This window comes from Mesorhizobium sp. P2_D1 (assembly GCF_056404455.1).
Genome location: NZ_JBFUDZ010000013.1, coordinates 57,523 through 113,194 on the forward strand (window position 1 = coordinate 57,523; position 55,672 = coordinate 113,194).

Here is a 55,672-nt window from a genome sequence, read left to right on the forward strand (position 1 = left end):
GCGGGAAGCGGCCGGCGCCGTCCTCGATCTGGCTGAGGCCGTTCTCGAGGCCGGCCACCAGGTCCTTGCCGGAAATCTGGAAGGTTGCCAGCGTGTTCTGGAACGGCAGCACGGTCAGCACCTCGCCCATGGTCACGGTGCCTTTGTCGATCGAGGCACGCAGGCCGCCGCCATTGGAGATGACGATCTCGACGCCCTGTCCCTTGACGCGGTCGAGGATGGCGTCGGAGACGAGGTTGCCCATCGCGCATTCACGGGTGCGGCAGTTTTCGCGGCTGCCGTCGATGACGTCGGTGGTCTCGGCCACTTCCTTGTTCTTCAACGCCTCGATCGGCGCGCCAAGCTCCTTGATGCGGGCGAGCACAGCCGGGTCGGGGGTGATCGACTTGTCGAGAAAGATCGGGTCGCCGCTGGCCGATTTGACGACGCCGTTGTCGTCGAACACCACCTTGAATTCGCCGAGATATTTGGAATAGGACGCCGCCTGCACGACCGGCACCTTGTAGCCGTCGGGATTGTCGACCATCGTCGGGTAGGGGCCCTCCGCCTTCGGGTCGGTGTTCGACAGCAGCGAGTGGCTGTGGCCGCCGACGACCACGTCGATGCCCGGGATCTTGGCGATGACGTCGCGCTCGCGCTTGTAGCCGATATGGGTCACGGCGATGATCTTGTTGACGCCTTCGCCCTTCAGCTTCTCGACCTCGGCGGTGATCGACTTGACGTCGTCCTCGATGGTGATGTTGGGGCCGGGGGAAGCGAGTTCCGGGGTGTCATTGGTCACCGCGCCGATGATGCCGATCTTCTGGCCACCGACCTCGACGACAACAGACGGCTTGACGCGGTCGCCGAGCTTGGATTGCGCGTTGGCCTTCACATTGGCGCCGAGCACCGGGAACTTGATCATGTCGAGGAACGGCGCCAACGCCGTCTCACCATCGTCGAATTCATGGTTGCCGAGCGCCATGGCGTCGAACTTCATCTCGTTGAGGAATTCACCTTCGACCTTGCCTTTGTAGGTCGTGTAGAACAGTGATCCCTGGAAATTGTCGCCGGCGCTGAGCAGCAGCACGTTCTGGCCTTCCAGCTTCTTGCGCTCCTGGGCGATCGCGGTGACCAGCCGGCCCGCGCCGCCAATGCACTCGCCCTTGGTCTCCTCATCGGCCGAGCAGGTCGATTCATATTTGTTGTTGCCTTCGATGCGGCTGTGCCAGTCGTTGATGTGCAGGATGTTCAACGTGTAGTCGGCAAAGGATGCGCCGGACGACAGAGCGAGCGTCGAGGCGGAGAGGGCGGCAATGGCAGCAAATTTCTTCATCTTCGTCTCCCGGAAGGCTGATCAGAGGCGGTTAACGCTCTTGCTTGACTGGAACATAACAGTCGGCGTTTGGGACCATGTTCCCATCGCGTTCCAGATGACGCAAGCGGAAATCCGGGGACTTTTGCCGGCACAAAAAAGGGACGGCGGCCGATGGCCGCCGTCCCTTGGGGAAGCGAATGCTTGCTGGCTCAGGTGCGCCGTGTCAGCACGAAGTTCTGGCCGCTGGAGCTGGTGCAGTTGAGCTGGCTAGTCGACACCATCAGGCAGTTGAAGCTGACCGCGGTCTGGCGGATCAGCGACGTGCCATTGATCTGCACCGACGTGGCGCCGGTCATGGTGTAGCTGCCATCGGCAAGCTTCTGGCCGGTGTCGGTGGCGACGGTCGTGAAGGTGCCGCTGGCGAAGGTCGAAAGGCCGGTACCCTTGGCGTCGATCCAGGAGCCTTCGACTCCTTTCGGCGAAGCCGCCATCGGCGGTCCATCCGGGCCGCTGGTCGCACAGCCAGCAAGCCCCACTACAGTGACCGCCGCAACGCTCATCCAAACAATCTTGCGCGCAATGTTCATCTTAAAAAATCCTCTCCTCAGTCCGCATCCCTTCAATCGCCTGATTTCCGGGCGATTGCAAGGCAACGAGGCATGCTGACGGGGCTGCTATCGGACGAGGATGTTGCGGAATTGCCACGGGTCGCTGCGGTCGAGGTCTTCCGGGAACAGGCCGGGGCGGTTATCGAGCGGCGTCCAGTCGGTGTAGTGGCCTTCGACCGGTCCCAAATATTGCGACTGCACTTCCAGGCAGCGCTTGTAGTCCATCTCGTCGGCCTCGACGATGCCGGCTTCAGGGTTTTCCAGTGCCCAGACCATGCCGGCGAGAACCGCCGAGGTGACCTGCATACCGGTGGCGTTCTGATAGGGCGCCAGCTTGCGCGCGTCGGCCAGCGAAAGATGTGAGCCGTACCAGTAGGCATTCTTGTCGTGGCCGTAGAGCAGCACGCCGAGTTCGTCGACGCCGTCGACCAGTTCATTCTCGTCGAGCACGTGGTGCACAGGCTGCGGCTTGCCGGCGGCGCCGAACATCTCGTCCAGCGACAGCATCGCGTCATTGCAGGGATGATAGGCATAGTGGCAGGTCGGGCGGTATTGAACCTTGCCCTTCCTGGAGCGCACGGTGAAGAAATCGGCGATCGAGATCGCCTCGTTGTGCGTGACAAGGAGGCCGTATTGCGGCCCTGGCGTCGGGCACCATGAACGCACGCGCGTGTTGGCGCCGGGCTGCTCCAAGTAGATGGCGGCCTTCGAACCGTGCTTGTGCTTCTTGGCGTTCTTCGGCATCCACGTCTCGTGCGTGCCCCAGCCGAGCTCGGCAGGCTGCAGGCCTTCGGAAATGAAGCCCTCGACCGACCATGTGTTCCAGAACACAGCCATCGGCTTCGGCTTCTTGGCGCGCTGGGTGTCGCGCTCGGCGATGTGGATGCCCTTGACGCCGGCCTTCTTCATCAGCTTGGCCCAGCCCTCGCGGTCATCCTGCGTAGGCTCAGAAAACTCGAGGCCGACATCGGTGGCAAGGTTGACCAGCGCCTGCTTGACGAACCACGAGACCATGCCGGGATTGGCGCCGCAGGTGGAGACCGCCGTCGCACCGCCGGGCTTGTCGTGCTTTTCCTTGATCATCGCTTCGCGCAGCGCATAGTTGGTGCGGCTGGCATTGTCGGCCTGGGCATCGAAATAGAAGCCGAGCCATGGCTCGACGACGGTGTCGATGTAGAGCACGCCGAGCTTGCGGCAGAGCCGCATCAGGTCCACCGAGCCGGTATCGACCGACAGGTTGATGCAAAAGCCCTGGCCACCGCCATTGGTCAGGAGCGGCGTCAAAAGCTTCTTGTAGTTCTTCTCGGTCACCGCGTCCTGGACGAAAGCGATGCCGCGCTCGTCGAGCAGCTTGCGGTCGGTGTCGCGTGGGTCGAGGACCGTCATGCGCGACTTGTCGAACGTGAAATGGCGTTCGATGAGCGGCAGCGTCCCCCGTCCGATCGAGCCGAAGCCGATCATCACCACAGGGCCGGTGATCTCACCATAAACGGGCCAGTTTTCATTCGCCATTTTATCGAGCACTCCTCAAAAAACACTCCGGAACAGCCGCTTGGCCGCGGCGCGACAAACCATAGATCATTGTCACAATAAAGGGAAAAGCAGCGAAACGCCCGGGAACGCCGCTGTGGAAGTGCTCGGCGATGCCACCGGGAGGCCATGGCCTGCCCGATGGCGGATGTTGAGCCGGCGTCGTATCAGCGAGCGCCGCCGGACGCGTTGATGCGTTCGCCGGTCAGCCACGCCGCCTCGTCCGAGGCGAGGAAGGCCACGGTCGGGGCGATGTCGTCCGGCTTGCCGAAGCGCTGGCCAAGGGGCACGCCAGCGATCAGCATATTGCCGAAATCGGTGCCAACCATACCTTCGGTCATTTCGGTATGGGTATAGCCAGGCGCCACGATGTTGACACGGATGTTGCGGGCTCCGAGTTCTCTCGACAGGCTAAGCGTCAGCGTATCGATCGCCGCTTTGCTGGCCGAATAGAGGCTGGTGTTTGGCACCGGGTTCCAGCTCGAGATCGTGCCGATGTTGACGATGCTGCCGCCGGTCTCGGGGAAGTGGCGCATGGCAGCCTTTGTGGTCAGGATCGTGCCCAGTACGTTGGTGTCGAAGAGCCGCCGATAATCCGCCTCACTGGCTTCCTCGAACGTGCCGAAGCTGGCGGTCGCGGCGTTGTTGATCAGAATGCTTGGCTTGCCGAATGCGATCTCGGCGGCCTCGAACATCTTCTCGACTTCGGCGGCCTCGGCCACGTCACCCCGAACCGCAATCGCCTTGCCACCGGCAGCGACGATCTCCTTGACCGTGCGTTCTGCAGCCTCACGGCTGGAGGCGTAGTTGACCACGACGGCGGCGCCTTCCGCCGCCAGCCGTTTGGCGATGCCCGCACCGATGCCTCGCGCGGCGCCGGTGACGATGGCGACCTTGTTGTTGAGCTTGCCCATTTTGGTTCTCCGAATGGATGGATGGATTTGACAATCGACCAATTGGCCATTCCTGGATGGGTCAGGTAGAGTGAGTAATGCCATATAAATAATTCCAAGGTGGAATAGATGGACAGGCTCATGGTGATGAACACCTTCATAAGGGTCATCGAAACCGGCTCGTTCTCGGCGGCCGCGCGGCATTTGCGCGTCGGGCAGCCTGCCGTCTCGAAGGCCATCGCGCAGCTCGAGGAACGGCTCGGCGTTCGCCTGCTGTCGCGCACCACCCGAGGTCTCTCGCCGACCGATGCGGGCCTCACCTTCTATGAAGGCGCCAAGCGCGCGGTCGACGAGGCCGACGAAGCAGAGAACGCGGCGCGTGGCACTGCGGCGGCGCTTACCGGGTTGCTGCGCATCGGTACGTCGGTAACCTTCGGCCGCCTGCATGTCGTTCCGAGGCTGAAAGCCTTCCTGGACGCTCACCCGAGGCTCGACGTCGAGGTGGCGATGGACGACAGGAACGTCGACCTCGTCGAGGAAGGGGTGGATGTCATGCTGCGTCTGGGTGAAAGCTTCGCCCCTGCTCATATCGGGCGCAAGATCGCCACCTGTCGTCGTCTCGTGGTGGCGGCACCCTCCTACCTGGCACGCGAGGGCGAACCCATCGCGCCGGATGAGCTGTCGCGGCACGAGGCGATCCTTTTCGTCCGAGCAGGCACTTCCAATCGCTGGACATTCCGGCGAGGCGACGAAGAGGTTTCGGTTGCCGGCCAAGGGCGGCTGCGCGTGACTTCCGCCGAAGGGATACGTGAGGCAGTACTTGCCGGCATCGGCTTCACGGTCGGCTCCGAATGGATGTTCGACGCGGAACTGCGCAGCGGTGCGGTTCGGCCGATCCTGGTCGACTGGGCGCTGCCGCCTGTTGAATTGTGGGCGCTGTTTCCGGCCGGACGCAAGGCCAGCGTCAGGGCAAGGGCGTTCGTTGATTTTCTGGCGGGCAGCCTGTAGCCGGCTTCAGCCGGCCATTGTCTTCAATCGTTCGATCAGCCGGTCGCGGTCCGATGTCAGGCCCTTGTAGTCGAGCTGGTCGAGATCGAGCGCTTCGAGCTGGGCGGCAAAGGACAGTGCGAGCGTCGCCCGGTCCGGGTGCCGATCCAGCACGGCGAGCGGGTCGAGGTGGATGCGGATGGTGAACAGGATGTCGCGCGAGGACGGCAGCTTGCGCAACGTCTGACGCTCCACGCGGATGAAGGCGTGCGCCCTGACGTCACCATCGGGGAAGCGTGTCGGCCGGTTGGTGGCGCGGTCGATGCGCTCGACATTGGACAGCGGATGATAGAGCGCATTGTCGGCCTGGATCGACCAGTTGAAGCGCTCGACTGCCTGGCCCTGGAGGCCGTCGAACATGCGGTTGATCAGCTCAGCCGGGCGGGTGCCCGGACCGAAGCCCGGCACCGGCGCGTGGATATCCTGCAGCGGCCGGCCGAACTTCTCGACCAGCAGCCAGGATGAGGGAAAGCACAACGAACCGGCAACGAGCCGCCAGCCGTTGTCGCTCCGGCGCATCAGGATCAGGTCTTCCTGGACCAACAGCGAGGCGGCGACGAGCGGTGCGCCGTCGAGACCGGCGGGGATGGCGAAATGGCTCTCCATGCCCACGACTTCGATGCCCGCGTCGGTGCGCCGATAGGTATCGGGAAATCTGTCCGGCAGATGCGTGCCGAGCAATTCCAGCACTTCCTGCTGAGCGTCCCGCGTGCCGTCCTCCTCGACGAAAACCCGCTCGGGGATCTCGGCATAGAGCCGGCGCTTCTCGGCGAGATACGGCAGCAGAAGGTCGTCGACCTCGATCCAGTCTGCCGGATCGAGCGGCTTCAGGCCGATGCTGAAGAGTTTCGACGAGCCGTCATAGGGCGTATGGGTGGGCAGCGCCCCGGCCAAGCTCATGCTTCCCTGAAACTGTCCAGGACGGCGGTGGTCAGCCTCGCCAGGAATTCGGTGACATCATAGTCGGCTGCGTTGGCCATGGCGAAGGGATCCGCTGCCAGCCTGGCGTCGAGCACTTCGCGCGGGCATTGCGCGATGATGATGCCGCCGGTTCTCGGTTTCTTCGGGCCGGAGGCGACGAAGATGCCGTCCGCATAGCAGGCCTTCAGCCATTCGATATGGGCCGCCTGCAAGCGGTCGATCTCGGTCAGCGGCACCTTGTAGTTCAGCGAAACGACGAACATAGCATTCTCCTGGTCATGCGAGCTTTGCGGGAATCAGGCCGCGCAGCGAGTTGCCGACAAAGATCGCCTTGGCCGACTGCAGATCGCCGTAGCTGTAGATCGCTTCGCGGGCGCGGCCTTCATCCAGAAGCTCGGCGCGCAGTACGCCAGGCAGCAAGCCGCAGTCGAGCCGCGGCGTCGCCAGCATGCCATCGCCAAGATCGGCGAATAGGTTGGTGATGGTGCCTTCGCAGATCTCGCCGCGCTCATTGGCCAGCAGCACCTCGTCGGCCTGGGTAATGAGATATTCCGAGCGGGCATGCGTGTAGAGCTGCCGCCGGCTGGTCTTATGGCGCAGCAGCGTGTCGTGCGAATCGAGCCTTGTGCGCGCCAGCCGCAGCGTCCACACCTTGTCGGCGGCGAGCGGTTCATAGGGCTGTGTCGAGGCGGTCGCTTCGCCGTCGCGCGACAAAGCCAGGCGGGTGCGCAACGCGATGCCGGATCCGCTGACCGCATTGCCCAGCACGTCGCCGATCCTTTGCGGGTCGCAGGCGAAGCCGAGTTCCGCTGCCGAGCCATAGAGGCGCGCAAGGTGGCGATCGAAGCGCAGGAAGCCCGAGCCGGGTTGCCAGCGCATGGTCTCGATCAGCTGGAAGTCGGCGGTGTTCCCGTCGCGAAGCGCGCTTTCAGCAGACACTCCTGATACTCCTCCTCAGCCGTCGAATCGAAGACGACGCCGCCGCCGACACTGTAGACGGCCTCGCCGCCAGAAAAGAGCGAGATGGTGCGGATCGCCACGGAAAAGCGCATCGTGCCGCCGGGCGCGATCCAGCCGATGGCGCCGCAATAGGCGTCGCGCGGCGTGCCTTCCAGATCGTGCAGGATTTCCATGGCACGGATTTTTGGCGCGCCGGTGATCGAGCCGCACGGAAACAGCGCCGCGAACACCTGGCGGATGCTGAGACCCGGCAGCAGTCTTGCCCTGACGTCGCTCACCATCTGGTGGACTGTCGGATAGGTCTCGATGCGGAACAACGCCGGCACGTCCAGCGTGCCGACCTCGCTGATCAGCGAGATATCGTTGCGCAGGAGATCGACGATCATCCGGTTTTCGGCCTGGTTCTTCTCGTCGTTGCGCAGGAAGATCTTTTGCCGCTCGTCCTCGGCCTTGGTGGCGCCGCGCGGTGCGGTGCCCTTCATGGGATGCGTCTCGATCGTGCCCGAGGCGTCGATCTCGAAGAACAGTTCGGGCGAACGCGACAGCACGATGGGATCACCGAGCGAGACCAGCGCGCCATATTTCACCGGCTGGCGTTCGGTCAGCGCATCGAAGGCGGCGAGCGGGTCGCCCGACCATTGGGCATGAATAGGAAAGGTCAGGTTGCCCTGGTAGCAGTCGCCTTGCCTGATGTGCTGGTGCAGCCGCGAGAACCGCTTCTCGTAATCATCGAGCGACCATGTAGCCCGCGCGTCGAAGATCGGGCCATTGGTCGCCGCTGCGTTGCGGGGCGGCACCGCCTCTTCGACCGGCGCATCGAAAACCCCAAGGCAAACGAGTGGTGTGCGGCGCCCTTTCGGCAGCAAGGGAACCAGCTTCGGCTCGAGCAGATAACCCGCTTCATAGGAAAAATAGCCGGCCAACCATTTGCCGGCGTCGTGCGCCGCCTGCGCCGCCGCCAGCGCCGGGAGGAAGTCCTTTGCCTCGTGCGCCACGATGATGTCGGCCGGCCGGTCGAAGACGAGCTGGCGCGCGCTTTCGTCGTTGCGGAAAATTGCGGCGGGCAGGGACATGGGACTCGGATGCTGCGCTCGATGAAGCCGTCGACCGCTCTATATGGGGGGCCGCTCGCGCGCAATCGAGGGAACGGCACGCTGACCCTCAAAGCCGACCTATTGGGCCGACCTCCGGGTCGATATTGCGGCCAAAAACAAACGGCGGTGCCTTGGGCACCGCCGTTTGTCATAATCCTGCTCTCGCCGATCAGGTGTTGCTTGCGGTTCCCGCTGTTGGAAACTGCTTGGCGAATTCCGTCTCGTCGCCGGCGGCAAGCAGCTTGGCCTGCTCGATCCAGCGTTCGCGCGCGATGCGGCCGTCGAAGTTCATGACATCCTCGATCCGCTTGATATCGGCGGCTGTCCAGGCGGCGATCTGGGCGAAGCTGTTGACACCTTGTGCCTTGAGTAGCTTCTCGTTGACCGGGCCGATGCCGATCAGCCGGCGCAGATTGTCGGGCTTGCCCGCTGCTGGCTTGGCTGCTGCTGGCGGGGCCGCCGTGGCTTTCGCCGGTGCTACCGCTTTTGTCGCGGCGCTCGCCTTTGGAGCGCTGGCCTTGGGGGCACTGGACTTCGGCGCGCTGGATTTGGCAGCGCCGGGCGCTGCCTTGGCCGCCGCCGGCTTCTTTGGCGCCGGTTTGGCCGCTGTCGGTACCGATATGGCCGCGGCTGGCGTCGACATCAGCGCAGCCGGCGCCGGGCTCGCGGCCTTTGCCGCGCCGGTTCCTGCAGCTGGCGTTGCCTGCGCTTCGCGCAGCCGGCGCTCAAGGTCGGTGCGGGTCTTGCCGCATGCATCGAGCTCACCGGTCAAGCGGTCGTTGTCGGCGCGCAGCCTGTCGCGCTCGCTGCGCGTGCGGTCGAGGTCGCCGCGCAAGCTGTCGAGTTCACCGCGCAGGCGTCCCCAGAGGAACCAGCCCACCAACACGCCTACCAGGAACGCCAGGAGCATGTAGAAAAAAGTGCCCATTGTCTCTCTCTCCAATCAGATCCGTCTGCCGTGGCATGGGTTCATGACCTTCGGCGAAAGGACTAGTCGATGGTGGTTCCGCGGTTCGCAGAACAGCCGGCTTCGGTTGGAGCTGTCGGCGATCGGCTTTGCCTGCCATGGCCAACGGCCGTTGTCGCGTTCGCCAAGGCGCCGCGGCCGGCCGAGACTTCCCTCGCCGATCGGCATGCGCTCCGGCTGAGCTTGGAAGGAAGGCTATCATAGGGCTTGTGGAAAGCTATCGGAAAACTTCCATGGAGAGTACTTCAAGAACGGATATTTGGACCAAGAATAAGCCGTCCCAATATGCATCCCGGCTAGACTGTTTTGCGAGCAGATGAGACCTAGGGGCGCGTTCAAGCGTCAAGTGTTTCCAACTCGTCGATCAGGCCGCTGATGACGCCTAGTCCGATCTGCCAGAAGGCGGGATCGGTGGCATCAAGGCCGAAGGGCGCCAGGAGCTCGGAATGGTGCTTGGTGCCGCCGGCGCGCAGCATTTCGAAATACTTGTCCTGGAAGCCGCGCTCGGCATTCTGGTAGACCGCGTAGAGCGAGTTCACCAGGCAGTCGCCGAAAGCATAGGCATAGACGTAGAAGGGCGAATGGATGAAGTGCGGGATATAGGTCCAGAACACCTCGTAGCCTTCGCGCAACTTGATCGCGGGCCCGAGGCTTTCGGCCTGCACTTCCAGCCAGAACTGGCCGAGCCTGTCGGAGGTCAGTTCGCCATTCCTGCGCTCGGCATGCACCTTGCGCTCGAATTCGTAGAAGGCGATCTGGCGAACGACCGTGTTGATCATGTCCTCGACTTTCTGGGCGAGCATGGCCTTGCGCTCGCGCCTGTCGGTGGTCTGGTCGAGCAGCGAGCGGAAGGTCAGCATCTCGCCGAAGACGGATGCCGTCTCGGCCAGCGTCAGCGGCGTCGAGGCCATCAGCGCACCCTGGCCGCTGGCCAGCACCTGATGCACGCCGTGGCCAAGCTCATGCGCAAGCGTCATCACATCGCGCGGCTTGCCCATGTAGTTGAGCAGGACATAGGGATGCGCCGACGGCACGGTCGGATGCGCGAAGGCGCCGGGCGACTTGCCCGGACGCACCGGCGCGTCGATCCAGTTGCGGTCGAAGAAGGTTCGCGCGATTTCCGCCATGTCGGGCGAAAAGCGCTGATAGGCGGAGAGCACGGTGTTCCTGGCCTCGTCCCAGCCGATGATCGCCTGCGGCGTATCCGGCAACGGTGCATTGCGGTCCCAGTGGTTCATCACCTCCATGCCCAGCCAGCGCGCCTTCATCTGGTAATAGCGGTGCGACAGGCGCGGATAGGCGTCGCGAACGGCGGATGCCAGGGCATCGACCACACCGCGCTCGACGCGGTTGGCGAGATGGCGTGAATCGGCGATGTCCTCGAAGCCGCGCCAGCGGTCGGAAATCTCCTTGTCCTTGGTCAGCGTGTTGGTGATCAGCGTAAAGGTGCGCAAATTCTTGCGGAAGGTCGCTGCCAGCGCCTCGGACGCCTGCCGGCGCACGTCGCCGTCGGCATCCTGCAAGCGGTTCAGAGCCGGCTCGAGCGTCAATTCCTCGCCGTCTATATCGAAGCGAAGGTCGGTCATCGTCTCGTCGAACAACCGGTTCCAGGCACCGCGTCCGGTGATCGATTTCTCATGGAAAAGCTGCTCGACGCGGTCTTCGAGCTGGTAGGGCTTGTCCTTGCRCAGATCGAGAACCCAGGGCCGGTAGTGGCCGAACGCGGGATCGCCGGCAAGCGCGCCTTCGATCGCGCCGTCATCGATCAGGTTGAGTTCGAGCGCGAAGAACAGAAGGTGCGCGCTGGCGTCGGTCATCTTCTCCTGGATGTCGCCATAGAGCTTGGCGCGCTGAGGGTCGGCGGTGTTTCCGGCATAGACCAGCCCGGCATAGGAGACGATGCGGCCAATCAGCTCCTCCAGGGCCTCGTAGGCGACAAGCGCCTCGCCCAGCCTGCCGGCGCTGCCACGTTCGGCCTCGGCGGCCAGCGTACCCTTCCAGCGGGTCTCGAAGCTGATCGCGTCGGCTGCGGCCTTGGCGATGTCGCGCTTCAGTTCCGGCGCCTCCATGCCGGCATAGAGATCGGCAAGGTTCCATTCCGGCAGGTCGCCAAGCTCGGCCGCGCCCTGACCGGAGGCCGGCGCCGTTAGCCGCCGAGCAGAAACCATGTGCCCAGAAACCATGTGCATCGCCGATACCTTCCGTGGCCGAGGTTCAAAGGGGAAACGAGAAGCCGGTCAAATCCTAAGGAATTCATTCACCGGGTTTTTTGAAACCTTATTTAGAACCCTGTGCCAAGATGGTCCACAGGGCAGAATTCCTCGGGCGGGCATAGTCGTACCAGTCATGACAGGTTCCATACTCATAGTCGATGACGATCCCGTGCAGCGGCGGCTGCTCGAAGCAGCCGTGACGCGGTTCGGCCATGCGGCAACCGTCGTCGACGGCGGCGCGGCCGCACTCGATGTCCTCGACGGGCCAGGCGCCCGCGAAGTTTCGGTGGTCATCCTCGATCTGGTCATGCCCGGTCTCGACGGCATCGGCGTGCTGAAGGCGATGCGCGAGCGCGACATAAATGTCCCGACGATCGTGCAGACCGCCCAGGGCGGCATCGAGACCGTGGTTTCGGCAATGCGTCACGGCGCCTTCGATTTCGTCGTCAAGCCGGCCTCTCCCGACAGGCTGCAGGCGTCGATCGCCAATGCGCTCAAGGTCGAGGCGGTCGAGGGCGAGGTCAAGCGTACGTCGCGCCGGCGTGGCGGGCTTCTGACCTTCAAGGACATGGTCACGCACAGCCCGGCCATGGACAGGGTGATCCGCCTCGGCCAGAAGGCGGCGGCATCCAACATCCCGATCCTGATCGAGGGCGAGTCCGGCGTCGGCAAGGAACTGGTGGCGCGCGCCATCCAGGGCAGCGGCGACCGCCGCTCGAAACCCTTCGTCACCGTCAATTGCGGCGCCATTCCCGACAATCTGGTCGAATCGATCCTGTTCGGCCATGAGAAGGGCTCGTTCACCGGCGCCACCGAGAAGCACACCGGCAAGTTCGTCGAGGCGCATTCGGGAACGCTGTTTCTCGACGAGATCGGCGACCTGCCGCTCGACGTGCAGGTCAAGCTGCTGCGCGCCGTGCAGGACGGAGAGGTCGACCCGGTCGGCGGACGCTCGACCGTCAGGGTCGACATCAGGCTGATTTCGGCGACGCACCGCAACCTCCTGCAGCAGGTCAAGGACGGCAAGTTTCGCGAGGATCTGTTCTATCGGCTGAACGTCTACCCGATCTTCGTGCCGCCGCTGCGCGACCGCCGCGACGACATCCCCTATCTGGTCAAGCATTTCATGGAGAAGGTGGCGCCAGCCGACCCGCGTCATCGCCTGCAAGGCATTTCGGCCACGGCCCTTGCCGTGCTGCAGGCCTATGACTGGCCGGGAAACATCCGGCAGCTCGAAAATGCCGTCTTCCGGGCCTCGGTGCTTTGCGAAGGCGATGTGCTGACCACGGAGGACTTCCCGCAGATCCGGGCGCAGGTGGAAGGCACGGTCAATCTCGACGCCGACGGCGTTTCGCCGTCTGCGTCCTTGCCGCTGGACACGGAGCCGGGCGAGGAGGAAGTCTCGTCAGGCGAGGCTTTCCTGGCGATCGAGCCCGATCCGCTGGCCAGGCTGCAGCCTCGCTTCGGCACGTTGCGGGCGCTCGACGAACGCGGCAATGTGCGCGCGCTGGCCGATGTCGAACTTGAGATGATCAAGCTCGCCATCGACCACTATAACGGCCAGATGAGCGAAGTCGCCCGCCGCCTCGGCATCGGCCGCTCGACGCTTTACCGGAAGCTCAAGGAATACGGCATCGACCCGGAGACCGGCCGCGTCGACCGGCTCGCTTCCTAGGTGTGTTGAGAATCAGGTGATGCCAGCCTGACCTCAATCTCGACACACCCTGGAGCGCATAATCTCTCCCGAAAACCAGTTTCCACCATCGCTTTGCCGAGCTTCGGTTCGGGATTCATGCTTCGGACGCAAGGCCGGAGCCAGCTTGCAATGCCAGAATCCGCCCTATATCGGGTTTCGGCGGGAATGTGGCGGGCCTATGGACAGACCTGTTCACGCATTAAGGCTGACGGTAACAGATCGTGTTTCGGGCAAAGGCGGAAACATGATCTAAACCAGCGGTTTACCAAGAAAACCGGTGAACAATTTTTGACGGGATATCGCCACGGTGTTACCGCATTTTGGCTTCAATAAGCGATGATTAACCATTAGGATCGATATTCGGATGTGATAACGACACATCCGTTTGGACAAATCCGGGGACAAACGGCAGCCTGCAGGGCCTTTTGATTTGAACAGAATCGAACGACACACAAACGGGCGGCACCATCACGTGAGCGTCTGGCCGAAATGGCTGGCGGCGTTGATTGTCGCACTTGGTTTTGTTGCCGCGGCTGCAACTGGCGCCAGCGCCGAAACACGTTCGCTGAAGCTCTATCACCTCCATACGCACGAGAAGGCCGAGATCGTCTACAAGCGCAATGGCCGCTACGTTCCGGAGGGTCTGAGGAAGATCAACATCATCCTGCGCGACTGGCGCCGCAACGAGCCGACCAAGATGGATCCGCGCCTGCTGGATCTGGTTTGGGAAGCCTATCGGGAAAGCGGTGCCACGGACTACATCCAGGTCGTCTGCGGCTATCGCTCGCCGTCGACGAACTCGATGCTGCGCAGCCGCAGCAGGGGCGTCGCAGAGAAAAGCCAGCACATGCTCGGCAAGGCGATGGACTTCTACATTCCCGGCGTGCCGCTGAAGAAGCTGCGCAACATCGGCCTCAAGATGCAGGGTGGCGGCGTCGGCTACTACCCGACATCTGGTTCGCCGTTCGTCCATATGGATGTCGGCAATGTGCGCCACTGGCCCGGCATCAGCCGCCAGGAACTGGTCAGCCTGTTCCCCAATGGCAAGACGCTGCATGTGCCGAGCGACGGCAGGCCGCTGCCCGGCTTTGAGCAAGCGCTCGCCTCCTACAAGGCGCGCAAGGGTGCGGGCGCGCCTGCTATCGAACTGGCCAGCGCCGGCGGCAGCAGCAAGAAATCAGGTGGGTTCCTGTCGGCTTTCTTTGGCGGCGGCGGCGACGACGAGGCCGACGACAGCGCTGATGTCGAGACCGCTTCGGCGGCACCTCCGCCCAAGGCTAGAACCCTGCAGCCGGCCGCGACAGCCAAGACCAGCAACCTCCCGGGCATCGCCATCGTGGCGCCGGAGAATGCCAAGCGCGCGGAGATTCCGCAGGTGGCCGAGGAGCAGGCTCCGGAGCCGGAAAAGGATACGCCGGAGACGATCATCGCGGCGCTGCCTGCCCGCAGCATTCCGCTGCCTGATTTTGCACCGCGGCCGAAGGCTGATGTCGGTGCCCAGTCGCCTGAGAACGTTCCTTTCGCCATGGCGGATGCGACAGCGACCTCGGACGCGGCAACCACCACCGAGCAGGCCGTGGCGACAGCACACGCGCCGGTGAACGTGCCTTTCGGCATGGCCGATCCGTCGGCCGCCCCGGCCCCGGCCCCTGCACAGGTCGCCCTCAACAACGTACCGTTGCCGACATGGCGCCCCGACAATTCGCTGCCGGCCGCTCTGGCTCCGCCGCCCAGCAAGGACGTGCTGATGRCGCTGGCGGATACGGCTGAGCGCGGCAGCGCCGCGACCGACGCCCTCTCGGCACTACCCAGCGCGCGGCCCGACATAGCCAAGCCGGACGAGGTGAAGGCCGTGCTCGACGAGGCCAATGCCCGGGCCGGTGCTGCGGCCGACGCGTACCAGGTCGCTTCCTTGTCCTTGTCCGAAGCGCGTTCGGCCTTCAACGATCCGTCGGGCGCCGATGCCGCATCGCCGCGCGAGGCTGTCGTTGCCCGCCCGGCCGGCACCGATCCGGCCGCCGCGATCGGCGCTGGCGTCAAGACGACCCGCAAGGAATCGAGAGCCACCGCCCGTGACTTGAAGCCTGGTCCCAAGGCCATGGTGGTTGCCGCCGCGCCGCAGGCCGCCCGCTGGGCGCTGACCAGCGGCGAACATGTCGCCACCGTTTCAAGCGCCACGACAGCACCGGGTTACGCCTACAGCATCGTGCATACGGCGCCGAGCGAGGTCTACACAGCTGGCTTCCAGTCGGGCGACCAGATGGCCGATGCCAACCGTTTCACCGGCAACGCCGTCAAGTTCCTGTCGGTCGCCCGCTTCCAGACCAAGTAAGCGACCAGTCGATCGACAAAGCCGCGTCGGGCAACCCGCGCGGCTTTTTTGTTGCGCGGGCGGGGCCAATGGCGCCGCCGCCATTGGCCGCGATCACGCCGGTCTGACATTGCCGTGAGCTTGGAACTTGCTCAGTCCTTCAAGGGTTTTTCCCCTGTTCGTTCAAACCCGGGGATATCCATGAAGAACATTCTACTGGCATCGGTCATTGCTTTGGCAACTGCTTCAGCGGCCATCGCTCCCACGCAGGCAGAGACCGTTGTCGTCAAGACCCACGACCATATGCACATGATGAGGAAGCACTGCCGGACCAAGGTGGTCACGCATTGGGCTCACCACCGCAAGGTCGTGGAAAAGATCAGGGTCTGCAACTGATCGGTTCGAAACTCAATCGGCAGAACCCGGTCGACGCAAGTCGGCCGGGTTTTTCATGCCGAGACAAAAAGCCCTATTTTGCCAGCTTGCTCGCCGCGCGTGCGAGAGCCTCGATCTCGTCCCACTTACCGGCCTTGACCATGTCGTCAGGCGCCACCCAGGAGCCGCCGACGCAGACGACGTTGGGCAGGCTGAGATACTCGGCCGCGTTCTTGCCGGTGATGCCGCCGGTCGGACAGAATTTCACATCGGCGAGCGGCGAGGCGAAGGCCTTCAGCGATGCGATGCCGCCCGACTGCTCGGCCGGGAAGAATTTGAGGAAACGCAGGCCGGCTTCCCGAGCGGCCATGATCTCGCCAGGCGTGATTGCGCCGGGCAGCAGCGGAACGTCGCTGTCGGCCGCTGCCGCCAGAAGCTCGCGTGTGATGCCGGGGCTGACGATGAAGCGCGAGCCCGCGGCCGCCGCCTCTTCGAATTGACGCGCATCGAGAATGGTGCCGGCGCCGACGATGGCGTCCTCGACCTCAGCCGCGACCCGCCGGATCGCTTCCAGTGCATCGGCGGTCCTGAGCGTGATCTCGATCGCCGGCAGGCCGCCACGCGCCAGAGCGCGGGCCAGCGGCACGGCATCATCGACATTGGCGATCTTCAGCACCGGGATGACCGGCTGGCCGTTGAGGAGCGACAGGAGTTTTTCGGTCTTGCTGGGCATCTGTCTCTCCGTATCGTGGAACAATTCAACCGATTAGCAGACGGGTGTTTTTCTGTCCATGAAACGAAGCGTGTCGCGATGTCACGCGCCGTGGGGCGATGATACCGGCCATTGCCATCAAAACGATGACGGGCTGGTGAAGCCGGTGCGCCTTGAATCGGCTGCCATGAGCGTCTAGTTGGCTTGACAATGACATTGTCCACGCCGACTGGCCCCATCCGTGTCGCCGCGCTCTACCGGTTTGCCCGGCTCGACGCCTTCGACGAATTGCGCGCGCCGCTCGCCGCTTTCTGTTGCGGGCGCGGCATCAAGGGTACCTTGCTTCTGGCGCATGAGGGCATCAACGGTACCGTCGCCGGCAGCGAGGCGGCGATCGCCGAACTGATCGATTATCTCGAAGCCATCGAAGGGCTCGCCGGCCTCGAGGTCAAATACAGCAGCGCAGCAGAAACACCGTTCCACCGCATGAAGGTGCGGTTGAAGCGCGAGATCGTCACCATGGGTGTCGGCGACATCGACCCGGCGACGAGCGCCGGCACCTATGTCGCGCCGGCCGACTGGAACGCGCTGATATCCGAGCCCGATACAATCGTTATCGACACGCGCAACGCCTATGAGGTGTCGATCGGCACGTTCAAGGGCGCGGTCGATCCGGCAACGGCAAGCTTTCGCGAGTTCCCGGCCTGGGTGGAAGCAAACAGGGCGGAACTCGAGGGCCGCAAGGTGGCGATGTTCTGCACCGGCGGCATACGCTGCGAAAAGGCGACGGCCTACGTCAAGTCGCTCGGTTTCGAGGATGTCTTCCACCTCAAGGGCGGCATCCTCAAATACCTCGAGGAGGTTCCGGCCGAACAGAGCCTGTGGCAAGGCGAGTGCTTCGTGTTCGACGAACGCGTTTCGGTGTCGCACGGCCTTGCCGAGGGCGACGCCGAACTCTGCCGCGCCTGCCGCCATCCGCTGACGCCGGGCGACCTGACGTCACCGAAGTTCGCCACCGGCGTATCATGTCCGCATTGTTTCGATGCGCGTTCCGATGAGGACCGCCAGCGTTACGCCGAGCGTCAGCGCCAGGTCGAACTTGCGCAAGTGCGGGGCAGGGGCCGGCATATCGGGTCCTGATGCGGGCTTCGGCCACTCGCCGCGAGGGATCTGTCCCGAAGGATCCGTCATTGTAATGTCAAAGTGCGGGGCCTACCTCTTCGGCGTTCGAAACCTGCCCGTTCGGCCGGGCAAATCCTGGAGGCATTGAATGTTCGATCCCAAGAAGCTTCTCGACGATCTGCTCGGCTCGCAAATTCCCGGCACCAGCGGCACCGTCCGTGACAAGGCGGGCCAGGCCGTGCAGATGGCCAAGGACAACCCGCTGGCCGCCGGCGCGCTTGCTGCAGTGCTGCTCGGGACCGGTGCCGGCCGCGAGGTGACAGGCGCCGCGGTGAAGCTTGGCGGACTGGCCGCGATCGGCGGCCTCGCCTACAAGGCCTACCAGAACTACAAGGCCGGCAACGCGCCGGCGGAAGGCCCCGCGACCGGCGAACCGGAATTGCTGCCGCCGCCCAAGGACACCGCCTTCCACCCGTCACAGGCGCCGCAAGGCGAGGACGAATTCACGCTGACCCTGGTTCGGGCGATGATCTCGGCGGCCAAGGCCGACGGTCATATCGACGACGACGAACGCCAGAAGATCGCCGGCAAGCTCAGCCTTGCCGGCTTAGACTCCGATGCCGAGAAATTCCTGATGAAGGAACTGGAGAGCCCGCTCGACCTCGACGCGCTGGTGGCCGGCGCCAAGACCGATGCGCAGAAGCTTGAACTCTATACCGCCTCGCGCCTTACCATCGATCCCGACACCCGCGCCGAGCGCGGCTATCTCGATCTGCTTGCCGGCCGGCTTGGCCTGCCGGATGCGCTGGTCGATCACGTCGAGGCGACGGTTTCGGCAGCCAAGGTGCCGGCCAAGGCAGGGACTTCGCCCAATCCGCGCTGGTAGCCCAAATCGGCACAGATCGCCTTTCGGGGGTTAACCCTCCATTAACTCAGGAAGCGCATGATTCTACACAGTCGGACCGGCTTCTCCTCCTCCCAAGCCCGGTTCAGATCAGGGCGGTCGCCAATGACCGCCCTTTTTGTCGGGCCCTGTCCGTTCGTTTGAGCAGGATCTTTTCTGAAAACGGATTCCGTTTTTCGAGACAGACCTTGGCGGTTCGGCTTGCCATCGCTGCCGTCATTTGCGATGCCTTCTCTCCTGAGGACAAACCCCGAAAATCAGTCGTGCACACGCAGCGCCGCTGGAGGACAACAGCCATGACCGAGCAAAGAACCGCTATCGTCACCGGTGCCGGCACGGGCATCGGCAAGAGCGTCGCCACGGCGCTGCTCAAGGCCGGCTGGAACACGGTGTTCTGCGGACGCCGCAAATCCGTGTTGGATGCCGCCGTCGCCGAGGCCGGGCCGACCGAGGCCAAGGCATTGGCGGTTGCCTGCGACATCAGCAAGGCCGGCGAGGTCGATGATCTGTTCGAAACGGTGGCGGAGGCCTTCGGCCGCGTCGACCTGCTCTTCAACAATGCCGGCATGGGCTACAAATCAACGCCGATCGACGAGATCCCGGTCGAGGTGTGGAACGATATCGTCGGCGTCAATCTCACCGGTTCGTTCCTGTGCGCCCGTGCTGCCTTCGGCGCCATGCGCAAGCAACGGCCGATGGGTGGCCGCATCATCAACAACGGCTCGGTGTCGGCCTACGCGCCGCGCCCGGGCTCGGTGCCCTACACGGCGACCAAGCATGCCATCACCGGCCTGACCAAGACGCTGGCGCTCGACGGCCGGCCCTATGACATCGCCTGCGGCCAGATCGACATCGGCAATGCGCTGACCGACATGGCGCAGCCGATGACCGTCGGCGTGCCGCAGGCCAACGGCTCGATCGCCGCCGAAGCGGTGATGGACGTGCAGCGCGTCGCCGACGCCGTCGTCCACATGGCCAGCCYGCCGCTCGACGCCAATGTGCTGTTCATGACGGTGATGGCCACTAAGATGCCGTTTGTGGGGCGTGGGTGAGCAGCGGACGCTGGTAGGGCCTCCGCCGCTGGCTCATTTGCCCGCCAGCGGCGCGCCGGGCTTGAAAAGCAGAATGGGCCTGATCTCGTAGACGGCGGTCGGATTGACACGGCGAAGGTCGCGGGCGATCGCGATGGCCTCGTCCCGCGTGGCGCAGTCGACGACATACAGCCCGAGCAATTGTTCCTTGGTCTCGGCGAAAGGGCCGTCGATGACCACGCCGTCACCCGGGCCGCGCAGGGTGAAGGCATCCTGCGTCGCTCCCAGACGCGCGGACGGTCCTAGCGTGCCTTCCTCGTGAAGCCGGGTGTTGATCTTCAGCAGGTCGGCCATCAGCGCCGCATCTTCCCGCGGCGTCAACGCCTTGATCGCATCTTCCACGTGATAGGCGAGGATTGCGTAGAACATCCGATGTCACTTTCTCCGGTCGGGGATATCGATGGACAGCGCGCGCTGAGCCTCACTTCGCCAGGAACGTTCCGATCCGCTCCAGCGCCCGCAAGATGTTCTCCTCGGAGTTGGCGTAGGAGAGCCTGATGTAGCCCTCGCCGAGAATGCCGAAATCGGGACCGCCGATCAGCGCCACGCCGGCCTCGTCGAGCAGCGCCGAGGCGAGCTTTTTTGCCTTCCAGCCGGTCTTCGACACGTTGGGGAAGGCATAGAAGGCACCCTTGGGCGTGATGCAGGAGATGTTGGGCAAGCCATTCAGCCCCTCGACCACGATCTTGCGGCGACGGTCGAAGGCGCGCATCATCTTGTCGACATCGTCCTGCGGGCCGTCGATGGCGGCAATGCCGGCGAACTGGCTCGGCGCGTTGACGCAGGACCAGCAATTGACCGCCAGCTTGCGCACCTTGTCGTAGAGATGGGCGCCCTTGTCGCCATTCGGCCAGATCGACCAGCCCATGCGCCAGCCGGTCATCGCCCAGGTCTTCGACCAGCCGTTGAGCACGATCAGCCGGTCGCGGATCTCGGGAAAGCCGAGCAGCGAGCAATGCTTCTCGCCGTCATAGGTCATGACGTCGTAGATCTCGTCGGAGAGGATTGCGACCTGCGGATGCTTCTCCAGCCCCTTGACCAGTTTCTCGATCTCGGCGCGCGGCGTGACACCGCCGGTTGGGTTGGCCGGCGAGTTGAGGATCAAGAGCCTGGTCTTCGAGGTGATTAGCGCCAGCGTCTCGTCGGCGGAGAAGGCAAAGCCGTTCTCCTCGCGCATCGGCACCGGGATCGGTGCCGCGCCGGTGAATTCGATCATCGAGCGGTAGATGGGAAAGCCGGGATCGGGATAGAGGATCTCGGCACCAGGCTCGCCGAACATCAGGATTGCGGCGAACATGGTCGGCTTGCCGCCGGGCAGGATCATCACCGTTTCAGGCGATATCTCGACGCCGGTGGTGGTCAGCGTGCGCCGCACCACCGCTTCGCGCGTCGCCAGCAGGCCATTGGCCGGCGTGTAGCCGTGGTGGCCGTCACGCAGCGCCTTGATCGCCGCCTCGACGATGTGCTGCGGCGTCTTGAAGTCGGGCTGGCCGATGCCGAGGTTGACGATGTCGCGGCCTTGGCTCGCAAGTGCTGTCGCCCGCGCGAGCACGGCGAAGGCGTTTTCCTCGCCCAGACGGTCGAAGGCCGAAATCGTGTGGAGCATTTTTCCCGTCCGTGTGGTTCTTACTGTTGGCGTGCGTTTTTGTGAGCCTTGGCCGGCAAAAGTCAAACGGATTGGAGCATTCGGTGTCGGAAAATCTCAAAGATTGGCAACCGCGTCCGCGGCCCGAGCGCAAGGCCATCGACGGCCGCACCGTCAGGCTCGAACCACTGAGCGCCGCAAAACATGGCGACGGTCTGTATGAAGCGTCTTCCGTGTCCGACGTCGATGGCCGCTTCGCCTGGCTGCCCGACTATCCGCCGGAGACCCGCGCCGCCTTCCAGCCATGGCTGGACAAGGTCGAGGCCAGCGAAGATCCACTGTTCTTCACCGTCATCGACAAGGCCAGCGGCAAGGTCGCCGGACGCCAGACGCTGATGCGGATAGATCCTGCCTATGGCGTCATCGAGATCGGCAACATCTATTGGGGACCGCTCATCTCGCGCAAGCCCGGAGCGACCGAAGCGCAGTTCCTGTTCATGAAATACATCTTCGACGAACTCGGCTATCGTCGTTACGAGTGGAAGTGCAACAACCGCAACGAGCCATCGAAGCGGGCGGCCGAACGGTTCGGCTTCAAGTTCGAGGGCATTTTCCGCCAGCATCTCATCGTCAAGGGTGAAAACCGCGATACGGCATGGTATTCGATCATCGACAAGGAGTGGCCGGCTCTACGCCAAGCCTATGAAGCGTGGCTTGACCCGGCCAATTTCGATGGCGACGGCCAGCAGAAGCGACGGCTTGAGGATTTTCGCGCCGAATTTGGCGCGTGAACTGAATTCGGCGCGCAACGGGAGTTGCCATTGGCACATACCCATTCCGACGACCACAGCGGGCACGATCACGGCGCCGGCCACGTGCATGGCTCGACGGACAAGAAACGCGTCCTGATCGCCGCCTGCCTGACCGGCGGCTTCATGGTCGCCGAGGCGCTCGGCGGCCTTCTTACCGGGTCGCTGGCACTGCTGGCGGACGCCGGCCACATGCTCGCCGATGCGATCGCGCTCGGCCTTGCGTGGTATGCATTTCATCTTGCCGGCCGGCCGGCGACCGGCCGTCTCACCTATGGCTTCGGCCGGGTCAAGACGCTGGTGGCCTACACCAACGGCATCGCCATCTTCGTCATTGCGCTGTGGATCGTCTACGAGGCGTGGGGGCGCCTGCTGGCGCCGACACCGGTGCTCGGCGGACCGATGCTAGTGGTGGCGGTCCTCGGCCTGCTGGTCAATATCGGTTCCTTCCTCGTGCTGCATGGCGGCGACCGCGAAAGCCTGAACATGCGCGGCGCCATGCTGCATGTGCTCGGCGACCTGCTCGGCTCGGCGGCGGCGATCGTTGCCGCGCTGGTCATCCTGGCGACCGGCTGGACACCGATCGACCCGATCCTGTCGGTCCTGGTCTCGCTGCTGATCCTGTCAACGGCATGGTCGCTGATGCGCGCCGCCGCCCATGTCCTGCTCGAGGGCGTGCCGCCGAGCCTCGACCGCGACCTGATCGCCAGGGATATCGAGGCGACGGTCCATGGAGTGCGTGAAGTGCACCACATGCATGTCTGGTCGCTCGACGGAACGAGCAACATGGCGACGCTGCATGCCTGCCTTACCGAAGGCGTCGATGCCTTTCAGGCGGTGAGCACCATCAAGAAGCGGCTTGCCAGCAAGCACGGCATCAGCCATGCCACCGTGGAACCGGAATTCGGACAGTGCGCCGACGATGGCGACGACCATGATCATGATCACGAGCATGGTGCGGCCGCGCATCACGACCATCATCACCAGGCCTGATCGATTGATATCGATTGGTCCTGCCCAGGAGTCCCAAAGCCTTGAAAACCAGCTTGATGAAGACCCGCTGCCCGGGTGCAGCATAATGGACCGCGACACCAGGAATGCTGCCATCGCGGCAGCGTGGATCATGCTTCTGTTCGGTATCGCCGCCTTCTATCTGCCGACGGTGATGCTGGCGCTTGGCAGTTTCTCGACCGTGCTGGCCGGTGCCTTTGGCATCGTGTTCGTGCTGGCGTTTTTCTCGGTGTTCTGGCTGCGGGCCCGCAACCAGCGCAAAAACCAGGGTAAATAAGGGATTTCGACATGCGTATTCTGATCACTGGCGCCGCGGGCATGGTCGGCCGCAAGCTCATTGCCCGGCTGGCCAAGGACGGCACGCTGCGCGGCCGCAAGATCGCAGCACTCGACCTGCACGACATCGTGCCGCCGCAGGCACCTAGCATGGACGGCGTCAGCGTCACCATCCACACCGGCGACCTCGCCGAGGCGGGTGCCACTGAGCGCCTGGTCGGGTCGCGCCCCGATGTCGTCTTTCATCTCGCCGGCATCGTGTCGGGCGAGGCGGAGGCGAATTTCGATCTAGGCTACCGCGTCAATCTCGACGGCACGCGGGCGCTGTTCGATGCCATCCGCCTGGCGGGCTTTGCACCGCGCGTCGTCTTCACCTCGTCGATCGCGGTGTTCGGCGCGCCGTTTCCGGATGTCATCCCGGATGAATTCCATCCGACGCCGCTGACCTCCTACGGCACCCAGAAGCAGATGAGCGAAGCGCTGCTCGCCGATTATTCCAGGCGTGGCTTCTTCGACGGCATCGGCATCCGGCTGCCAACCATCTGTGTGCGGCCAGGCAAGCCGAACAAGGCAGCCTCCAGCTTCTTCTCCGGCATTATCCGCGAGCCGCTGAGCGGCCATGAGGCGATCCTGCCGGTGCCGCGCTCGGTCATGCACACCCATGCCAGCCCGCGCTCGGCGGTCAATTTCCTGATCCATGCGGCGGAGATCGACGGCAACGCTGTCGGGCCGCGCCGCAATTTGACCATGCCCGGCGTCGCGGTCACAGTCGGCGAGCAGATCGAGGCACTGGACCGCATCGCCGGATCGAAGGTGGTGAAGCTGATCCGCAAGGAGCCGGACGAGACGATCTGGGCGATCGTCAAGGGCTGGCCGACGCGGTTCGAGGCACGGCGGTCAAGGGAGCTCGGCTTCAGCGCCGAGAAGAGCTTTGACGAGATCATCCGCGCGCATATCGAGGATGAGCTGGGCGGCAAGATCGCGGGTTAAACCCGGAGCGTCGCCAACCCGCAACATCATCCACCCGTCGCCAGGCTCGCCGACAGCAGCAGCAGTCCGAACAGGAAGACGAACGCGGCGCCACCGATCTCGACGATCGAGTGGATGCGGTTGCCCATACGCCCGTCGCCGGCGAAATACACCGCCCAGTTCTTGGCGGTCACCGCAAGGGTGGCCAGCGCCGAGACGGTGATGGCGGTACCCAGCGACATGGCCAGCACTGACAGCAGGCCACCGAGCCAGAGCCCGTTGAGAAGTGCAAAGCTCAGGACGATCAGCGCGCCGGAACAGGGGCGGATGCCGACAGCCGCTACTGCCGACCAGGCCGTGCGCCAGTCGAAGCGGTCACCCGACAGCAGCGCCGGATCGGGCGCATGCGAATGGCCGCAGGTGTCGCAGACCTCGCCGGCCGCGTGATCATGATGAGCATGGTCGTGTGCGCCATGATCATGCCCACCGTGCTCGTGATGATCGTGCGAATGCGCATGGTCGTGATTGTCATGCACGTGCAGCGCGTGCGAATGGGCATGCGCCGAATGGTCATGGTCAGCATGCGAATGCCCTGCATGCGAATGACTGCCATGCGAATGACCACCATGCGAGTGGCCGGCGTGCGAATGACCCGCATGGGAATGACCGGCGTGAGCCGCCGACAGGCTGTAGGCGGGGCCTCTGCCAAACAGGCGCAGGACGGAGGGGCCGAGCTTGCGCCACAGCAGCCAGGCACCGAACAGGGTGACGAAAACAAAGCTCATGATTTCCATGAACCAGGCAGCATCGGTCATCGAGACGGCGGTGCCGCGCAGGACGAAATAGGCGACCGCCATCACCGCGACAGCGGTCAGGCCCTGCAGCAGTGCCGAGACAAAGGACAACAGGATGCCGCGCCGCAGCGCCACTTCATTGGCCACCATGTAGGACGAGATCACCGCCTTGCCGTGACCGGGGCCGGCGGCGTGGAAAATGCCGTAGGCGAAGGACAGGCCGATAAGCACCCACAGCTTGCTGCCGTCCTGGCGCATCGCCTTCATCGCCGTCGCCAGCGCGCGGTAAAATTCCTGCTGCCTCAGATTGATCCACATCAGGATGTGGGCGAACGGGCCGGTGGTGGGCGCCATGCCGTCATTGACGCCGATGCCGAGCGAACTCTGGGCATGGGCGGAATTGGCGAAATGCATCATGACAAAGGTGATGGCCAACAGGCCGAATGCCAAACGCAGGGACGGTTTCGTCACCGGCTTCATCCTTCTGGCTGACAGTTCAGTTCGAGCTTGGTGGCGAAGATCTTGCTCATGTCGGTGCCTGTCGGATCGTTGAAGAAGGCATCGGTCAGGGTCTTCTGGTTTTCGGCGATCGCCTCGTCCGGATCGGGACGGATAACCTTGCTGCTGCAATTCGACGGCAGGCCTTCAACCGTGATGTTGCGGTCCTCGGTGAAATCGATCGCCGTGTAGAAGGTCGGATCGTAGACGCCGATGTCGATCTTGCCGTTGAGCTTGATCGGCTCCTTCGGCTCGGACTCGAACAGGATGATCAGCTGGTCATTGTCGAAATTGGCCATCAGATGCGGTGGCGGCGTCATCGCCACGTCCTTGCCGTCGACAGTGACGAGCTGGAAGTAGTTGAACTCGGCCAGCGAGGCGTGGACGGTGTCGGCAACCTCCTTCAGCTCCTTGTCATCGAGCTTCAGGTCGGAGTTCTTGTCGAACTCCATCATCACCGTCGAGGAAAACAGATCGTCGAAGCGCCAGAGATGACGCAGCGCCTTCACACTTTGGTGATCCGGGGAGAGGATCACGTCGAGGCGAGCCTCGGCGAAGACATGGGGATGCACATAAGCCGGTCCGGTGGCGGCAAAGATCGCCGCCAAGGCCGAAGCCAGCATGATTACGTGCCGTTTCAGGTGCATTCTCGGTCGCGATTCCATCGGCCTCGGAGAGATGTCGAGGAGTTACCAGAAAGGGGGCGAAATTGGGACCGCTGGTGGGTGTCGCCCAAAAGCGGGCAGCGGCTTGGAACGGTCAGGCAGCCTCACGCGTCCTGAACCACTGCACCAAAAAGTCGACGAAAACGCGGACCTTGGCCGGCAGGTAGCGGCGGTGCGGGTAGACGGCAAAAATGCCGCCGCCCGACAGGATGCGGTCATCGAGCACCGTGACCAGCCGCCCGCTTTCGAGATCGGGCGCGGCGATGAAATCCGGCAGGACGGAAAATCCGAGCCCCGCCAGGGCCGCCGCCCGCGCCGTCATCGGGCTGTTGACCTCGATAGGACCCGACACCGCGACGCTCACCGGATCGCCATTCTCGCCCTTGAACGGCCAGTTGTTCAGTCCACGGCCATTGGTGTCGACGATGCAGGGCATGCGGCCGAGATCCTGCGGCCGGGTCGGCATGCCGTGCTTGGCGATCAGTTCGGGAGAGGCGCACAGCCTTATCGAAAACGGCGCCAGCCGCCTGGCGATCAGCGACGAGTTCTCCAGCCGCGAGATGCGCACTGCGAGATCGAAGCCTTCCTCGACGAGGTCGACAAAACGGTCGTCGAGCTGGATGTCGAGCACGATGTCGGGATATTGCTTGGCGAAGTCGATCAGCGACTGGCCGATCGGCGCATCGGCGAAGGTGCGCGGCGCTGACAGCTTGATGCGGCCGCGCACATCGCCTGAGGATTCGCGCACTGCATCGGCCAGGCTGTCGACCTCGCGCACGATCTCGGAGGCGCGCCGGTAATAGGTGTGGCCGGCCTCGGTCATCGAGAACTGCCTTGTGGTGCGGTTGAGCAGCAGCGCACCGAGCTCGTCCTCCAGCTCGCGCACATATTTCGACAGCAATGCCTTGGAGCGGCCGATCTTGCGCGCCGCCGCCGAAAAGCCCTCGGCCTCGACCACATCGATGAAGGCACGCATGCGGGTCAGTGTGTCCATGGTCAGGCCTTTCGTGCGGCGTCGAGAAGTTTCCGGCCGAGCCGTATCAGGGCAATGTCGCTGCCGGAAGGGCCAAGCAGCGACAGGCCGAACGGCGCGCCGGCGACCGAGCCGATGGGCAAGGTGATTTGCGGAAAACCCGATAGGCCGGCCAGGCACAGAAGCCGCAGCGCCTGCTCGCGATAGGCCTGGAACTGCTCCGGCGTGCTGTCCACGTAGGGCGCCGGGCCAGGCACCGTTGGCAGGACAAGGAAGYCGTCCTTGCCGAGCAGGGCACTCAGTTCGGCGCTGAACGTCAGCCGGCGCACCGTCTCGGCCTGTGCCGTGCGGTCGTCGACCGCGCGGCCAAAGCCGAAACGTTCATCGACGCCGGGGCCGAGGTCGCGCTCGCCACTGGTGATCCACGCGCCATGCACCGCCCAGGCTTCCCTGGCCTGGAGCCGGCGAAAGCACCAGTAGAGTTCATCCGGAGACGAGGCGAAGGGCGCCGCCGGGGTCGCAGGCGCGCCGAAAACCTTGCTCGCCAGCGCCTTCATCTCAGCATATTCGGCAAGTGCTGGGCGGGCGACCAGTCCATCCAGCCAATCCAGCGCCAGCGGGCGCTCCAACGCTTGCTGGTGCGGGTCGCGGCCAAGCAGCAGCTTGCCCACTGTCTCGTAGGTCTCGATATCGTCGGCGAACCAGCCGAACGTGTCGAAGCTCGGCGCCAGCTTCATCGCGCCGTCGAGCGAAATGCGGCCATGCGTGGTGCGCAGCCCAATCAACCCGCAAAAGCTCGCCGGTGCGCGGATCGAGCCGCCGGTGTCGGAGCCGGTGGCGATATCGGCCAGCCTGCCTGCCACAGCCGCAGCCGACCCCGACGACGAGCCGCCGGTGACGCGGTCGGGCGCTGCCGGGTTCACCGGAAACGGAAAATGCGCATTCTGACCGAACAGCGCGAAGGCAAGTTCGTCGGTCTGGGTCTTGCCGACGAAACGCGCGCCGGCATCGAGGATCATCTGCACGGCCGGCGCGGTTCGCGAGGCGGCGTCGCTTTCGGAGAATTTCTGCAAATTGCCGCAACCGGTGCGGTAGCCGGCGACGTCGTAGATGTCCTTGACGGCCAGCCGCAAGCCGGCCAGCGGTCCTAGCTCGGCATGTGCCACCGGCATCTGGCGAACGTCGAGAAAGGCGTTGAGGGGGCCGTGCGTGCCTGGCATCGTTCGATATCCGGATACGATCGCACCAACATTGTTCGATGCCAGAAATTTTACAACCTTGGATGCGATTTTTATTGATTGTGAAAGCTGACGCTCTTATATCGCGCTTGCCCAAAGTCGCACGTGCCTGTGGGTGTCCGCCGATCCTCGAATGGTGAGGGAAATCGGTAAGGTAACTGGAGCCAACCCCTCCAGTCGGTTTAGCGGCCAACCGCCAGACCGAGGACACCTTGAAGCAACGACGGTGCGGGCCTTTCTGGTGTTCTGCCGGTTGTCCAAAGACCGGGGTTACTGAAGAGGCACACCTTCATTGCCGGCAGTGCGGACGGGTCTCCCATCCAAGCCAAGGCAGACAAAGCGAACCGAGGCCGGGCAAGGCCAAGGTTCACCGCCGCGAGACGGCGTTTCATGGTTCCGGGGTCTCCACCGGCTGGTTCCATGGATTTTCGTCCCGCCTTTGTCCACCGCGTGTTCGCGAGGCCGACAGCCCGCGTCCCGCAGCCTTATTGCGCGCCGAAAGGCGCTGATGGAGAGACCCCGATGGCTACCCAGCGTATCCTTGACTTCCTCGCCACCCGACGTCCGACCGGCCCCTGCCTCGTCGTCGACCTCGATGTCGTGCGCGACAATTTCCGCGCCTTCGAGAAGGCGCTGCCCGATTCCAAGATCTACTATGCGGTGAAAGCAAATCCGGCGCCGGAAATCCTGCGCCTCCTTGCTGCGATGGGCTCGTCCTTCGACACCGCTTCCGTTGCCGAAGTCGAGATGGCGATGGACGCCGGTGCGCCGGCGGACCGCATCTCCTTCGGCAACACCATCAAGAAGGAGCGTGACATCGCACGCGCCTACCAGCTCGGCATCCGCCTGTTTGCGGTCGATTGCGTCGAAGAGGTCGAAAAGATCGCCCGCGTCGCTCCCGGCGCGCGCGTGTTCTGCCGCGTGCTGACCGATGGCGAGGGCGCCGAGTGGCCGCTGTCGCGCAAGTTCGGCTGCGTGCCGGCGATGGCCGTCAATGTGCTGCGCCATGCCAAGGGGCTCGGCCTCGACGCCTATGGCGTGTCGTTCCATGTCGGCTCGCAGCAGACCGACCTGACCGCCTGGGATCGTGCGCTGGCCGACGCCAAGACGGTGTTCGCGACGCTGGCCGAGGAAGGCATCGTGCTCAAGATGGTCAATATGGGCGGCGGCTTCCCGACGCGCTACCTGCGTGATGTGCCGGCGGCCAAGGCCTATGGCCAGGCGATCTTCTCGGCGCTGCGCAAGCATTTCGGCAATGCCATTCCGGAAACCATCATCGAGCCGGGCCGCGGCATGGTCGGCAATGCCGGCGTCATCAAGTCGGAAGTCGTGCTGATCTCGAAGAAGGCCGCCAACGACAATGTGCGCTGGGTGTTCCTCGACATCGGCAAGTTCGGCGGTCTGGCCGAGACGATGGACGAGGCGATCCGCTACCCGATCGTCACCGCGCATGACGGCACGGAGACCGCGCCTTGCGTGCTCGCCGGCCCGACCTGCGATTCGGCCGACGTGATGTACGAGAAGACGCCTTATCCGCTGCCCCTGTCGCTGACCATCGGCGATGAGGTCCTGATCGAAGGCACCGGTGCCTACACGACCACCTACTCGGCGGTCGCCTTCAACGGCTTCGAGCCTCTCCGATCCTACGTGATCTGACGGTTCGCAAGAGCCGGTCAGATCATCCCAGGTGGGCGTCTGGCGTCCACCCGGGCTCGCCTGTGGAACAGATCTCCGCTCGCTAGGGATTGCGGAAATGGACATTGCAAATTTCATCGATGAGGGCGTCTGGCCGATCTCCCCCCTTGTGGGGGAGAGTGCCCGCGCCATTGCCATCGTCGCCGAAACCTCAGCCGACGTTGCAGCCCGCGAAGCGCTGCTCGACGACGCCATGGGTCCGATGCGCAGGAAGAAGTCCTCGGAGAAGCTGCGGCGCGGCCGCCGGCCCTCGGAAGGCCTGGCCTTCGTCGCCCGCGATGCGTCTGGCGCCGTCGCCGGCACCGTGCGGCTGTGGGATGTCAGGCTGGGCGAGGGCGGTCCGGCAGCGCTGTTGCTTGGTCCGCTCGCCGTCGAACCGTCGCTCAAGAGTGCCGGCATCGGCTCGGCGCTGATGCGTCATGCCATCGCCGAGGCGGCGCGGCTTGGCCATGCGGCGATCCTGCTGGTCGGCGACGCGCCCTATTACGGACGCTTCGGGTTTTCGGCCGCCAGGACCGGTTCGCTCGCCATGCCCGGCCCCTATGAGCGGCACCGCCTTTTGGCGCTGGAACTGGTCGACGGTGCGCTTGACGGCGTACATGGCACGCTGAAGGCGGCGGGACGCAAGCTGAAGGCGCAGCAGCTGACGTCGGCGGCCTGAGCTGCAAGGGCTGCCCGAAGCGGCCACCCGGCTTCGGCTCAAAACAAAAACGCCGCCCATCGGGCGGCGTTTTGTGCGTCTCACAAGCGGTCAGCCGATCAGCTGGCTGAGCGCCATGGCGACGGTCATGTCGCCTTCGACCTTTATCTTGCCGGTCATGAACGCCATGGTCGGGTTCAGGTCGCCCGATATCAGCGAATCCAGATCGTCGAGCGAGAGCTTGATGGTGCAATCGGCGGGTCCGTCAGTGGTTGAAATGGTTGTGCCATCGATGACGATGACGCCATCGGCGCCGGTGTCGAATTTCACCGAACGATCGAATCCGCTGCTCGCCACGCGCGACTTGATCTTCTCTGCAATCTCCTGAACGCTCACGCTGTTCCCCCTGTCTGTTGCATCTGTCGCGCAGCGGCGCTCGAAGCTCCATGCCGCGCGCTTTCGCGATCACGGTCGCATATAGCTTTGGATTGACGTTTACGTCAACGCGGATTCCGGTGGCTGGTTCCTATCGCCGCAGCGGATGACGTCTCGGCGTGAGGCGCAACGGCGAGCCGGGCAGCTCAATGTTCCTTGAATGCCTTGGTCATTTCCGCCGCTGTCTCGCTTTTCTTGCGGCGCAGCCAGTTGTCGCGGATTTCGTCCTTGCTCAGGAAATTGACCTGATCGATCAGAACTTCATGCACCAAAGTGGCGCCGACACGGGTGTTGACGGTATCGCGGATCGCGGCGCGGAAGGCATCGAGGTCGATCGTCGCCTTATTGGTGAAGTCGATCTGCGGATTGGAATAGAGGTAGGTATAGACTTGGTCCGTGATGAGCGCTTCCGCTGGAATGGACAGCTTCTTTATCTGCTCGGGCTCGACCGTGTAGACAAGCTTGGTCAGGAAATAGCCGCCGATCTGGGAATCGCGGATCAGCGGTACCGAAATGATGTCGGTCTTGACGTAGTCCAGGCCACCCAGCATCGGCTTCGGTGTCTCGCCGACACCACGCTCGCCTGCTGCCTGGAACGAATAGAACACGGCGCCGAGCGTAGCGGCGCAGATCCAGACGGCGATGGCGATGACCTTGAGCATCAGGCCTTGTCGCTCCCTTGCGATGGGAACGCCGCACTAGCTTTTTGCCTGGGCATTGTGTTCGACATCATGCCTTCATCCAGCCGAACTCGCCGGCGGAATAGGTGCCGTCGGTTTCCGCGCGCTGGATGGCGTGCCGCAGCAGGCTGGCGACCTCGTTGACCGCGCTGAGGTGAGCCAGGATGGCCGCCTCGTTCTTGGCCAGCTTTTGGCGCAGCCGGGTCAGGCCTTCGCGGTGCTGTTCAAGGAATTCGGCTTCGCTGCCGCCCCGCATGGCGCGCGTCAGTTCGTAGAGATAGCGGCTCTTGCGGGCGTTCGACGCCTTGAGATCATAGTTGGTCGCGTTGCGGATGCCGGCCGTCTCTTCCTCGACCACTTCCTCGATGCGGCCGATGATGGCGGCAAGGTTGCCCGGCCGGGCGAACGGGATCGGCGCTTCCGACGCGGTCGTGCGTGCTGGCAGGTTGGCGGTGAATTCCGAAAAGTCGGCCATGAGAATCCCGGTCTGGTTAGATTGAACTCGGATACGCACTATCTCAGTGTTTTGGCATGATCCTTCCCAAAACCGGCTGCCGGTTTCGGGGGCATTCCTAGATCTTGATGTCTGTCTTGATGGCGGTGTCGTCACCGGTGATCGACCGGGCCGCCTTGCGTTGCAATTCGTGGACCAGCGAGGTCGACAGGCTGCTCTGTTGATCGATCTCGGTCTTTTCCGGCCCGCCCGAAACCGGACCGACCGGCACGACGCGCTTGCCTTCGAGATAGTGGTCGGCGAGCATCGACTTGGCGATGCCGATGCCGCCGCGTTCGGCCATCACGTCGGCCACCCGCTCGGCAAGCTGCGATTTCCACATGTCGCCGGCGAGGCCCTTGCCGTAGACGCCTTCGGTGTCCTTGGGCAGCATATTCTGAATGAAGGTCTGCAGCACCATCGCCTCGAACTTCTTGAACTTCTTGGCCGGGTCGATCGTCGCGGCCTTGTCGGCGGTGGCCCGCGACAGGATCGAGCCGGCATCGACGGAAGCGGCGGTGTCGACCGAAAACGTCCCGGCAGCGCCACCGGCCCGCTTGGTCAGCGCGGCGCGGGCGGCCTCGATGTCCGTCGGGTCGACGGCTCGGGCCACATCCATAACGATGTCGCTGGGTGGAGAAATCGCCAAGAAAGTCCGCCCTTTTATCGGTTTTCCTTAGCCAGACCATGCCTCAACAAGCTTGTGGCAGGCTTGCGCGGCGGGCATGGGTGGAACGCAGGCATGTTTCTTGGTCCCGTCGCCAACTGCGGACATCGCCAAGCCACCATTCGGACGTCGCGTTTTTGGCCGAAAGCGGAACGTCGGCTTCCTAAATGGCATGGCTAGAAAGCCTACCGTTGTATGCAGCATAGTGGACCGACCGCAGGGACGCCGAACGGAGCGACGTCCTACTTCACCGTAATGGCCATACCGCTGAGATCGGCATTGACCTGCATGCCTACCTGCTTGCCGGTGAGCTCGAGTTGGGCGCCCTTGTCGTTGGTCATGACGATCACCTGGGCCCCTTTGCCGAGCGCACCGCCACCGCCCGCCGCCCCATAGACCCCCGTGACATCCCGGACGCGGCGAATGTGGCGAACGGTACCTTGGAAGTAGGTCTTGGAAACCCCGAAGGCGAGGCCGCCCGAGATGCCGCCGACAGAGACGGGATAGCGGCGGCCGTGGAATGTCAGCGTGCCTTCGCCACCAGAGCCACCCACAAAGAAGGCAGCCTTGTAGACGGAGAAGCGGATCGTGCCGCTGTCGGCATGCGCGGCGCTGGCAAGGCTTACGCCCGCAGTGGCGATGACTGCAAAGGCGGCTGAACGAAACGTGGACGACATGTTCATGATGAGAACTCCTTAAGATCGCCGCTTACCCATCGGGCACGTCAGCGTCGTATCAGAGGTGAACAGTCTGGCCCGTCATTTGTTCCAAGCACGCGGACTGAATCCGGCTGCGAGATGGCCGCCACGATCCCGGTCGCGTAGCCAGGTTCCACTAGGAAGCAGGAAGGCCAGCCCTCGACAGCATTTCAAGGAATCTCGCGTGATGATGATCCTTCACATAGCGTGGCACAAAGCCGGGGCAGACATTACCGAGATTGAGATGAGGAAGCTGTGACAGGCAATGATGGATGGCCCGTGTCGCTTCTTCGTTGTTTCCGGTTGCCGAAGCGGCCGCGGCCCAATAAAGGGCGCCACGAACGAAGCCCGGCTTTGTCCTGACCACTTTGCGAGCGACTTCGAGCGCCCGCCGGTCGTCTCCGCCGGCGAACAGTGCCACAGCCAGGCCATGGTGACGCCAGAAGTCGATGACGTCATACGTGCCGAGCCGGATTGCCTCGTTGGCCTCACGCACTGCTTCACTTACCTGTCCGCGCAACGCAAAGAGCATCGAAATATCGCCGTGGCCACTCGGATAGCTTGGGTTGAGGCTGATCGCATGTTGGCATTCGGCGATCGCCTCGTCGATTCGGCCGGAACTTTCGAGAGCGAATGACAGGATGCAGCGGGCAATTTCGTCGTCGGGCACTGCCCGTACCGCTGCTTCCGCAAGCTCAACCGCACGCTCGATCTGCCCTGGCTCGCGAGGCAGCGCGCCAAACGCCACGCCCATGGAAATTACAATCGAAAGCGTCCGCTGTGCACGGGCGTTGTCGTGGCCCATCGAAACCGCCTTCTCGGCAAGCTCTATCCCGACCAACAGTGAGTCCCGGGTCATCTCAAAATACTTCATCAGAGCTTCGTTCACCAACCTGCGCACTTCAGGGGCGCCCGGCGGGCTCTTGTCGCGAACCTTCCAGTTGGTCAGTTGAAGTTCGAGGATCACAGCCAGCACAACCGACTGTGCGATCCGGTCCTGGAATTCGAGCGCGTTCTCCGAGTGGCCGTCGAACTTCTGGGCCCAGACATTATGGCCGCTGCCAGCATCGACAAGCTGGACGTTCACCCTCAGCCCGTTGCCGGATCGCTGGATGCTGCCGCTGAGCATGTATCGCGCCCGGAGCATTCCGGGCGTTTGGGATTCATCGCCGCTCTTGTCCTTGGACGGAAGCGCGGAGAGCACGACATAGTCGGCCACCTCGGAGAGGGCCGTGGTTATGTCCTGGACGAGCCCCCTGGCGAAAAAGTCGTCGCCTCGCTTTCCGGTCAGGTTGACGAAGTCGGCAACGCTGATGGAGGGGCGCCCAGGGCGCTGGCCGGCCGGAGCACCATTTGCCGGTTGCAGATTTGACGTCGTGTCGGCGGCAGATAGCAGGGATTGCCAAAGCGCCCGCGTCTCAGGGCTGGTTTCAACGCCGAACTCCTTCTTCAGAATGCTCCTGCAAGCCTCATATGTCCTTATCGCCCTGTCGCGCTGGCCACACGCGGCGAGCAATTCCATCTTGAGCCGATAGGACTCCTCCCGCGTCGGTTCCATGGCCAGAACTCGATCCGCCAGGGCGAGTCCGGCCTCTGTGTCCACGAGGCGGGCGAGTTTTTCGAAGGACTCAAGCGCGCGGCCCAGCAGCCTGTCGCGTTCAGCCGCCGCCCAGTCGTCGAAAGCGTTGCTCCCCAGATAAACCCCATCAAGAAATGGTCCGGTGTAGTGCGCCAGAGCCGTCTCGAGTTCCGGCGCGGAACGCGCGGAGAGCCCGGATTCAAACTCCTCGACGTCAACTCGAACCGCATCCGGCCTGAGGCCGATCAACTCCCTCCGGGAATGCACGATATCCACACCCGCCCGTGATAGATCACGGCGTAGAACGCTGAGGGTTTGCCGCAGGCTGTTGCGCGAGTGTTCGCTGTCGCTATCGCCCCATAGCAGATCAGCCAGTCTTTCCCTTGTCGCCGCCATGCCCGGGCAGCGGGCCAGATAGGCAATGATCGCGGGGCCCCGCTTCCCGGTCAACCAGAGTGGACCGACAGTTTCCTTTTCAATCCGGAAGCCGCCGAAGAGTGAGATTTTGCTTGCGGCGACGCTGTCCTCACTTTGCATTTTCTTAAAAGCTTCCCAGCCTGACGAAATCCTAACTCAAAACTAACGCTTCGCAACCGGTAGAACCACGCATTCAAGCGCTCCTGTGACGGCAGATCAATTAAGGCATCGCTTAAGTAGGGGCACCTGAACGAAACACCGGTCGTAGCGGACCGAACCGGGCGCCCTGAAGTGGCTGGAGCCATCGCAAACCGCGACGGGCTTTAGTCCGAGGGATGCGGTGTATGTCCAAGCTTAGGGCCAATTTGCTGCTGCTGTTTGCCGCTGCTCTATGGGGCTTGGGCAATGTCGCGCAAAAGACAGTGCTTGTTCATCTCGACGCGCTGAGTGCCGTCGGCCTGCGTTGCCTGATCGGTGGGCTGCTGGTGCTGCCCTTTGTCTTGACCGAAAGGCGACTGCCTGCCGGGCCGGGCCATTTCTCCAGCCTGGCCAGGGTGGGTGCGCTGTTTGCCATCTCCATCACGCTTCAGCAGCTTTGCTATCTCGGCGCCACTGTCACAAATGCAAGCTTCCTGGTGAGCACCGCAACTGTGATGACACCACTGGCCGCCTGGCTGCTCATCGGCGAACGTCCGACAGCGAGTCTTGCAGCCGCCGCCGGGCTGACCATGGTCGGTGCTCTGCTTTTGTCCGGCGGGTTCGCCAGTCTCAGCAGCGGCGATCTCACCGCCATCCTGTCGGCTGCCTGCTATGCGCTCTGGATGGTCGAGCTCGGCCGGCACATGCAGACCCATGCGCGGCCGTTCACCGCGGCGGCGACACAGTTCCTCGGCGCCGCCGCCTTCGCCCTGCCGCTCGGGGCAATGCAAGGCAACCTTTCACTGGCCGCGGCATTTGCAGCCGGCCCGGAACTGGCGGTCCTCGGCGTGTTCTCCACCGCGATCGCTTTCGGCATACAGATTGCCGCACAGCGCTTTACCTCCGCTAGCCATGCCGCCGTGATCGTCAGTGCCGAAAGCGTCTTCGGGGCTCTAGGCGCGGCGATCTTGCTCGGTGAGCGGAACTCACCCGCAGGCGCACTGGGCGCCGCGATCATTCTCGGTGCGATCCTGTCCGTCGCAATGTCGAACCGAACGCCGCGGGCGCGCGCGCCCCTGCTGACCGGCCCGATTCCGCCCTTCCACGTGGCCCCTGCCTTTGCCGCGGCGCCTGCGGCCTGGGCGGGCCATCGTCCCGCTGCCAATTCAGATCCAATGGAGGAACGTGATGAGCCTTGCCGGTGATGCGAACGTGTTGCCAAGCGGACCGCCACTCAGCACAGGGCCCATGGTCTCGGTCGGCGGCCGGACCTGTCGCGAGGGCACTGTAATGGTGGCGCTGGCAAGCTTTCTGGCGCGAGTGATACGCAGCGGCATTCTGATGCCGACGGTCAGAGCGCTGGCAAAGCGGGCCAGCTCATATTTGAGACTGGCGGGAACGCTTGTCGCCTCGGTGTTTTGGGGGCTGCAGGCACATGCCGCCAATGTTGATGTTGCTGTCGTATTCGCAGTCGATTACTCGTCTTCGATTGATCCGGAGATTGCTGACCTGCAGCGGGAGGGACATGCCGCAGCGCTCACTTCGCCCGAGATCATCGCGGCCATCACCCGAAATTATGTTGGGTGCATCGGCGTGGCCTACTTTGAATGGTCGAGCCCCGGGCACACACGCATGGTGCTGCCATGGACAAGCATCTGCGGGCTGGAAGATGCCAAGGCGGCTGCGTCGGTGATCAACAAGAGAGGCGATACCGGCAATATTCGCAGAGGACGAAGCGGAACATCCGTTTCCTCGGCCATCGACGTCGGAAGTCTTCTGCTCGACCAGTTTCCTGGAAAGGCGGCCAAGAAAGTGATCGACATCTCTTCCAATGGTGAGAACAATGACGGGCTTCCTGTTCAGCCGAGCAGGCTGAACGCCCTTGCCAAGGGATACACGATCAACGCGATCGCCATTCCAACGGAAGATGAGAATCCCGACCAACCATTGGCATCCTATTTTGCCAAATTCGTCATTGGCGGATCCCAAGCTTTTGTCATAACGCCGAAGGGGCCAAACGACTACACTATGGCTCTTCGCCGCAAGCTGGTCACTGAAGTTAGTATGAACGACGACCGGCAATTCCCGCAGCAGGCGGATGGGCGCTCTTCGCAACCGTAATTCCGGACATTGAGAGGATTAGTCTGGCAGATTTGGGCCAACTATCAGCACCCCGGCACTACTCTGCGCTCCGCTTCTGCGCGATCAGGTCGAGGCGCTCGCGGTCGGAGCGTTCGCGCTCGTCGCGGTTGCGCACGTCCTTGTAGGCGCGTTCGACCATGTTGGTGCGGGCGGTTGCCGCGGCGATGAGGCTGGCTTCCTGCCTGGCGCTTTCGAGGCTCGCCTCCTGGCGCCCGACCGCGCTGGCAATGCGGCGATGGTAGAGATCGGGAAACACGCCGGAGAGGGAATCGGCCCGGTCGAAATGCCCGACCAAATCCCGGGCTTCGGTCTCGGCGGCGCCGGCCGCGGCAAGGAAGGTGGCGTGACGGGTTTCGTGCAGCGCCTTCAGCTGCTCCTGCACCTTGACCAGTTTCTTCAGGCGGTCCCTGCGCGTGCTCATGGCTATCGTGCCAATGTCAGGTCGACAAAGCCGGCGACGAACAGCGAGAGCATGGTGCCGACGGCAAAGTAGAAGATGATCATGCCGCCGGCGATGATGAAGGGCTGCGAGATGAAATAGATCGGGATCTGCGGGGTCAGCTTGTTGACGAAGCCGATCGTCAGATTGACGAGAATGGCATAAGCGACAAACGGACTGCCGAGGCGGATGACCAGGAAGAACGTGTCCGATACCGTGTCGGTGACATCGACGAGCGCGGCCTGCGGGTTGAAGAAGATGTTGACCGGCGCCACCGTGTAGGAGGTCACCAGTGCGCGCACGATCTCATGGTCGAAATCGAAGACGAACAGCATCAACAGGGCCGAGAACGAGATGATGGCGGCAAGGGCGGCCTGCGGCTCGGGCTCCTCGATCGCCGGTCCGCCGGTGCCGCCATAGCCGATCAGCATGGCGATGGCCGAGCCCATGAAGCGCAAGGCTTCCATGTAAAGCCTGGTCATGGCGCCGATCAGCCCACCGACCAGGAGTTCCGAGATGATCATCGGCACCAGGATTTGCGGGCGCGGATCGACGAAGGGAAAGATGCGATCCCACAGGAAAGCGAGCAGGCCGCCGGTGGCAGCGACCGCCACGAACAGCCTGACTTGGACCGGGACGCGGGCGCTGGACAGGCCGGGCATCAGCATGAAGCACGCGCCGATGCGGCAGAAGGCGAGGAACGCCGCGATGACGACGCCTTGCGAGAGAACGCTCACGATATGGTCCCGAGCACCCTGATCTCGACACCCTTGGCGATTTCGACGTGGCTGAGCACCGGCAGCGTGGTGAACAGCCGCTCGATGATCATGCGCACATAGGGGCGGGCGTCGGGCGCGGTGACCAGCACGAAGCGCTCGCCGGCTTCCAGATGTTTCTTGATCGCCTTGGTCGCGTCCTGGCCGAATTCTTCCAGCTGGCGCGGATCGATGTCGAACTCGCGCACCTCGCCCTTGGCGTCGCGCTTGAGGCTCTGGTGAAAGGCGAGGTCCCAGCGATTGCCGAGGCGCAGCACCTTGAGCACGCCGCCCTCGGAGAGGTCGCCGCAGATCTGCTGCGCCATGCGGATGCGGACATGCTCGACGATCTGCTCGGTACGGCGCACATGTGGCGCGATCTCGGCGATCGCCTCGATGATCAGATGCAGATTGCGGATCGAGACCCGTTCGGCAAGCAGCAGCTTCAGCACCGCCTGCAGGCCGGGATAGGAGATGTGCGTGGTGCAGATCTCGTCGGCGAGCTTGCGGTATTCCTGGTCCTGCCGTTCGAGCAGCGCCTTCATATCCTTGTAGGACAGAAGCTGCGGCAGGTTGTTGCGGATGACCTCGGAGAGATGGGTGAGCAGCACCGACATGTTATCTGCGAAGGTGTAGTTCTCGCGCTTCAGGTCCTCAGCGAAGGTTTCGACCACGGAATAGGCGCGCATGCCGAAGGCCGGCTCGCGGATTTCCTCGCCCGGTATTTCGGGAATGTCGCGGTTGCCGAGCAGCACCATGATCTCGCCGACGCGCATCTGGTATTCGGCCACCACGGTGCCGTGCACCTTGATCTGATAGCTCTTCGGCGGGATGGCGAAATCGTCGGCAACCCGCACTTCCGGCACGACGAAGCCGTATTGCGTGGCGAATTTCTTGCGCATCTTGGACATGCGGAAAACCAGTTCCTGATGCGAAACCAGCAGCCGCGTCGACAGCTGCTTGCCGATCAGCAGCTCGATCTCGGCGGTGGCGAGCGACGCCTTGACCGAGTTCTTCTCCTCTTCGACCTTGGTCGCCTTCTCCTGGTCCTTGATCGCTTCGGCGGCGGCGACGGCGCGGTTGTGGCGCATCGGGATGATGTAGCCGAGGCCGGCCATGCCGGCGGCCAGCGCAAAAAACGGAAACAGCGGCAGACCGGGCATCAGGCCGAGCAGCACCAGCAGCGATGCCGCTACGTAGAGCGCGCGCGGATGGGCGCCGAGCTGGCCGAACACCGCCTGGTTGGTCGAACCGCGCGTGCCGCCCTTGGACACCAAAAGGCCGGCGGCCAAGGAAACGATCAGCGCCGGGATCTGGGTGACGAGGCCGTCGCCGACGGACAGCTTGATGAACACGTCGGCGGCTTCGCCCATGCCCATGCCGTGCCTGATATAGCCAATGGCGATGCCGCCGACGATGTTGATGGCGGTGATGATGAGGCCGGCGATGGCGTCGCCGCGGACGAATTTCGAGGCGCCGTCCATCGAGCCGAAGAAGGAGGATTCTTCCTCCAGTTCGCGGCGGCGCAGCTGCGCCGTCTTGTCGTCGATCATGCCGGCGGAGAGGTCGGCGTCGATCGACATCTGCTTGCCGGGGATGGCGTCGAGGGTGAAGCGGGCGCCGACTTCGGCGATACGGGTGGCGCCCTTGGTAATGACGATGAAGTTCACCACGATGAGGATCATGAAGACGATGAGGCCGATGACGAAGTCGCTGGCCATCACCAGCTTGGAGAAGCCGGCGATGACATAGCCGGCCGCGTGCGTGCCTTCATTGCCATGCGACAGGATCATGCGTGTGGTGGCGATGTTGAGCGACAGCCGCAGCATGGTTGCGATGAGCAGCACGGTCGGGAACGACGAGAAATCGAGCGGTCGCTGGATCCACAGCGCCACCATCAGGATCAGCACCGAAAGGGCGATCGAGAAGGCGAGGCCGATGTCGATGAGAAAGGCCGGGATCGGCAGGAACAGCACGGCCAGGATGATGACGATGCCGATGGCGAAGAAGACGTCGCGGCCGTTCTTGGCCACTGCGCCGGGCTGGATGCTTTCGCTGATCGCCATGTCGTCCCCAAAAATGCCAAGCCTGCCAGCGCGGCAGCCTTGTGAGCCTAACCGGCCAAGCTTGCGCGAGGGTGGGAGACTGGCTACTGGGCTCTCGACCGCCGCCTCCAAAAGGAAATCCCATGCTTCTGATTATCGGCACCATCCGCTTGCCGCCGGAAAAGCTCGGGGAGGCGAAGCCCGCGATGGAGCGTATGGCCTCAGCCAGCCGCGCCGAGCCCGGTTGCCTCGAATATTCCTATGCGCAGGACGTGTTCGATGCCGGGCTCATCCGGGTCACGGAGGTCTGGAGCGACAGGGCAGTGCTCGACGCACATTTCCGCTCGCCGCACCTTGCAGACTGGCGTGCAAGCTGGCCGGCACTTGGCATTGGAGAGCGCAACCTCGTGCTCTATGAGGCCGGCGATCCCAAGCCGACCTGATCGATCTGTCAGCGGACGGCAGCCGTTCGCGTTCCAACAGAGCCAGCCGCGGCCGCGACCAGTCGCCCCATGCCACAATGGCGCCTTGTCTGTCGCCAATGTGGTTGCCATGCCGTGTCGCCGGGCGTATCAGGCGGGCTTTCCACTGCCTCTTCCGATATCGGCGAGCCGCCCCGGTGCTTTCCAGAAACCACAGCGAAGTCTACGCCCGCCGGCTGCGCTCGGTGCTGATCAGATCGGTGCCGCTGCTCGAGGCGCGCGGCATCGCCGTGGTTATCCTGGCCGGTGTCGTCGGGGTGATGGCAGGCATCCTTGTCACGGCGATGAGCCAAATCGTGCAGGACCTGCACGGGCTGCTGTTCGGCGTTCAGCCCGGTGGCCGGCTTTCCGGCATGTTCTCGCTCGCCAACCCGATGCAGGCGCTGATACCGGCGATCGGCGGCATCCTGCTTGGGCTGACGGTGATCTGGCTCAGAGTGCGCAAATTCCGCACGCCGATCGACCCGATCGAGGCCAACGCGCTCTATGGCGGGCGCATGTCGCTCACCGACACCTTCATCATCGCCGGCCAGACGATGATTTCCAGCGGTTTCGGCGCCTCGGTCGGGCTGGAAGCCGGCTACACGCAGGTCGGGTCCGGCCTTGCGTCGCGGCTGGCTGGCATCTTCCGGCTGCGCCGCAACGATGTCCGCATCCTGGTCGGCTGTGGTGCCGCCGGCGCCATCGCCGCCGCCTTCGATGCGCCACTGACGGGCGCCTTCTATGGTTTTGAACTGGTCATCGGCATCTATTCGGTCGCCAATGTCGCGCCTGTCATGACCGCCGCGATCTCAGCCTCGCTGACGGCGGAAGTGTTTGGCGGCGTGCCGTTTCCGCTCGAGCTTTCGGGCCTGCCGGCGCTGACCGCCAGCCAGTACGTGCCGTTCCTGCTGCTCGGCCTGCTCGGCGGTGCGGCCTCGATCGCCATCATGCATCTGGTGACGCTCATCGAACGCGGTTTTGCCAGGCTGTCGATCGATGCGTCGCTGCGCCCCGTCATTGGCGGTGTCATTGTCGGGCTGCTCGGCCTCATCACGCCGCAAGTCCTGTCCAGCGGCCACGGCGCGCTGCATCGCGAATTCGCGATGAACTACGGTCTGGCCGTGGTGGCCAGCGTCTTCGTGTTGAAACTGGCGGCTTCCGCCATCTCCTTGGGCTCGGGCTTTCGCGGCGGGCTGTTCTTCGCCTCGCTGTTCCTCGGCGCGCTGCTTGGCAAGGCGTTTGCCGGTGTGATGGCGCTGGTCTCGCCGGCCACCGGCATCGATCCCGCTGTTGCCGCCGTCGTCGGCATGACGTCGCTCGCCGTTGGCGTCGTCGGCGGCCCGCTGACGATGACCTTCCTGGCGCTGGAATCGACCCGCGACCTGACGCTGACCGGTGTCGTGCTGGCGGCTTCGATCATGTCGGCGATCCTGGTGCGCGAGACCTTCGGCTACTCCTTCTCGACATGGCGCTTCCATCTGCGCGGCGAGACCATCCGCAGCGCCCACGACGTCGGCTGGATGCGCAGCCTCACCGTCGGCTCGATGATGCGCAAGGACATCAAGACCATCCATGCCTCGACGACGCTGGCGGCCTTCCGCAGTCAAGTGCCGCTCGGTTCGGCCCAGCGCATCATTGCCGTCGACGCGGGCGATCACTATGTCGGCGTGCTGATCGTAGCCGAGCTGCACAGCGATCCTTCCGATGGCGAGGTGGCGGTGCGCGATCTTGCCAAGTACAAGGACGCCGTGCTGGTGCCGAGCATGAACGTGCAGTCCGCCGCCGAGACCTTCCAGCGCGCCGGCGCTGAAGAGCTCGCCGTGGTCGAGGATTTCGCTGACCGCATCGTGCTGGGACTGTTGACCGAAGGCCATCTGATGCGGCGCTATGCCGAGGAACTCGACAAGGCGCGCAGGGACCTGTCGGGCGAAGGTTAGTGCATGTCGCCCAACGGTGGCCCCGGTTAGTGCTCGATCGGTCCCTTGGCCATCACGAGCGCGGTGCCCGCGGTCGTCGGGCGCTCGATCATGCGGCGCACGCGCGGCAGCTCGTCGCCGCTGTGCAGCGCCCGCAAGCGGTCGCCGATGATGGCGTCGGCGTGGGTGATGCGTCCATTGTGGCGCACATATTCGAGCCAGGTCGGCGTATGATAGTGCTCGATCCAGATCGCCGGATTTTCAAGGTCGCGCGCCAGCGTCCAGTTGCGGGCGCCGTCACGGCGGCGGATGCGGCCGCGTTCGGCCATGGTGGCGAGGAACTCCGGCACGTCGTCGTCGCGGATGATGTATTCGATCATGATGGCGATCGGACCGCTGCGCGGCTTCAGGTCGAGCGCAAGGTGCGGCTCCTTGAAGCGGTTGAGTGGATCGAGATTGAGCACCTGCTGCTGCGGCAGCGGCAGCAACAAGCCGATGGCGCCGCCGGCCAGCATGGCGATGCTGGCCGCGATCAGCGCGGTTTCGGCGCCATGCGCATCGGCGACGACGCCCCAGATCCAGCTGCCGAGCGCGATGCCGCCGAAGGTGGCGGTCTGATAGACCGACAGCACCCGGCCGACCACCCAGCGCGGTGTCGCCATCTGCACGGTGACGTTGAAATGCGAAAGGGCGATCACCCAGCAGGCACCGCCGACGAGCAGGCCGAGCGACGTCTGCCAGGCGTGATGGCTGACGGCGGCATTGAAGGCGCAGGCGGCAAAGCCGGCGAAGGCTGAGCGCACCATCGTCTCGCTGGACAGCAGCTGCCGTAGCCGCACGCTGATCAGCGCGCCGCCGACCGCGCCGATGCCGAAAGCGCCGAGCATGATGCCGTAGGTCAGGGCATCGCCCTTGACGACATCGCGCGCCACCAGCGGCAAGAGCGCCAGCACCGCGCCGGCGCTGAAGCCGAAAGCGGCGCCCCTGACAAGCACTTTGCCGATGTTGGGCGACATGGCGACGTAGCGCAGGCCGGCACCCATGGCCGCGCCCAGCGATTCGCGCGGCAAGGTCGAGACCGGCAGGTCGGGCTTCCAGCGCGCCAGCACGACGATCAGGCCGATATAGCTCACTGCGTTGGCCGCAAAGGCCGCCGCCGCACCCGCGGCGGCGACGATGATGCCGCCGATCGCCGGGCCGACGCTGCGGGTCAGGTTGAAGCCCATCGAGTTGAGCGCGACGGCGGCCGGCACCTTGTTGCGGGGCACGATATCGCCGACGGAGGCCTGCCAGGACGGGCTGTTGAGCGCCGTGCCGCTGTCGATCAGGAAGGTGAAGGCCAGCAGCGTCCACGGCGTCATCAGGCCGGCATAGGTGAACAGGGTCAAAAGCACGGAGACGACCAGCATGAAGGTCTGGGCGACCAGCATCACCTTGCGCCGGTCGAAACTGTCGGCGATGGCGCCGGCGACGAGCGCAAACAGCATGATCGGCAAGGTGGTCGAAGCCTGGACCAAGGCCACCTGATAGGACGAGGTGGCGATCGTCGTCATCATCCAGGCGGCGCCGACGCCCTGGATCAGGCCACCGAAATTCGAGACAAGACTTGCGGCCCATACGGCGCGGAAAATGCCGTGCCGGAAGGGCGCCAGCGCCGAAACGCTCTCGCTTTTCGGCTTTTCGTCAATCATCGGTGGGTCCCTGCCATGTCGTGCCTGCTCGTCAGACGATCCGTTTGCTCAGATCATTTGCCGAAAGTAGGGCATGGCGGTTGAAAGGGCGAACACCTTTCGAAAAAGGTCATGGTCCAACAATGGGATAGAGGCGGTCCACGTCTCCATCCGCAGCGGTCGCGGATCCCGATGGTTCGGCACGGACCGGCGCGGCTTTCGTCGACTTGCTCAGAATCCGTTCTGGATGCGCTCGAAGATGACGTTGGTGAAGGCCGATATCTGGCTGCCGATGAAGGGGCCGGTCAGCGCCACCACCAGCATGATGGCGACGATCTTGGGCACGAAGGTCAAGGTGATCTCCTGGACCTGCGTCAGCGCCTGGATGAGGGCGATGCCGATGCCGACCGCCATGGCGACCAGCACCACCGGGGCAGACGCGGTAAGCACCGTCCACACCGCGTACTGGACGATGTCGAGAGCGTCGGCCTCGTTCATGGGACTGGCCCTGCCGGAAGCGTCAGCTCGCTGCCTTGATCGAGACGCCCGGGCCGACCGCGACCTCGGTGCCGTTCTGCAGCACGGCGATGAGGCCGCTGCTGGCGAGGCGCACCGACGCCACCGTGCCCGTCGTCTTGCCGTCGGCGGAGGTTATCGAGCGCCCGATCAGCGCATCGGCCTGCGACAGCGCCGACGACGACATGATCTGGTCGAGCTTGGTGTTGGTCTGCACCGATTGTTCGACCTGCGAGAAGGTGGCGAGCTGGGCGACATACTGCGTTGAATCCATCGGCTTGGTCGGATCCTGGTTCTTCATCTCGGCGATCAGAAGCTTCAGGAACGACTGGTAGTCGACCGCTGTCTTCGAGGTCTGCTGGCTGGCCTGGTTGGCGCCAGTCGGTATCGTCGTCGTCATGTCCACGTTCATCAGTATCGTGCTCCCACAGCCAACGGGCGCGCGGCACCCGGAACATAGTCGTTGTCGCCAAGCGCGCGGCGTTCGAGCGGATAGAGCGCGCGGATGGCCTTCAGCGCCTCGTAGATATGATCCTCGCCGACCATGCGGTCGATCTGTTTCAGTCCAGCGCAGATCTGGGCGTCCTCGAAGCTTGCCAGCAGCAGCGGCAGCGAACGCCGGAACATGTCGCGCGCCTCGGCCGCGCCGGCCGGATTCATCAGCATGACCTGCAGGATGAAATACAGCTGCTTGAGCGGCGTCGAGGCGTCTTCGGCCTGGATCACATGGCTTTCGAGCAGGAACTGCACGTCGTTCATCAATTCGACGGTGACCTTGCGGTCGACGCGAATGACGGCGCCGTTGATGTAGATCTTCTCGTTCGGCTTCAGCGATATCTTCAACGTGTTGGTCATTGAATGCCGTCCCTGATGATCTGGGACACCTCGATCAGCCCTTCGAAATTGTTGGTGCGGCCCTGGCGAATGTCCTCTGCCTCGCGCAGCAGCCACAGGCCGATGGAGATGAGGTTGGCGCGCAGTTCCTTGGGCAGGGCGTTGTCGCTGGAGCCGAGATCTTCGACGAAGGCGGTCCAGACGCGGTTGGTGAAATGGAGCGCCTCGACCGCTTCCATCGAGCCGAGGCCGGCGGCGGCCGCCGCCGACAGCATGTCGATCGAACGGGTCAGGAGCTCCCGCTCGCGGTCCTTGGCGTCGGCGACGGAGGTGCTCTGGATATCGGCGTAGGAGAATTGGTACATCGGTGGGGCTCTACCGTTCCGTTAAGCGTTATCAGGTCAGGTAATTCAACAGGCTGAGCTGCTGCAGGCGCGCGGTCAATGCAAAGGACGTTTCGATGTGCTGCGTCAGATCGGCAACCCGGGTCGCGGCCTCGGCCGGATCGACGCCTTCCAGATCGAGAATGTGCCGTTCGAAAAGGTCGACCTGCGTTTTCATGCGGTCGTTCGCATCGGAAACCCGCTTCTGGACGATGCCGGTCTCGGACTGAATCTGGCCAATGCCGCTCAGCGCTTCGCCGACCAGTGCGGTGGAGCGGCTGACAACCTTGTTTTTCGCGGCCTGGCTGATGTTGCTGGACATCAGGCTGGAGACCATGGCCGCCGCCATGGCGAGCTTCTGAATGCCAGCGCTGTTGGCGCTGGTCGAGGTTGGCGTGGTTTCGTTGAGGGCGATGCGGCTGACGATCTGCTGGTCGGTGGCGTTCGACCAGTTGCCTTGCCAGCCCGGGCCCATGAATTGCGGCACGACGTCGTTGGTGATGAAGTCGTCCATCTGGGTGGCGGTGATATTGGCCGCCGCCGGGTCATCCTGGGTGAAGCCGAAATTGGCGACGAAGGCGGCATCGAAGGCCGCCTTGGCGGGCGAGCCGGCGGCGGTGAAGTCGTTGATCGGCTTGACGTCGGTGTTGGTGCCGGCAAACAGGTACTCGCCGTTGACGCTGGTGTTGAGGATCGAGGTCAACTGCTGGATGGTCGCCTTGCCCGAGGCTTGGGTGAGACTGTTGGAAGAATCGCTCGATGACGCGGTGGTCAGGGCGGACAGAAAGGACTGCGCCGCGGTCGAGAGCTGGCTAAGCGAGGTCTGCGTCGAAGACAAGCGGGAGCCGACCAGGCCGTTGGAGTCGATGATGACGTTGAGGCGGTCGAGATCGCGCGAGAAGGTGACGGACTGCGCGGTGCGCGCTCCGAGAGCCAGGCCGACATCGGCGACCCTGCCGGTCGAGGACTCTTTGGTGGCTTTGACAAGCTCCGCCTGCATGCGCATCTGCTGGGAGCGCATGGCGTTCGATATGGCGGCTGACGAGACTGAAGTCATGGATTATCCCACCGCGTTGAGCAAGGCCGTCATCATGTCGTCGACGGTTTTCATCATCCGGGCCGATGCCTGATAGGTGTGTTCGAGATCGAGCAGCAGGGACATTTCCTGGTCGACATTGACGCCGGTCGCGTTGGACAGCGCCTCGGCGCTACGCGATGCCAACGCTTCCTTGGCGTCGGAGGCGGTCGATGCCTGCTGGCGCACGCCCTCGAACCAGCCGATCGAATTGGCCGCGTAGTCGGAAACGCTTGACGTTGCCGAAACCCCGGCGGCCGGGTCGAAGGCCATCGGCTTGTCGAGCCGGTCGCCATAGGCGACCAGAAGGTCGGCATAGGAGGCGCCGCCGCCGGTGTTGGCGACATAGGCGGCACCATTGGCACCGCCATCGCGCAGCAGCGTCGGATTGCCCCCGGCGCTTGGGTCCATCGCCGCATTGACGCTGATCGATCCGGCAAGGCCGTTGACCAGCGTGCCCGCTGCCGGCACCGCCGGCGCACCGGACCAGGTGAACAGGCCGGCGGCATTGGGCAGCGCAGGCGCGGTTTCGGCAAAAGCCGTGATCAGGCCGCGCGCGGTTTCGTCGAGCTGGCTCTGCATGGTTGAGGCGACACTGTCGCGCAATTGCAGCAGGCCGGCGAGCTTGCCGCTGGCGCTGGTGTTGCCGCCGGCTCCCGCCGAGATCGGCACATTGTCGATATAGACCGCGTTGCCGGCGGCACCGGCGGTGTAGCCGGCCGACGGCGCGAAGCTGACTGTACGCGGAATGGTTTCGAACAGGGTCGTGCCGTCGCCAGTGGTGACGACCATGTCATTGTCGCCGCGCGTGAAGGTCGAGACCGGGATATAGTCCGAGATCTTCTTCAAAAGCGCGTCGCGCTGGTCGAGCGCATCGGAGACATCGGTGCCGGAACGGGTTCCGGAAATGACCGCGGTGTTGGCATCCTGGAACTGGCTGAGCAGCGAGTTGAGGTCGTCGACCGCGGTGGCGATCTGGCCGTCGGTCTGGGTGCGGAAATCCTGGATCGCCGTGGAGCCCTCGTTCAGGGATCGCACAACCTGCCTGGCGGCGTCGACGACGCTGGCGCCGAGGTTCTGGTTGGACGGCGAGGTGGCGTAGAGCTGCAGCGCCTGCTGCAGATTGCCGATCGCGGTCGAGGGCGAGGACGCATTGTCGACGCCATTGACCGATACCCCCAGCTGATCCATGCCGCTGTAGAGCGCGTTCTGGCCGCTCCAGGCCGACAGCGCGCTGAGGTTCTGGCGGAACAGCAGGTCGTTGGCGGCGCGCCGGATATCAACCGAACGCGCGCCCGGCGCCGTGCTTGTGACGACGGCCTGGCGGCGCGAATAGTCCGGATTGTCGGCGTCGGCGACATTGCGCGAGACGACGCTGGTCTGCCGCGCGGTGTTCATAAGCGCCGATTGGGCGATGCTCAGTGCAGTGGACAACGACATGCGGGTCTTTCACGGGCGGTGCCCGTTTTATCTCTTCAGGTTGACAAGGACGTCCATCAGATCGGAACCGGTCTGGAAGACTTTCGAATTGGCGGTGTAGCTGCGCTGTGCCGCGATCATGTTGGTCAGTTCTTCGGCGATATCGACGTTGGAATTCTCGAGTGCGCCGGAGATGATGGAGCCGGCCTTGCCCTCATTGGCAAAGCCGATACGGACCGCGCCGGATTCAGTGCCCTGTGCGTAGACGTTGCCGGGCAGCGCGTTGAGCTGGTCCGGGCTCTGCACGTCAGCCAGCGGGATCTTGTAGAGCGCCTTGGTGGAGCCGTCCTTGTACTGCGCCGAGATGGTGCCGTCCTTGCTGATCTGGATCTTGTCGATGGTGCTCGGTGCGTTGCCGTTCACCTGGGCATCRGAAACGGTGAATCCGGCGCCGAGCTGGGTCAATGCCGACAGGTCCAGCGAAAAGGCGGCGCCACCGGGCACCGTCAGGCCGACGCTGTTGACGGCGCCGGTGAGCTTGCCGGTGGTGGTGTCGAAGGTCAGGTTGGCCGAGCCCAATGCGCCGCCGGTGTAAGGGAACGACGTCCCGGCGGTGGCCTTCGACTGATCGAAGACCGCCACCTGCCAGGTGCCGGCGCCGGTGTTGGTGAAATAGACGTCGAGCAGCTTCTTGTTGCCGAGATTGTCGTAGGCGACCATCGAGGATTTCGACGTGTACTGCGCGCCCGCGGCGTTGGTGGTGGGCAGATTGCCGGCGGCGACCGGCGTCGCGCCTGCCGGCAGGTTGCCGCTGTAGGTACCCTGGGTGCTCGGCGTTGCCGTCATCCCCTGGTCGGAGATGAGCACCGGGGTCAGTCCCTCGAAGCCGTTCACTGTCGCCGCCGGCACGCCGTTGGCGTAGCTGTAGGCCATCAGCTGGAAGCCGGCCGCGTTGACCAGTCTGCCCTCGGCATCCGGTACGAAGGCGCCAGCTCGGGTCAGGAAAGGTGTTCCGCTTGGATCTTGAACGACGAAGAAACCGTCGCCGTTGACGGCGAGGTCGGAGACCGAGGTCGTGTATTGAAGCACGCCCGGATCGCTGACCGCCTGCCGGATCGTCGTGGTGACGCCGCCGGAATTGTAGGCGCCGCCGGTGCTCGGCATGACCAGCGACGAAAATTCAGCAGAGGATCGCTTGTAGCCGGTGGTGTCGGAATTGGCGATGTTGTCGGCCGTGGTGGACAGCCGGTTTGCCTGTGCATTCATGCCGGAAACGCCGGTTCGCATCATTCCGTAGAGGCTCATCGAAACGTCTCCCCRATGTGGATGCCGCTGGCTCCAATGCGGATGCCACTGGCTACGAGGCTACGCATCCTGTCTTGCGCGAGGCTGGCGCGGGGCTGCATCAGAAGACGAGCCGGTAGCCAAGGAAGCGTTTGGAATCGATCGGGTCGGTGCCCAGCTTCTCGCGCAGCTTCTTGCGCAATTTGCTGATGTGGCTTTCCACCACGTTCTCCTCGACCTCTTCGTCGAAGATGCCGTAGATGGCGTTGAAAACCTGGGTCTTGGTGACGCGGCGGCCGCGATTGCTGGCCAGATATTCGAGGATGCGGCGCTCGCGGCGCGGCAAGGGCAAAGGCTGGCCGTCGATCTCGGGGTCGCGGCCATCCATGAAGATGCGCATGGCGCCGATCTCGGTGTAGGCGACATCTTCCTGGGCGCGGCGGCGGATGGCGGTGATGCGGGCGAGGATCTCGCGGATGTGCACGGGCTTGCGAATGACGTCGTCGACGCCGCTCTCGAACAACCGCAGCGTGTTTTCCAGCGAGTGCTGTTCGCTCAAGGCGATGACCGGTGCGCCGGTGCGGTCGCGGATCTGACGGGGAGAGATCGAGCCTTCGCGGCAGTCGCCGATCAGGAAGGCTCGGACCGACCTCAGGTCGGTGTCCGCCGCTGAGCTTACCCACTCCCCGAACTCGCCCGGCGCGAAGCCTGCGCAGGCGACACCCTCACGGTCGAAAAGTGAATTGTATCCCTCTGTTACGAGCTCGCGCTCGTCAACGATTACAATCATCGGCCCGCCTCCGAATCAAATCATTTGCCCCGTGAGAAAAGGCGTATCCGCTGGCGAGAATCCTGAACAACCGTCATTTCTTGTAGCTAGTTTCTTGGGAGTCTGGAATCGCGCCGGTTGCATTAGCCTGCAACCAGATATGCTTTCGGCGGCAAGTTCTGGCCAAGTCAAAACGACAATGCAGGACGGCGCGAAGGGCGTATTGGATGCCGAAGCTACGCCTACGGGTTGCAGAAGCCGCGGGCGTTCGCGGTCCATTTTCCAAAGCCGGTGGCGACCATGTTGGCAATGACGCGGCAGACATAGATCTTCTGCGCCGGATCGTTGTCGGGACCGGCATGATAGCGGGCGACGGCCATCGACCAGGTCTCGTGACGGGCATGGAGGCTGGCCAGGAAGCGCGCCGCATAGTCGACGTTCTGACGCGGATCGAGCATGTCCTCGACGCTGCGGAAATGCGACGCGTGGTAGTGATGGTTGATCTGCATGCAGCCCAGATCGATGAGCGTTTTGCCTTCGCGCCGGGCATTGGCGAAGGCGGCAAGGGCCTCGGTACGGCTTCTCGGAAAGACCGCTTTTCCTTCTATATTCAAAGCGTTGGGCTGAAGGCTGCCCTTGTTTCCGGTCTCCGTCAGGCCGACGGCATAGAGGATGCCGGCCGGCACGCCATAGCGGTCGGCGGCACGCAGGATCTCCGGCTCGCAAGGGTTGGTGGCGGCAGCGGCAGCGCCTGCCGCGCTAGATAAACATATCGCCGCCAGCGCGCTCGCGAGAAGGTGAAGTGCCGCGGCTGTAGTCCTGCGCGTCATCATTGCGGTTTCCTGAGGATTGCTGACCCGGGTGCTGACCACCCGCTCCACCATTGCCGCTGCCCGGGTTTCCAGGTTGGAAGGATGATGGATCGCGGCCCGACGCGCTCGGCAAAGGGGCGGTCGCATCGGTGCGGGTTGCAGCAGGAGCCGCTACCGAAGGTTGTAGGATCGTAACCTTGTCAACCTCGAAGCCGAGCCCGCGCAGCGATTTGGCGATGGCCTCGCTGTCGGCGGACAAACGACGATAAGCGTCGTGTGTTGCGGGCTTCAATTCAATCGAAAGTTGTTCTCCCGAGAGGCGAAGGTTGGCCGTCACCATGCCGAGTTCGGCGGGGTGAAGTTCGATCTTCAACACATGTGTCGGAACGGCAACAGGGCTGCCCAGCTGGGTGGCCGCGGATGAGGCTGGAAGGGCCTTTTGCGGGCCGCCATCAGCGGCTATGGCGTTGACCACATTGAGGGCTGCCTGGCTGATGGGACTTTGCGGTGGCGCCGGGAAGCTCTGTTGCGACACGACGTCGATGCGTGTGGCGGACAGGGATTGTTTTCCGGCTTCGGGCCGTAACGAGGACTGGACATCCTCGATGCTTTTCATCGCCGGCGCGGCGTGTTTCGATTGCACGCCGGGCACATCGGCGGTTGTGGCGTCCGGCAGCTTCTGGGCCGCTACGACGGTGTCGCGTTTCGGCGCGCTGGAGGCAACGCCGGCAGCGCTCGGCGGCTGGCCGTCAAGCTCTGTCAAAGGCCCGTCGACGATCGACACCTGCTCCGGCTTCGACTTGGTTTCGACGATTTCGTTTCCGGCCGTGGACTTCGACCGATAGGTTTTTGGGAGCGGAGCCTGCGCGTTGAGCGCCGGGTCCGGTGGGCTCTCGCCGTTAACCGTGTCGCGCCCGCTTGCCTTGGTCGATGTCGAGAAATGGCGCAGGTCATGGAACGCGATCAGCAGCGGCAGATGGTCCTGAAGCGGCACGGCATCCGCGTCAGGCGCCGTCTCTTCGGAGTCGGCATCGTCCTTGTCCGACTTCGCTTCCAAATCGTCCTTGGCTTCCAAATCGTCCTCGCCGCTCTTCACGGCCGGCAACTTGGCCGAGAGGATCTTTCCGGGATCGGCCGGTGTCGGCTCGGCCTTGCCGCCATGCCCGGCAAGGTTGGCGGCGAGCTTGCCCCAGCGCTGCTCGCGCGATCCCGCCTCGGTCGTCGGATGCCGTTCCGGGCGGCCCGGACTGGCCTCGCCATGCAGGATTTTGCCAAAGCCTGCGTTGTCCTTCTTGCCGTTCGCCGCCGGTTGCTCCGGCGTTGCGCGCGCGGTGGCAAATCCTGGCAAGGCTGAGCCGAGGCTGGTGGTCATTTGGGGGCGGCTCCAAGCATCTGGTCGATCAGGTCGAGCTGTCGACGTGTTCTGGTCATGGCGGCATCGGTCGGGTCGGTGGGCTCGGGACTGGCCGCGGGCGATGGCGCTGACGCCTGCACGACGGTCGCCGCATCGGCAGGTGCAACCGCAGCCGCCGGCGTTTCCGGAACACTGGCGGCTGGTCCGCCGGAGGCGGCAGTGACGGCGGGTTGCTCGGTGATGGCGCCTTCGACGGGTGGCAGCCCGCTGGCGTCGGCGCCTTGCGCCGCGACGGTTTCAGGCGCTGGCGGCCGCTCGGTCGCGACAGGAACTGGCTTTTCCTCGGGGAGGGGGGCGGGCGGGGCGACGACTTCGCCGGCAATGGCCTGGGCGGCGTCGAGCAAGGCGCGGTCGCCTTCCGACAACTTGCTGCGGTCGATCTTGCCGAGCTTGGCGCGCACGTCTTCGATGGTGCCCGAGGTGACGGTGGAAAGACTGGCGTAAAGCAGGGCGCGCGGATCGTCTTGGTTGGTGTTGCCGTCGCGACCCTGCTCGGCTCGCGCCGAAGCGAAGGCCGACAGGTCGTTCAGACCGTCGATTGCGGCACGGCGGGCGATGCGCAGATAGATCACCTTCTCGCGCTCGGGATCCATCATCGAGGTGATGTCGGCCAGCTTGTCCTGGCTGATCGACATATGCAGCGCGATGACGCCGGAGACGAAGGAGTCGGCGAACTGGCTGGCATAAGGCGAATAGAGGTAGCGCTCGACATACTGGGTCGACGCGCGTGCGAAGCGTGCCGCGTCACCCTGCGCACCCGCAATGCCGACCGAACGGCGCAGTGCTGCTTCCTCGACCAGCGTGCCGGGGCTGAGCAATCTTGCCTCGTCGAGCAAACCGAGCGCCGCAGCCGGCTGGTCGCCGGCAAGCAGCGAGCCTTTTACCAGGGCAAGGAAAGCGCCTAGGTCGGGAGGCAGCGTCATCGGATCGATCGGCTTCAACGCTTCGATCGCCTCGCCGGGCCGGCCATTGAGATAGTCGATAACCCCTTTGGCCACGGCAAGGCTTTGCGGGTCCGTCGTGGCGCGCGACGTGGCGGCCTCGACAGTCACCGGATTGCCGCCGCTCATGCCGTAGACAAGCAGGGCGCGAAAGTTCTTGGGATCCTTGAAATCCTCGGCATCCGCCGCGCGCAGCCGCGCATCCACCATCTCGAGCAGCTTGGCCTGCATCGGCAGGGCGGCATGATCGCCAGCGGCGATGCGGTCCTGGATGAGCTGCAACGAGCGCACCAGCTGATACGGCTGCAACGCGTCCTGGGCGAAGCCGGCTGACGGATATCCGCCGGCCAGCAGCAACAGGCCAATCAACCGGCAGGTGACGGCCGCCCGCCTCATCCGCCGGCTGCCATCAGGATTTCGATGCGGCGGTTCACAGCCGCCAATGGATTCGCCGGGTCCTTGGGCTGGCGGTCGGCGAAACCGGCGACTTCGGTGATGCGGCGTTCATCGACTCCACCGCGCACAAGCATGTAGTAGGCGGAATGCGCGCGCGCCGTCGACAGCCGCCAATTGTCGTAGCTGTCGCTGCGGAATGGCCGTGCGTCGGTGTGGCCGTTGATGCTGATGGTGCCCTTCTGGCTGTTGACGATGCGGCCGATCTTTTCCATCGCAAGCACCAGTTCGCGGCGCGGCAGCGCCGAGCCGACCTCGAACATGCCGAAGTCGAGCTGGTCGGTGATCGAGATGACGACGCCCTTGTCGGTGGCTTCCACCGAGACGCCGTCATGCAGCT

General features: G+C 63.9%; 56 protein-coding genes (2 of these 56 running past the window's edge). 17 read left to right on the plus strand and 39 right to left on the minus strand.

Features of this window, described 5'->3' with window-relative positions:
- From AC1D0I_RS12270 to AC1D0I_RS12285, 4 genes are all read right to left on the minus strand, one after another.
- On the minus strand, window positions 1-1,315 hold the 5' portion of the coding sequence (locus AC1D0I_RS12270; protein WP_477395339.1) for a 5'-nucleotidase C-terminal domain-containing protein. It extends 611 nt beyond the left edge of the window; the window shows 1,315 of its 1,926 coding nt (coding positions 1-1,315); it begins with the start codon at window positions 1,313-1,315; its stop codon lies off the left edge, out of view.
- 191 nt (window positions 1,316-1,506) lie between these two features.
- Window positions 1,507-1,884 (minus strand): outer membrane lipoprotein Omp10, encoded by a 378-nt coding sequence (gene omp10, locus AC1D0I_RS12275; RefSeq protein WP_477395341.1) that lies wholly within the window; start codon window positions 1,882-1,884, stop codon window positions 1,507-1,509.
- An 87-nt stretch (window positions 1,885-1,971) separates the two neighbouring features.
- The gene (locus AC1D0I_RS12280) at window positions 1,972-3,417 is read right to left on the minus strand and encodes a homospermidine synthase (protein WP_477395343.1); all 1,446 of its coding nucleotides are present in this window, start codon (window positions 3,415-3,417) and stop codon (window positions 1,972-1,974) included.
- A 185-nt stretch (window positions 3,418-3,602) separates the two neighbouring features.
- Window positions 3,603-4,349 carry an SDR family NAD(P)-dependent oxidoreductase gene (locus AC1D0I_RS12285; RefSeq protein ID WP_477395345.1) on the minus strand — a complete coding sequence of 249 codons (747 nt, stop codon included), beginning with the start codon at window positions 4,347-4,349 and terminating at the stop codon, window positions 3,603-3,605.
- Between the two features lie 108 nt (window positions 4,350-4,457).
- Between AC1D0I_RS12285 and AC1D0I_RS12290 the strand changes: the two genes are divergently transcribed.
- Window positions 4,458-5,336 (plus strand): LysR family transcriptional regulator, encoded by an 879-nt coding sequence (locus AC1D0I_RS12290; RefSeq protein WP_477395347.1) that lies wholly within the window; start codon window positions 4,458-4,460, stop codon window positions 5,334-5,336.
- Between the two features lie 6 nt (window positions 5,337-5,342).
- On the opposite strand, the gene AC1D0I_RS12295 is transcribed toward AC1D0I_RS12290, so the two are convergent.
- From AC1D0I_RS12295 to AC1D0I_RS12320, 6 genes are all read right to left on the minus strand, one after another.
- The gene (locus AC1D0I_RS12295) at window positions 5,343-6,275 is read right to left on the minus strand and encodes a heme-dependent oxidative N-demethylase family protein (protein WP_477395349.1); all 933 of its coding nucleotides are present in this window, start codon (window positions 6,273-6,275) and stop codon (window positions 5,343-5,345) included.
- Window positions 6,272-6,559, minus strand: a complete 288-nt coding sequence (locus tag AC1D0I_RS12300; RefSeq protein ID WP_477306589.1) for a YciI family protein — start codon at window positions 6,557-6,559, stop codon at window positions 6,272-6,274. The genes AC1D0I_RS12295 and AC1D0I_RS12300 overlap by 4 nt, the downstream gene beginning before the upstream one ends.
- Window positions 6,560-6,572: 13 nt before the next feature.
- Entirely contained in the window at window positions 6,573-7,235 is a 663-nt protein-coding gene (locus AC1D0I_RS12305; protein WP_477395351.1) for an aminotransferase class IV family protein, read from the minus strand.
- A complete protein-coding gene (locus tag AC1D0I_RS12310; RefSeq protein ID WP_477395353.1) occupies window positions 7,184-8,329 on the minus strand; it encodes an aminodeoxychorismate synthase component I in 1,146 nt (381 codons plus the stop codon). Before AC1D0I_RS12310 ends, AC1D0I_RS12305 begins: the two co-directional genes overlap by 52 nt.
- A gap of 190 nt (window positions 8,330-8,519) precedes the next feature.
- A complete protein-coding gene (locus AC1D0I_RS12315; protein WP_477395355.1) occupies window positions 8,520-9,278 on the minus strand; it encodes a proton-conducting membrane transporter in 759 nt (252 codons plus the stop codon).
- Window positions 9,279-9,652: 374 nt separating this feature from the next.
- On the minus strand, window positions 9,653-11,485 hold the full coding sequence (locus AC1D0I_RS12320; protein WP_477395433.1) for a M3 family oligoendopeptidase: 1,833 nt from the start codon (window positions 11,483-11,485) through the stop codon (window positions 9,653-9,655).
- Between the two features lie 178 nt (window positions 11,486-11,663).
- Here AC1D0I_RS12320 and AC1D0I_RS12325 point away from each other — a divergent pair, with 178 nt between their 5' ends.
- From AC1D0I_RS12325 to AC1D0I_RS12335, 3 genes are all read left to right on the plus strand, one after another.
- Window positions 11,664-13,205, plus strand: a complete 1,542-nt coding sequence (locus AC1D0I_RS12325) for a sigma-54-dependent transcriptional regulator (protein WP_477395357.1) — start codon at window positions 11,664-11,666, stop codon at window positions 13,203-13,205.
- A gap of 493 nt (window positions 13,206-13,698) precedes the next feature.
- Window positions 13,699-15,558: a peptidoglycan L,D-endopeptidase MepK gene (locus tag AC1D0I_RS12330; protein ID WP_477395359.1), complete on the plus strand. Its 1,860-nt coding sequence runs from the start codon at window positions 13,699-13,701 to the stop codon at window positions 15,556-15,558.
- A gap of 180 nt (window positions 15,559-15,738) precedes the next feature.
- Window positions 15,739-15,933, plus strand: coding sequence for a hypothetical protein (locus tag AC1D0I_RS12335; RefSeq protein ID WP_477228022.1), 195 nt, complete (start codon window positions 15,739-15,741; stop codon window positions 15,931-15,933).
- Window positions 15,934-16,006: 73 nt separating this feature from the next.
- On the opposite strand, the gene AC1D0I_RS12340 is transcribed toward AC1D0I_RS12335, so the two are convergent.
- Window positions 16,007-16,645: a 2-dehydro-3-deoxy-phosphogluconate aldolase gene (locus AC1D0I_RS12340; RefSeq protein ID WP_095084554.1), complete on the minus strand. Its 639-nt coding sequence runs from the start codon at window positions 16,643-16,645 to the stop codon at window positions 16,007-16,009.
- Window positions 16,646-16,834: 189 nt separating this feature from the next.
- Between AC1D0I_RS12340 and trhO the strand changes: the two genes are divergently transcribed.
- From trhO to AC1D0I_RS12355, 3 genes are all read left to right on the plus strand, one after another.
- Window positions 16,835-17,764 (plus strand): oxygen-dependent tRNA uridine(34) hydroxylase TrhO, encoded by a 930-nt coding sequence (gene trhO, locus AC1D0I_RS12345; RefSeq protein WP_477228024.1) that lies wholly within the window; start codon window positions 16,835-16,837, stop codon window positions 17,762-17,764.
- A 130-nt stretch (window positions 17,765-17,894) separates the two neighbouring features.
- Window positions 17,895-18,632: a tellurite resistance TerB family protein gene (locus AC1D0I_RS12350; protein WP_477395361.1), complete on the plus strand. Its 738-nt coding sequence runs from the start codon at window positions 17,895-17,897 to the stop codon at window positions 18,630-18,632.
- Window positions 18,633-18,946: 314 nt separating this feature from the next.
- A complete protein-coding gene (locus AC1D0I_RS12355; RefSeq protein WP_477395363.1) occupies window positions 18,947-19,702 on the plus strand; it encodes an SDR family oxidoreductase in 756 nt (251 codons plus the stop codon).
- Window positions 19,703-19,735: 33 nt separating this feature from the next.
- On the opposite strand, the gene AC1D0I_RS12360 is transcribed toward AC1D0I_RS12355, so the two are convergent.
- Window positions 19,736-20,110 carry a YciI family protein gene (locus tag AC1D0I_RS12360; RefSeq protein WP_457151430.1) on the minus strand — a complete coding sequence of 125 codons (375 nt, stop codon included), beginning with the start codon at window positions 20,108-20,110 and terminating at the stop codon, window positions 19,736-19,738.
- A 52-nt stretch (window positions 20,111-20,162) separates the two neighbouring features.
- A complete protein-coding gene (locus AC1D0I_RS12365) occupies window positions 20,163-21,347 on the minus strand; it encodes a pyridoxal phosphate-dependent aminotransferase (protein ID WP_477395365.1) in 1,185 nt (394 codons plus the stop codon).
- Between the two features lie 83 nt (window positions 21,348-21,430).
- On the opposite strand from AC1D0I_RS12365, the gene AC1D0I_RS12370 reads away from it, so the two are divergent.
- The 4 genes from AC1D0I_RS12370 to denD all read left to right on the plus strand — a co-directional run bounded on the left by AC1D0I_RS12370 (window position 21,431) and on the right by denD (window position 24,412).
- The gene (locus AC1D0I_RS12370) at window positions 21,431-22,117 is read left to right on the plus strand and encodes a GNAT family N-acetyltransferase (RefSeq protein WP_095084980.1); all 687 of its coding nucleotides are present in this window, start codon (window positions 21,431-21,433) and stop codon (window positions 22,115-22,117) included.
- A gap of 30 nt (window positions 22,118-22,147) precedes the next feature.
- Window positions 22,148-23,128 carry a cation diffusion facilitator family transporter gene (locus AC1D0I_RS12375; RefSeq protein WP_477395367.1) on the plus strand — a complete coding sequence of 327 codons (981 nt, stop codon included), beginning with the start codon at window positions 22,148-22,150 and terminating at the stop codon, window positions 23,126-23,128.
- Window positions 23,129-23,210: 82 nt separating this feature from the next.
- Window positions 23,211-23,423, plus strand: a complete 213-nt coding sequence (locus tag AC1D0I_RS12380) for a hypothetical protein (protein WP_111548644.1) — start codon at window positions 23,211-23,213, stop codon at window positions 23,421-23,423.
- Window positions 23,424-23,434: 11 nt separating this feature from the next.
- Window positions 23,435-24,412 carry a D-erythronate dehydrogenase gene (gene denD / locus AC1D0I_RS12385; protein WP_477395369.1) on the plus strand — a complete coding sequence of 326 codons (978 nt, stop codon included), beginning with the start codon at window positions 23,435-23,437 and terminating at the stop codon, window positions 24,410-24,412.
- Window positions 24,413-24,438: 26 nt separating this feature from the next.
- On the opposite strand, the gene AC1D0I_RS12390 is transcribed toward denD, so the two are convergent.
- From AC1D0I_RS12390 to AC1D0I_RS12405, 4 genes are all read right to left on the minus strand, one after another.
- On the minus strand, window positions 24,439-25,665 hold the full coding sequence (locus AC1D0I_RS12390; RefSeq protein ID WP_477395371.1) for a nickel/cobalt transporter: 1,227 nt from the start codon (window positions 25,663-25,665) through the stop codon (window positions 24,439-24,441).
- A complete protein-coding gene (locus AC1D0I_RS12395) occupies window positions 25,662-26,330 on the minus strand; it encodes a DUF1007 family protein (RefSeq protein ID WP_477395373.1) in 669 nt (222 codons plus the stop codon). The genes AC1D0I_RS12390 and AC1D0I_RS12395 overlap by 4 nt, the downstream gene beginning before the upstream one ends.
- A gap of 112 nt (window positions 26,331-26,442) precedes the next feature.
- Window positions 26,443-27,342: a LysR family transcriptional regulator gene (locus AC1D0I_RS12400; protein WP_457154707.1), complete on the minus strand. Its 900-nt coding sequence runs from the start codon at window positions 27,340-27,342 to the stop codon at window positions 26,443-26,445.
- Between the two features lie 2 nt (window positions 27,343-27,344).
- The gene (locus AC1D0I_RS12405; protein WP_477395375.1) at window positions 27,345-28,541 is read right to left on the minus strand and encodes an amidase; all 1,197 of its coding nucleotides are present in this window, start codon (window positions 28,539-28,541) and stop codon (window positions 27,345-27,347) included.
- A gap of 540 nt (window positions 28,542-29,081) precedes the next feature.
- On the opposite strand from AC1D0I_RS12405, the gene odc2 reads away from it, so the two are divergent.
- Complete coding sequence (gene odc2 / locus AC1D0I_RS12410) at window positions 29,082-30,215, plus strand: ornithine/lysine decarboxylase (RefSeq protein ID WP_477228033.1); 1,134 nt, start codon at window positions 29,082-29,084, stop codon at window positions 30,213-30,215.
- A gap of 97 nt (window positions 30,216-30,312) precedes the next feature.
- Entirely contained in the window at window positions 30,313-30,915 is a 603-nt protein-coding gene (locus AC1D0I_RS12415; protein ID WP_477395377.1) for a GNAT family N-acetyltransferase, read from the plus strand.
- A gap of 90 nt (window positions 30,916-31,005) precedes the next feature.
- On the opposite strand, the gene AC1D0I_RS12420 is transcribed toward AC1D0I_RS12415, so the two are convergent.
- The 6 genes from AC1D0I_RS12420 to AC1D0I_RS12445 form a co-directional block, all read right to left on the minus strand.
- Window positions 31,006-31,290 (minus strand): SCP2 sterol-binding domain-containing protein, encoded by a 285-nt coding sequence (locus tag AC1D0I_RS12420; RefSeq protein ID WP_095084978.1) that lies wholly within the window; start codon window positions 31,288-31,290, stop codon window positions 31,006-31,008.
- Between the two features lie 185 nt (window positions 31,291-31,475).
- Window positions 31,476-31,991, minus strand: coding sequence for a hypothetical protein (locus tag AC1D0I_RS12425; RefSeq protein ID WP_095084540.1), 516 nt, complete (start codon window positions 31,989-31,991; stop codon window positions 31,476-31,478).
- A 67-nt stretch (window positions 31,992-32,058) separates the two neighbouring features.
- Window positions 32,059-32,484, minus strand: a complete 426-nt coding sequence (locus AC1D0I_RS12430; RefSeq protein ID WP_095084539.1) for a hypothetical protein — start codon at window positions 32,482-32,484, stop codon at window positions 32,059-32,061.
- Window positions 32,485-32,581: 97 nt separating this feature from the next.
- Window positions 32,582-33,121 (minus strand): rod-binding protein, encoded by a 540-nt coding sequence (locus AC1D0I_RS12435; protein ID WP_477395379.1) that lies wholly within the window; start codon window positions 33,119-33,121, stop codon window positions 32,582-32,584.
- Window positions 33,122-33,411: 290 nt separating this feature from the next.
- On the minus strand, window positions 33,412-33,852 hold the full coding sequence (locus tag AC1D0I_RS12440) for a hypothetical protein (RefSeq protein ID WP_477395380.1): 441 nt from the start codon (window positions 33,850-33,852) through the stop codon (window positions 33,412-33,414).
- Between the two features lie 151 nt (window positions 33,853-34,003).
- On the minus strand, window positions 34,004-35,983 hold the full coding sequence (locus AC1D0I_RS12445; RefSeq protein ID WP_477395382.1) for a BTAD domain-containing putative transcriptional regulator: 1,980 nt from the start codon (window positions 35,981-35,983) through the stop codon (window positions 34,004-34,006).
- Between the two features lie 224 nt (window positions 35,984-36,207).
- On the opposite strand from AC1D0I_RS12445, the gene AC1D0I_RS12450 reads away from it, so the two are divergent.
- Complete coding sequence (locus AC1D0I_RS12450; protein WP_477395384.1) at window positions 36,208-37,206, plus strand: DMT family transporter; 999 nt, start codon at window positions 36,208-36,210, stop codon at window positions 37,204-37,206.
- A gap of 136 nt (window positions 37,207-37,342) precedes the next feature.
- Complete coding sequence (locus AC1D0I_RS12455) at window positions 37,343-38,122, plus strand: DUF1194 domain-containing protein (RefSeq protein WP_477395435.1); 780 nt, start codon at window positions 37,343-37,345, stop codon at window positions 38,120-38,122.
- 58 nt (window positions 38,123-38,180) lie between these two features.
- Here the strand turns inward: AC1D0I_RS12455 and AC1D0I_RS12460 are convergent, their stop codons facing one another.
- The 3 genes from AC1D0I_RS12460 to flhA are packed head-to-tail and all read right to left on the minus strand — an operon-like array spanning window position 38,181 to window position 41,403.
- Window positions 38,181-38,564: a hypothetical protein gene (locus AC1D0I_RS12460; RefSeq protein ID WP_095084534.1), complete on the minus strand. Its 384-nt coding sequence runs from the start codon at window positions 38,562-38,564 to the stop codon at window positions 38,181-38,183.
- A 2-nt stretch (window positions 38,565-38,566) separates the two neighbouring features.
- On the minus strand, window positions 38,567-39,319 hold the full coding sequence (gene fliR / locus AC1D0I_RS12465; protein ID WP_477228041.1) for a flagellar biosynthetic protein FliR: 753 nt from the start codon (window positions 39,317-39,319) through the stop codon (window positions 38,567-38,569).
- Window positions 39,316-41,403, minus strand: coding sequence for a flagellar biosynthesis protein FlhA (flhA, locus tag AC1D0I_RS12470; protein WP_184876557.1), 2,088 nt, complete (start codon window positions 41,401-41,403; stop codon window positions 39,316-39,318). The genes fliR and flhA overlap by 4 nt, the downstream gene beginning before the upstream one ends.
- 122 nt (window positions 41,404-41,525) lie before the next feature.
- Between flhA and AC1D0I_RS12475 the strand changes: the two genes are divergently transcribed.
- Together AC1D0I_RS12475 and AC1D0I_RS12480 are read left to right on the plus strand one after the other, a co-directional pair.
- On the plus strand, window positions 41,526-41,825 hold the full coding sequence (locus tag AC1D0I_RS12475; protein ID WP_477395386.1) for a putative quinol monooxygenase: 300 nt from the start codon (window positions 41,526-41,528) through the stop codon (window positions 41,823-41,825).
- Window positions 41,826-42,001: 176 nt separating this feature from the next.
- Window positions 42,002-43,783, plus strand: coding sequence for a chloride channel protein (locus AC1D0I_RS12480; protein ID WP_477395388.1), 1,782 nt, complete (start codon window positions 42,002-42,004; stop codon window positions 43,781-43,783).
- A gap of 26 nt (window positions 43,784-43,809) precedes the next feature.
- On the opposite strand, the gene AC1D0I_RS12485 is transcribed toward AC1D0I_RS12480, so the two are convergent.
- From AC1D0I_RS12485 to AC1D0I_RS12545, 13 genes are all read right to left on the minus strand, one after another.
- Entirely contained in the window at window positions 43,810-45,453 is a 1,644-nt protein-coding gene (locus tag AC1D0I_RS12485) for an MFS transporter (protein ID WP_477395390.1), read from the minus strand.
- Window positions 45,454-45,663: 210 nt separating this feature from the next.
- Window positions 45,664-45,930 (minus strand): flagellar biosynthesis protein FliQ, encoded by a 267-nt coding sequence (gene fliQ / locus AC1D0I_RS12490; protein WP_095084529.1) that lies wholly within the window; start codon window positions 45,928-45,930, stop codon window positions 45,664-45,666.
- A 22-nt stretch (window positions 45,931-45,952) separates the two neighbouring features.
- Window positions 45,953-46,360 carry a flagellar hook assembly protein FlgD gene (gene flgD / locus AC1D0I_RS12495; RefSeq protein ID WP_095084528.1) on the minus strand — a complete coding sequence of 136 codons (408 nt, stop codon included), beginning with the start codon at window positions 46,358-46,360 and terminating at the stop codon, window positions 45,953-45,955.
- Window positions 46,360-46,803, minus strand: a complete 444-nt coding sequence (flbT, locus tag AC1D0I_RS12500; RefSeq protein ID WP_457150816.1) for a flagellar biosynthesis repressor FlbT — start codon at window positions 46,801-46,803, stop codon at window positions 46,360-46,362. Before flbT ends, flgD begins: the two co-directional genes overlap by 1 nt.
- Window positions 46,800-47,147 (minus strand): flagellar biosynthesis regulator FlaF, encoded by a 348-nt coding sequence (gene flaF / locus AC1D0I_RS12505; RefSeq protein ID WP_477228045.1) that lies wholly within the window; start codon window positions 47,145-47,147, stop codon window positions 46,800-46,802. The genes flbT and flaF overlap by 4 nt, the downstream gene beginning before the upstream one ends.
- A 31-nt stretch (window positions 47,148-47,178) precedes the next feature.
- A complete protein-coding gene (locus AC1D0I_RS12510; RefSeq protein WP_477285971.1) occupies window positions 47,179-48,222 on the minus strand; it encodes a flagellar hook-associated family protein in 1,044 nt (347 codons plus the stop codon).
- A gap of 3 nt (window positions 48,223-48,225) precedes the next feature.
- Window positions 48,226-49,680, minus strand: coding sequence for a flagellar hook-associated protein FlgK (flgK, locus tag AC1D0I_RS12515; RefSeq protein WP_477395392.1), 1,455 nt, complete (start codon window positions 49,678-49,680; stop codon window positions 48,226-48,228).
- A 27-nt stretch (window positions 49,681-49,707) separates the two neighbouring features.
- Window positions 49,708-50,964: a flagellar hook protein FlgE gene (locus AC1D0I_RS12520; protein WP_477395394.1), complete on the minus strand. Its 1,257-nt coding sequence runs from the start codon at window positions 50,962-50,964 to the stop codon at window positions 49,708-49,710.
- A gap of 100 nt (window positions 50,965-51,064) precedes the next feature.
- Window positions 51,065-51,733, minus strand: a complete 669-nt coding sequence (locus tag AC1D0I_RS12525) for a response regulator transcription factor (protein ID WP_111547800.1) — start codon at window positions 51,731-51,733, stop codon at window positions 51,065-51,067.
- Window positions 51,734-51,954: 221 nt separating this feature from the next.
- Window positions 51,955-52,542: a transglycosylase SLT domain-containing protein gene (locus AC1D0I_RS12530; RefSeq protein WP_457150823.1), complete on the minus strand. Its 588-nt coding sequence runs from the start codon at window positions 52,540-52,542 to the stop codon at window positions 51,955-51,957.
- On the minus strand, window positions 52,472-53,896 hold the full coding sequence (fliK, locus tag AC1D0I_RS12535; RefSeq protein WP_477395396.1) for a flagellar hook-length control protein FliK: 1,425 nt from the start codon (window positions 53,894-53,896) through the stop codon (window positions 52,472-52,474). The genes AC1D0I_RS12530 and fliK overlap by 71 nt, the downstream gene beginning before the upstream one ends.
- A complete protein-coding gene (locus AC1D0I_RS12540) occupies window positions 53,893-55,275 on the minus strand; it encodes a chemotaxis protein MotC (RefSeq protein WP_477395398.1) in 1,383 nt (460 codons plus the stop codon). Before AC1D0I_RS12540 ends, fliK begins: the two co-directional genes overlap by 4 nt.
- Window positions 55,272-55,672: the final stretch of a MotB family protein gene (locus AC1D0I_RS12545; protein ID WP_477395400.1), read on the minus strand. The gene runs 979 nt beyond the window's last position; the window shows 401 of its 1,380 coding nt (coding positions 980-1,380); the start codon falls outside the window, past its right edge; its stop codon occupies window positions 55,272-55,274. Before AC1D0I_RS12545 ends, AC1D0I_RS12540 begins: the two co-directional genes overlap by 4 nt.

Bases quoted from the DNA above. Each gene is read 5' to 3' on its own strand.
- AC1D0I_RS12525 (WP_111547800.1), bottom strand. From the start codon at position 51,733: ATGATTGTAATCGTTGACGAGCGCGAGCTCGTAACAGAGGGATACAAT.
- omp10 (WP_477395341.1), bottom strand. From the start codon at position 1,884: ATGAACATTGCGCGCAAGATTGTTTGGATGAGCGTTGCGGCGGTCACT.
- AC1D0I_RS12425 (WP_095084540.1), bottom strand. From the start codon at position 31,991: ATGCTCAAGGTCATCGCCATCGCCGTCTGGATCTGCGCCGCTACGCTC.
- AC1D0I_RS12510 (WP_477285971.1), bottom strand. From the start codon at position 48,222: ATGACTTCAGTCTCGTCAGCCGCCATATCGAACGCCATGCGCTCCCAG.
- flaF (WP_477228045.1), bottom strand. From the start codon at position 47,147: ATGTACCAATTCTCCTACGCCGATATCCAGAGCACCTCCGTCGCCGAC.
- flhA (WP_184876557.1), bottom strand. From the start codon at position 41,403: ATGGCGATCAGCGAAAGCATCCAGCCCGGCGCAGTGGCCAAGAACGGC.
- AC1D0I_RS12395 (WP_477395373.1), bottom strand. From the start codon at position 26,330: ATGCACCTGAAACGGCACGTAATCATGCTGGCTTCGGCCTTGGCGGCG.
- fliK (WP_477395396.1), bottom strand. From the start codon at position 53,896: ATGACCACCAGCCTCGGCTCAGCCTTGCCAGGATTTGCCACCGCGCGC.
- AC1D0I_RS12540 (WP_477395398.1), bottom strand. From the start codon at position 55,275: ATGAGGCGGGCGGCCGTCACCTGCCGGTTGATTGGCCTGTTGCTGCTG.
- AC1D0I_RS12295 (WP_477395349.1), bottom strand. From the start codon at position 6,275: ATGAGCTTGGCCGGGGCGCTGCCCACCCATACGCCCTATGACGGCTCG.
- AC1D0I_RS12365 (WP_477395365.1), bottom strand. From the start codon at position 21,347: ATGCTCCACACGATTTCGGCCTTCGACCGTCTGGGCGAGGAAAACGCC.
- AC1D0I_RS12335 (WP_477228022.1), top strand. From the start codon at position 15,739: ATGAAGAACATTCTACTGGCATCGGTCATTGCTTTGGCAACTGCTTCA.
- trhO (WP_477228024.1), top strand. From the start codon at position 16,835: ATGACATTGTCCACGCCGACTGGCCCCATCCGTGTCGCCGCGCTCTAC.
- AC1D0I_RS12300 (WP_477306589.1), bottom strand. From the start codon at position 6,559: ATGTTCGTCGTTTCGCTGAACTACAAGGTGCCGCTGACCGAGATCGAC.
- AC1D0I_RS12450 (WP_477395384.1), top strand. From the start codon at position 36,208: ATGTCCAAGCTTAGGGCCAATTTGCTGCTGCTGTTTGCCGCTGCTCTA.
- AC1D0I_RS12360 (WP_457151430.1), bottom strand. From the start codon at position 20,110: ATGTTCTACGCAATCCTCGCCTATCACGTGGAAGATGCGATCAAGGCG.
- AC1D0I_RS12400 (WP_457154707.1), bottom strand. From the start codon at position 27,342: ATGGACACACTGACCCGCATGCGTGCCTTCATCGATGTGGTCGAGGCC.
- flbT (WP_457150816.1), bottom strand. From the start codon at position 46,803: ATGACCAACACGTTGAAGATATCGCTGAAGCCGAACGAGAAGATCTAC.
- AC1D0I_RS12435 (WP_477395379.1), bottom strand. From the start codon at position 33,121: ATGGATGTGGCCCGAGCCGTCGACCCGACGGACATCGAGGCCGCCCGC.
- AC1D0I_RS12445 (WP_477395382.1), bottom strand. From the start codon at position 35,983: ATGCAAAGTGAGGACAGCGTCGCCGCAAGCAAAATCTCACTCTTCGGC.
- AC1D0I_RS12485 (WP_477395390.1), bottom strand. From the start codon at position 45,453: ATGATTGACGAAAAGCCGAAAAGCGAGAGCGTTTCGGCGCTGGCGCCC.
- AC1D0I_RS12390 (WP_477395371.1), bottom strand. From the start codon at position 25,665: ATGAAGCCGGTGACGAAACCGTCCCTGCGTTTGGCATTCGGCCTGTTG.
- AC1D0I_RS12455 (WP_477395435.1), top strand. From the start codon at position 37,343: ATGCCGACGGTCAGAGCGCTGGCAAAGCGGGCCAGCTCATATTTGAGA.
- AC1D0I_RS12315 (WP_477395355.1), bottom strand. From the start codon at position 9,278: ATGGGCACTTTTTTCTACATGCTCCTGGCGTTCCTGGTAGGCGTGTTG.
- AC1D0I_RS12290 (WP_477395347.1), top strand. From the start codon at position 4,458: ATGGACAGGCTCATGGTGATGAACACCTTCATAAGGGTCATCGAAACC.
- flgD (WP_095084528.1), bottom strand. From the start codon at position 46,360: ATGAACGTGGACATGACGACGACGATACCGACTGGCGCCAACCAGGCC.
- odc2 (WP_477228033.1), top strand. From the start codon at position 29,082: ATGGCTACCCAGCGTATCCTTGACTTCCTCGCCACCCGACGTCCGACC.
- AC1D0I_RS12530 (WP_457150823.1), bottom strand. From the start codon at position 52,542: ATGACGCGCAGGACTACAGCCGCGGCACTTCACCTTCTCGCGAGCGCG.
- AC1D0I_RS12430 (WP_095084539.1), bottom strand. From the start codon at position 32,484: ATGGCCGACTTTTCGGAATTCACCGCCAACCTGCCAGCACGCACGACC.
- AC1D0I_RS12325 (WP_477395357.1), top strand. From the start codon at position 11,664: ATGACAGGTTCCATACTCATAGTCGATGACGATCCCGTGCAGCGGCGG.
- fliQ (WP_095084529.1), bottom strand. From the start codon at position 45,930: ATGAACGAGGCCGACGCTCTCGACATCGTCCAGTACGCGGTGTGGACG.
- AC1D0I_RS12280 (WP_477395343.1), bottom strand. From the start codon at position 3,417: ATGGCGAATGAAAACTGGCCCGTTTATGGTGAGATCACCGGCCCTGTG.
- AC1D0I_RS12350 (WP_477395361.1), top strand. From the start codon at position 17,895: ATGTTCGATCCCAAGAAGCTTCTCGACGATCTGCTCGGCTCGCAAATT.
- AC1D0I_RS12285 (WP_477395345.1), bottom strand. From the start codon at position 4,349: ATGGGCAAGCTCAACAACAAGGTCGCCATCGTCACCGGCGCCGCGCGA.
- AC1D0I_RS12310 (WP_477395353.1), bottom strand. From the start codon at position 8,329: ATGTCCCTGCCCGCCGCAATTTTCCGCAACGACGAAAGCGCGCGCCAG.
- AC1D0I_RS12340 (WP_095084554.1), bottom strand. From the start codon at position 16,645: ATGCCCAGCAAGACCGAAAAACTCCTGTCGCTCCTCAACGGCCAGCCG.
- AC1D0I_RS12415 (WP_477395377.1), top strand. From the start codon at position 30,313: ATGGACATTGCAAATTTCATCGATGAGGGCGTCTGGCCGATCTCCCCC.
- AC1D0I_RS12475 (WP_477395386.1), top strand. From the start codon at position 41,526: ATGCTTCTGATTATCGGCACCATCCGCTTGCCGCCGGAAAAGCTCGGG.
- denD (WP_477395369.1), top strand. From the start codon at position 23,435: ATGCGTATTCTGATCACTGGCGCCGCGGGCATGGTCGGCCGCAAGCTC.
- flgK (WP_477395392.1), bottom strand. From the start codon at position 49,680: ATGTCGTTGTCCACTGCACTGAGCATCGCCCAATCGGCGCTTATGAAC.
- AC1D0I_RS12460 (WP_095084534.1), bottom strand. From the start codon at position 38,564: ATGAGCACGCGCAGGGACCGCCTGAAGAAACTGGTCAAGGTGCAGGAG.
- AC1D0I_RS12440 (WP_477395380.1), bottom strand. From the start codon at position 33,852: ATGAACATGTCGTCCACGTTTCGTTCAGCCGCCTTTGCAGTCATCGCC.